The sequence below is a fragment of the Nonomuraea helvata genome (assembly GCF_039535785.1).
In the GTDB taxonomy this organism is placed as follows: domain Bacteria; phylum Actinomycetota; class Actinomycetes; order Streptosporangiales; family Streptosporangiaceae; genus Nonomuraea; species Nonomuraea helvata.
Window position 1 is genome coordinate 1 of record NZ_BAAAXV010000003.1, and the last position, 57,671, is coordinate 57,671.

A 57,671-nucleotide genomic window follows, 5' to 3' on the forward strand; every position below is an offset into this window, starting at 1 on the left:
GTCACCCGCCTGATGGTGAACACCTGCTGCTCGGCCCTGGAGAAGGCCGGCCAGGTCTGATCCTCGCTCGCAGAGAAAAGAACGGGCCCCTCGTCGCCGAGGGGCCCGTTCTTGCATCGAGACGAGACGATTATGGCAGGCGGAAGTTCAGGTCGGGCTCGATTTCCGCGACATCCATCTGGGCCTTCTGCAGGCGGCCCGAATGGTCCCAGTTCATCGCCTGCCAGCGGGTGAACTGGTCGAGCACCCACATGCCCGACTGGCGGCTGCCGTTGCCCGACTTGCCGTTGCCGCCGAACGGGAGGTGGGCCTCGGCGCCCGAGGTGGAGTTGTTGACGCTGACCATGCCGGCCGAGATGCCCTCGCGGAAGCGGAAGGCGTGCTGCGGGTCACTGGTGTAGATGGAGCTCGACAGGCCGTAGCCGGGCAGGTTGGCCAGCTCGATGGCCTCGTCCAGGGTCCTGAACGTGGTCACGCCGACGATCGGGCCGAACGTCTCCTCCAGGAACAGCTGGTCGGTGGGCTGGACGCCGTCCACGACGACCGGGTGGTAGTAGAGGCCCTGCTCGCCGTCGAAGTCGCGGTGCGGGTTGTCCTTCGTGATCCGCCCGACATTTCCGGACACGACCTTGTGGTGGGGTTGGATCCAGGTCAGGAACTCCTCGTACCGGTCGGCGAACTTCTGGTCGAGCAGCGGGCCCGCCAGCACGTCCCCGTCAGGGTGGCCGATCGTCGACTCGCGTACGGCCCGCGCGTACCGCTCCACGAACTCGTCGTGCACGCTCTCATGCACGATCACCGTGCCCAGGCTCGTGCAGCGCTGGCCGGCCGTGCCGAAGCCCGAGAACAGCGCGCCCTCGACGGCCAGGTCGAGGTCGGCGTCCGGCATGATCACCATCGGGTTCTTGCCGCCCAGCTCCAGGCAGGCCGACTGCAGGTGCCGCCCGGTCAGCTCGCCGATCTTCCTGCCCACCTCGCTGGAGCCGGTGAACCCGACCTTCTGCACGCTCCCCTCCCCGAGGGCCTGCTCCAGTCCCTCGAACGTCTCGGCGCCGTCGGCGAAGACGAGGTTCAGCACACCGTCGGGCAGCCCGGCGGCCACGAAGAGCTGGAACATGGCGTGCGCGGAGGCGGCGGCGTACTCGGCGGGCTTCCAGACGACGGCGTTGCCGCAGAGCAGCGCCGGGACCAGGTACCACGAGGGCACGGCGACCGGGAAATTGCCCGCGGTGACGACCGCCGCGACACCGACGGGGTTCCGGAACGTGAACAGGTTCTTGTCCGGCATCTCCGACGGGACCGTCTGCCCGTACAGCCGGCGGCCCTCGCCGAGGAAGAAGTCGCACGTGTCGACGATCTCCCGCACCTCGCCCAGGGCCTCGGCGTACGGCTTGCCGATCTCCTCGGTCACCAGGCGGGCCAGCCGCTCGGCGTTGGCCTCGACCAGCCGCCCGATGGAGGCGATCACCCGCCCGCGCACCGGGGCAGGCACCTTGGCCCACTCGCGCTGGGCCTCCTTGGCGGCACGGCAGGCGGCGGCGAACGTGCCGGCGTCCGCCAGGCCGACGTGGGCCACGACCTCGCTGGTGCGCGAGGGGTTGGTGGACGCGTACGTGGCGGTGGTGCCCGCCTCCTTGCCACCCACTATGGAAACGATCTGACGGCTCACCGGTGCCCTCCTCGTAGTTTCTCCGGACAGACAATCATCTCGCCGGAAAAAAACCCAAGGCGCGCTCAGGGTGCCGCCGCGCCGTCGCTCTCCTGCGCGAGCCTGCGCAGCTCGGGCCCGTACTCCGGGTGCGCGAGCGCGGCGGCGAACTGCGCCCTGAGGTAGTTGAGCGGCGAGCCCGTGTCCCACCAGGTGCCGTCGATGACCTGCCCGTACACCGGGTGGCCGGCGGCGTGCCGGTTCAGGGCGTCGGTGAGGTAGATCTCGCCCTGCGGGTTCTCGTGCCACCTGCGCGTCTGCTCCTGGAGCTCTTCGACGACACCGGGGGTGACGACGTACCCGCCGATGGCGGCGTAGCGCGAGGGCGCCTCCTCGGGGGACGGCTTCTCGACCAGCCCGGAGATCAGCAGGCGGCCGTCGCCGAGGTCCTCCTTGACGATCGGCACGCCGTACCGCGAGGCGTCCTCGACGGCCATCGGCATCAGGGCCAGCACGGGCGCCCCGGTGGCCTCGTACGCGGCCTTGAGCTGCTTGGCCCTGGGCACCTCCGCCACGAACACGTCGTCCGCCCACAGCACCATGAACGGCTCGTCGCCGATGACGCGGGCGGCGTTCAGCACGGGGGTGCCGTTGCCGTACGGGCCGTTCTGGTACAGGTACGTGATGTGGGCCAGCGACGACAGCTCCGCGACCGCGTCGGCCAGGTCGTCCTTGCCCGCGGCGCGGAGCTGCAGCTCGAGGTCGGCGTCGGGAGCGAAGTGCCGCTGGATGAGGTCCTTGCGGGGCGAGGTGACGATGGTGATCTCGTCGATGCCGGAATCCACGAGCTCGCGGATGGTGTGCTCGATGACGGGCTTGTCGCCGATCGGCAGCATCTCCTTGGGCAGCGCCCTGGTCAGCGGCAGCAGCCGGGTGCCGAGTCCGGCCACGGGGATGACGGCTTTGTGGACCATACGTCTCTCCTTGGATCGAGCGGCTTGATCGTGCAGGGGAGCGAGGCCGACGTTACCTCAGCCGTTCTGCCCGGTCTGCCCCAGGATGCGCGCGGCAGCAGCCGGGCCGGCCGTCCCTCCGCAGGCGCCGACTCGATGCCCGGCACACCTCCTGTATGGCGCTAGGCGGTGAAGTCGGCGAAGTCGAAGCCCGGTGACACGATGCAGCTCACCAGCACCGGCTCGTCGGAGGCCGGGCGGGCCGACTGCCACACGCCGCCGGGCACGACCGCCTGGGGGACCTCGCCGTCCTCCACCCGCGGTCCCAGGGTGATCGTGGTGTCGCCGATCGTCAGGCTCAGCGGGCCGCCGCGGTGCCACAGCCAGACCTCGTCCGACCGCACCAGGTGCGGCACCGACGCCTCGCCCGGGTCCAGCAGGAAGTAGATGCCGGTGGCGCTGGCCCGCGGCCCCGGGTATCCGTCCGGCCGGAACGTCACGGCCGTCTTCCACGTCTCCCTGAACCAGCCGCCTTCGGGGTGGGGGAGCAGGTCGAGGGCCTCGGCGATGGGCGGACGCGCGACGAACCCGACCGGGGCGCCCGTGACGTCCCTGCGCAGGAAGCGGTTGCCGTCCAGGACGAGCTGCCCGTCGAGCGAGGTGGCGAGGGCGGCTGCCTCGTCGGGCACCTCCATGGACGGGCCGTCGGGGTACGTGCGCAGCTCCACTTGGCAGAGTTTATGCCAATAAATCAGGACAAGGCGGGTGACGCATGCCGGGTCTCCGGGCAGCTCGCGAACTTAACGCGAAATGTCGGTCGAGGTGGCTAGTCTGCGGCAGGTGATCGAACGGTGGAGCCGTGATCAGGTCCTCGCCCTTGCCCCCGACGCGTCGTCCCAGAAGGCGGCTCAAGGGGTGGCGACGCCCGGGAAATGGTCGTTGCGCGGCGCGACAGGCACGATCGTGTACGGCGAGTGCAAGGGGAGCGGGGCCAGGCCCTACCTTGCCTGCGTCGACCTGAACGAGCCCGCGTACCGGTGCAGTTGCCCGAGCAGGAAGTTCCCGTGCAAGCACGCGCTCGGGCTGCTGCTCATGTGGTCCGCTGACGGGCTGCCCGTTACGGAGGACGCTCCGCAGTGGGTGACCGAGTGGGTCGAGGGGCGGGCCGAGCGGGCCGCCAAGGCGGCGGCCAAGATCGAGGTTGCCCGCGCCAGGAAGGCGGCGGAGAGCGACACGTCGGATGGCGGGGGGAGCGGCGCGGCTTCTGAGGGCGGGGTCTCTGAGGGTGGGCGGTCGCGGGCCGCTGGGGAGGTCGCGGCGGCGTCCGAGAGGCGCCCCGAGTCCGTACGGCATGGCCGCGTCGCCGCCGGGCTGACCGAGCTGGAGCGGTGGCTCGATGACCAGGTGCGGCAAGGGCTGGCGGGGGCCGCCGAGCACGAGTGGGAAGGGCTGGCCAAGCGGCTCATCGACGCCCAGGCGCCCGGCGTGGCGGGGATCGTGTCCAGGCTGGGCCGGGTCCGGGCGGACGACGACTGGCCGGGGCGGCTGCTCGAGGAGTACGCGCTGATCCGGTTGCTCGCCATCGCCTACCGGCGGCGGTCGGAGCTGCCCGCGCCGCTGGCCGAGACCGTGCTGAGCCGGGTCGGGTTCCCGGTCGGCCGGGACGAGGTGCTGGCCGGGCCCGGCGTGCGCGATCGGTGGGACGTGCTGGGCAGGCGCGACGAAGTGCAGGACCGGCTGACCGCCCGGCGGGTGTGGCTGCGAGGGCGCCACACCGGACGGGCGGCGCTGGTGCTCTCGTTCGCGCCGCAGGGGCAGCCGCTCGACGCCTCCCTGGTCACGGGGACAACGATCGATGCCGACCTCGGTTTCTACCCGGGCGCCGCCCCGCTGAGAGCGCTCGTCGCCGCCCGCTACGACTCGGGCGAGAACGACGTCTCCGGGAGAGCGCGTCCGGCCGACGACGGTGGCTCCAAGGCGACGCCGCCGGGGGTGGGTCCGGCCGACGATGGTGGCTCCAAGGGGGTGCCGCCCGGCGTGTCGCCGGATGGGGCGCTCGACGAGGTGGCCAGGGTGCTGGCCGAGGATCCGTGGACCGAGTCGTGGCCGCTCGTGCTGGCCGGGGTGGTACCCGGGCGGGCCTCACTCGGCGGTCTCCCGCTGCACCCCGTGGCGCGCGATCCGTGGCGGCTGATCGCCGTCTCCGGGGGCCGCCCGCTCACCGTGGCGGTGGAGTGGACACCCCGAGGGTTGCGGCCCCTGACCACCTGGGACGACGAAGGAACGGCGGTGATCCTGTGACCGCCTGGGAGGAGCTGGCGTCCACGGCGCTCGTGGGCACCGATCGCAGGCCGTACCACGGAGATCTGCTCGAGGCCGCGGCCGTCGAAGTGGCGCGGCGCAGGGCCGGGCGCAGGATCGGGGAGCCCGAGCGGCAAGACCCCGCGCCCGATGAGGAGCGGGCGGCCGTGGGACGTCGGGCGGCCGAGCGGCTGGCGCGGATCATGGGTGGCGAGCACGAGAGGCTGCTCCCCGAATGGCTGGCCGCGGCCGCCGGCACCGGCAGGAGGGTGCCGCCTTACGTGCTGCCCGAACTCCTGGACAGAGGGCGGCGGGACCGCTCGATCCGGGTGCATCTCGGGGTGCTGGCCGGGCAGCGGGGGCGGTGGCTGGCCGGGGTCAATCCCGCCTGGGACTACCTGCTCGAGGAGCCGACAGGGGAGACGTGGGAGCTGGGCGGCGCCGCGGATCGGCGTGAGCACCTGCGTGCCCTCAGGAAGGCCGATCCCGGCCGGGCCAGGCGGCTGCTGGAGAGCACATGGGAGCGGGAGACGCCCGACGACCGGGCCGAGTTCGCGGAGGTGCTGGCCGACGGGCTGAGCATGGAGGACGAGCCGTTCCTGGAGAGCGCGCTCGACGACCGCCGCCGAGAGGTGCGCCAGGTCGCCGCCAACCTCCTCACCCGCCTCCCCGGCTCGCGCCTGTCCCAGCGCATGGCCGAACGGGCGCGCGCCTGCGTGGCCATCAAGGGCAACGTCATCGCCGTCGAAGCCCCCGAGGTCTGCGACAAGGCGATGGAGCGCGACGGTGTGCGCCCCAAACCGCCGAGAGGCATCGGCGAGCGGGCCTGGTGGCTGCAGCAGCTCCTCGCCCGCGCCCCGCTGGGGGTCTGGGGCCACCCGCCCGCGCGGCTGCTCACGATGAGGATCCCCGACTGGGACGCCGAGGTGAAGGCGGCCTGGGTACGTGCCGCGATCCTGCAGAAGGATCCCGGGTGGGCGCGGGCGATGTTCGGGTGGGACCCGATCGCGGACCTGCTGGATTCTCTGCCGCCCGACGAGCAGCAGGAACTCGCCGCCGATTTCGTGAAAAAGCATGACCTGGACAGCCAGTTGATCATGGTGTTGGGCGGAGTGTCGTCCCACTGGCGCGAGGGCCTGGCCACGGCCGTCCTCCGCAAGATCGTGAAGGTGGCCACCACACAGCCCTGGAACCTCGGGGAGCTGGTCAAGATGGCGGGTGAGCGCATCGACCCGGCCCTGTTCCCCCTGGTCCTGAGCTACTCGCCCGTGGAGTCCATCCAGCAGGTGGCCGCCCTGCTGCGTTTCCGTGCCGACATGTACAAGGAGCTTTGCCCATGACCGTTCTGCGTCCGCACGCGGAAGACCAGTACGCCGAGGAGCTGGCCGTCCTGGCCAAGGACGACGACCGGCCCAGGCCGCCCGGCTGGAAGCTGTCGCCGTGGGCCGTGACCACGTACATCCTGGGCGACGGCGACCGCATCACCCCCAAATACGTGGGCGCGCGCCGCATCGTCGAGGTCGCCGTCGCCACGCTGGCCACCGACCGCGCGCTGCTGCTGCTCGGCGTGCCCGGCACGGCGAAGACCTGGCTGTCCGAGCACCTGGCCGCGGCCATCAGCGGCGACTCCACGCTGCTCGTGCAGGGCACCGCGGGCACCGCCGAGGAGGCCGTCCGGTACGGCTGGAACTACGCGAGACTGCTGGCCGAGGGCCCCTCGATCGAGGCGCTGACCCCGTCGCCCGTGATGCGCGCCATGGCCGAGGGCCGGGTCGCGCGGGTGGAGGAGCTCACTCGCATGCCGTCCGACGTACAGGACGCCCTGATCACCGTCCTGTCCGAGAAGACGCTGCCGATCCCCGAGCTCAACCACGAGGTCCAGGCCGAACGCGGCTTCAACGTCATCGCCACGGCCAACGACCGCGACCGGGGCGTCAACGAGCTGTCCAGCGCGCTGCGCCGCCGCTTCAACACGGTCGTGCTGCCGGTCCCGGCCACGGCCGAGGAGGAGGTGGACATCGTCTCGCGCCGCGTCACCCAGCTCGGGCACGCGCTGCAGCTGCCCGAGACGACGACCGGACTGACGGAGATCCGGCGGGTGGTGACGGTCTTCCGCGAGCTGCGCATGGGCGTCACCGAGGACGGGCGCACCAAGGTCAAGTCGCCCAGCGGGACCCTGTCCACGGCCGAGGCCATCTCGGTGCTCACCAACGGCATCGCCCTCGCGGCCCACTTCGGCGACGGGGTGCTGCGCCCCTCCGACGTGGCCGCCGGGATCGTGGGGGCGGTGGTGCAGGAGCCGGTGTCGGACCGGGTGGTGTGGCGCGAATACCTGGAGACGGTGGTCCGCGAGCGCCCCGACTGGCGCGACTTCTACCGCGCCTGCCGCGAGGTCATATGAGCACCACCCCGACCTCTGACCCCACGACCTTCACGACCGGGACTTCGGTCAGTGGGGCCGACGTCTCCGTGCTGGGAGTGCGGCATCACGGGCCGGGCTCGGCGCGGGCCGTGCGGCGGGAGCTCGAACGCCTGCGCCCCCACGCCATCCTCATCGAGGGACCGCCCGAGGCCGACGCCCTCGTGGCGCTCGCGCCCGAGCTGGAGCCGCCCGTCGCGCTCCTGGCCCACGTGCCCGGAGCCCCCGCGCGGGCCGCGTTCTGGCCGTTCGCCGCCTTCTCGCCCGAGTGGCAGGCCATCCTGTACGGCACCTCCGCCGGCATCCCGGTGAGCTTCTGCGACCTCCCCGCGGCCCATTCGCTGGCGACGGAGGCGGACGAAGAGCACGAAGACGGCATGCGGGCCGACCCCATCGGGAGCCTCGCCGCGGCCGCCGGATACGACGACCCGGAACGCTGGTGGGAGGACGTCGTAGAACACCGGGGCGACACCCTGCCCAGCCCACCCCACCAGACCCCCTTCTTCGAGGTGATCGCCGAGGCCATGGCCGCCGTACGTGAGGGCTACGAGCCGGACGCGCGGGAGGCCAGGCGCGAGGCGTACATGCGCAAGACCCTCCGCGCGGCCGTCAAGCAGGGCTACGGCCGGATCGCGGTGATCTGCGGCGCCTGGCACGTCCCGGCGCTGACGGGCAGGCTGCCGACCGTCGCGCAGGACAACGCGACCCTGAAAGGGCTGCCCAAGGTCAAGGCCGAGCTGACGTGGGTGCCGTGGACGTACGGGCGGCTGGCGTCCTGGAGCGGTTACGGCGCGGGGATCACCTCGCCCGGCTGGTACCACCACCTGTTCGGCACGCCGGACCGGCCCGTGGAGCGGTGGCTCGCCGAGGCCGCCGCGGTGCTGCGCGACGAGGGGCTGGCCGTGTCGTCCGCGCACGTCATCGAGTCCGTACGCCTCGCGCACAGCCTCGCCGCCCTGCGCGGCAGGCCCCTGGCCGGGCTCGGCGAGGTCACCGAGGCGGCCAGGGCCGTGCTGTGCGAGGGCGACGACCTGGCCGTCGAGCTGATCCAGCGGCGCATGGTCGTCGGCGACCGGCTCGGCCACGTCACCGACGGCACGCCGATGGTGCCGCTCCAGCGGGACCTGCGCGAACAGCAGCGACGGCTCAGGCTCAAACCCGAGGCGCTCGACCGCGAGATCGACCTCGACCTGCGCAAACCGCTCGACCTCGACCGCAGCCACCTGCTGCACCGGCTCAGGCTGCTCGGCGTCGGCTGGGGCACGCCGGGTGAGTCGCGGGGGAAGGGCACCTTCAGGGAGACCTGGACGCTGCAGTGGCGGCCCGAGCACGACCTGGCGCTCATCGAGCAGGCCGCGCTCGGCACCACGGTGGCCGGGGCGGCGGCGCAGCGGGCCAGGGACCTGGCCGCGACGGACAAGACCGCACTGGCGGACCTGACGTCGCTGGTCGAGCAGTGCCTGCTGGCCGACCTGCCGGAGGCGCTGCCCGAGGTGCTGGCCGCCCTGTCGGCCAAGGCGGCGCTCGACACCGACGTGACGCACCTGATGGCAGCGCTGCCGGCGATGGTACGCGCCCACCGGTACGGCGACGTCCGGGGCACCCCGGCCGAGGGGCTGGCGGTGATCGTGCGCTCGATGCTGGACCGGATCCGCGTCGGCCTGCCGGTCGCGGTCACGGGAGTGGACGACGAGGCGGCCGCCGACCTGCTCAAACACGTCGACGCGGTGCACGCGGCCGTCGCCCTCCTGACGACCGGCGACATCGGCGGCAACGACGACAACGGCAACGGTGGCAGCGGCGACGGCGGTGGCAGCCACGACAACGCCTCGCCGCGCAGCCGGTGGCTGGTCACCCTGCGCGGCATCAGCGACCGGCAGGACCTGCACGGTCTCATCGAAGGACGGCTCACCAGGATCCTGCTGGACGCCGGCGAGCTCGACGACGCGGCCGACCGTATGGCCAGGGCCATGTCCAGGGGGCAGACCCCGGCCAGGGCGGCGGCGTGGGTGGAGGGGTTCCTGGCGGGCGGCGGGCTGCTGCTGGTGCACGATCCCCGGCTGCTGAGCCTGGTGGACGGGTGGCTCACCGGGCTGTCCGGCGACCAGTTCACCGACGTGCTGCCGCTGCTGCGCCGTACGTTCGGCGGGTTCGCCGCGCCGGAGCGCAGGGCGATCGGGGAGCGCGTCCGCTCGGCCGAGGGCGGCCGGCGGGAAGGGGAGCAGGACGTGGACGAGCGGCGCGCGGCGGCGGCCGTCGCGACCGTGCTCGCGATTCTTGGCAAGGCAGAGGGAGAGTCGGACGGATGAGCGCGACCAGCGAGGGGCCCAGCGAAGGAACCGACGAGCGCCTGCGCAGGTGGCGGCTGGTGCTGGGCGGCGGCGACGCCGACGGCACCGGATGCGGGCTGGAGGGCGTCGACGCGCGGATGGACTCCGCGCTGTCCGCCGTCTACGACCAGGACGGCGGCAGGGAGGGCGGGCTCGGCGCGTCAGCGCCCCGGGTGGCGCGCTGGCTCGGCGACATCCGCACGTACTTCCCCTCCACGGTCGTCCAGGTCATGCAGAAGGACGCCATCGAGAAGCTCAACCTCACCCGGCTCCTCCTGGAGCCGGAGATGCTCGAGGCCGTCGAGCCGGACGTGCACCTCGTCGGCACCCTGCTCGCGCTCAACCGGGTCATGCCCGACCAGGCCCGCGAGTCCGCCAGGGCCGTGGTGCGCAGGGTGGTGGACGAGCTCGAACGGAGGCTCGCCCAGAAGACCAGGGCGGCCGTGACCGGCGCGCTCGACCGGTCGGCCAGGACCCACCGCCCCAAGAGGGTGGCCGACATCGACTGGGACCGCACGATCCGGGCCAACCTCAAGAACTACCTGCCGGACAGGAACACGGTCGTCCCCTCGCGGCTCGTCGGCTACGCCCGCAGGCAGCGGTCGGTGCAGCGCGAGGTCGTGCTCTGCATCGACCAGAGCGGGTCGATGGCAGCGTCGGTGGTGTATTCGAGCGTGTTCGGGGCGGTGCTGGCGTCGATGCGCTCGCTCAAGACGTCCCTCGTGGTGTTCGACACGGCGGTGGTGGATCTCACCGAGCAACTGCACGACCCGGTGGAGCTGCTGTTCGGCACCCAGCTGGGCGGCGGCACCGACATCAACCGGGCCATCGCGTACTCCCAGGGCCTCATCACCCGGCCGGCCGACTCCATCTTCGTCCTGATCAGCGACCTGTACGAGGGCGGCGTCAGGGAGGAGATGCTGCGCCGGGTGGCCGCGATGACGCAGGCGGGCGTCCAGGTGATCGTGCTGCTCGCGCTCTCGGACGAGGGCGCGCCGTTCTACGACCACGAGAACGCCGCCGCGCTGGCCGCGATGGGCGTGCCCGCGTTCGCGTGCACGCCCGACGCCTTCCCCGACCTGATGGCGGCCGCGATCGAGCGGCGCGACATCGTGCAGTGGGCCGAACGTCACATCGCGGTGTGACGTGCCCGGCCCCGCTCTCAATGGCCCTGACCGTCCGCCCTGGCCTTGCGCGGCAGCAGGTACGACAGGGCGAAGGTCAGGGCCAGCAGCCCCACCTCGACCCAGACCGTGACCTGCATCGACGAGCCGAAGCTCCACCGGTTCTGGAGCAGGTTGAAGAAGAGCGTGCCGAGCACGGCGGTGCCGAGCGCGCCGCCGAGCTGCTGGATCGCGGTCAGCGTGCCGGAGGCGGAGCCGGACTCGTGCGGCTCGACCCCCGCGAGCACGATGTCGAAGAACGGCGCCATGGTCAGCCCCATGCCGATGCCGACGAGAGCGAGCCCGGGAGCCAGCTGCCAGCTGCCGACGTCGAGCCCGGCGAGGTGGATGGTGAGGGCGAGCACGGCGGCGCCGGCCGCCATGACGACGGTGCCGATCTGTAGCAGGCCGCGGCCCAGCTTCTCCTGCAGCCCGGACATCGCCAGCCCGAAGCCGATCACGCCGCCGATCGCCTGCGGCAGACCGGTGAGGCCGGCCTTGAGCGGGCTGAAGCCGAGACCGAGCTGGGTGTAGAGGTTGAAGACCAGGCCGAGGCCCATCATGCCGGAGAAGAACGCCAGCCCGGCCACGAGACCGCCGGTGAAGGCGCGCTTGCGGAACAGCCCCGGCGTGACCAGCGGGTCCTTGCCGGAGGCGGCCCGGCGGGACTCGTAGCGGGCGAAGACGGCGAACAGCACGATCGAGGCCGCCATCGAGATGTACGTCCACACGGGCCAGCCCAGCTCGCGGCCCTGGATGAGGGGGTAGATCAGCAGGAACGAGGCCACCGAGACGAGCGCGACGCCGACGAGGTCCAGCTTGGTGGCGTTCGAGAGGCGGTACTCGGGCAGGAAGCGCATCCCGGCCAGCGCGGCGGCCAGGCCGATCGGCAGGTTGATCAGGAAGATCATGCGCCAGCCCGTACCGAAGAAGTCGGCGTCGACCAGCCATCCGGCCAGCACGGGACCGCCCACGGACGAGATGGTCATGACCGGCCCGAACATGCCGAACGCCTTGCCCATGTCCTGCGGCGGGAACATCTCCCTGATCAGCCCGAGGCCCTGCGGGAGCATCACGGCGCCGAACAGGCCCTGCAACACCCGGCTGGCGATCAGCATCTCGGGCCCGGCCGAGACGCCGCAGAGCAGGGAGGCGGTGGTGAAGCCGAACGCGCCGATCACGAACATGCGCTTCCTGCCGAACAGGTCGCCGAGCCGGCCGCCGGTGATCAGTCCGACGGCCATGGCCAGGGTGTATCCGGCGCCGAGCCACTGCACGAGGCTGGCGCCGCCGCCCACGTCCTTCTGGATGCTGGGGGCGGCGATCGACGTCACGAGCGCGTCGAGCAGGTCCATGACCTCGGCGGCCAGGATCACGAAGAGGGCGATCCAGCGCCAGCGGTAGGGCTGGATCTCGGTCGTCGCCTCTGAGGCGGTGACTGTCATGGGGGACTCCTCAAAACGGTGTTCTATCCAACGAACGCTGTTCGTTACGAACACTGTTTTAGGGCCGAACACTGTTCGTGTCAAGTACAGCGTTCGTATACTGGTCGCATGGCAGGATCCGAGGACGTCCCCACGCCCCCATGGCGCAAGTCACGCAAGCCGGCGCCGCCCAAGCGGCAGCTCAGCCAGGACCTGATCGTCGACGCCGGGCTGCGGATCGTCGACACCGAGGGGCTCGACGCGCTGAGCATGAGACGCGTCGCCCAGGAGTTCGACACCGGCCCCGCCTCGCTCTACGCGCACGTGGCCAACAAGGAGGAGCTGCTCGAGCTCATCTACGAACGGGTCCTCGGCGAGATCGAGCTGCCCGAGCGCGATCCGAGCCGCTGGAAGGAGCAGCTCAGGGCGTACGCCATGGAGGTGCACCGGGTGCTGACCGCCCACGCCGACGTGGCGCGGGTGGCGCTGGCCAGCGTCCCGTCGGGGGAGAACTCGATCCTCGCGGGCGAGTTCGTCTTCGGGCTGCTGATCGAGGCCGGCATGTCCCCGCGAGAGGCGTCCCTGTCCATGGACCGGATCCACCTGTACGTCACCGGCGACGCGTACGAGGGCTCCCTGCACTACGCGCGCATGCGCGCGGCCGGGCTGGACGACCCGCGGGAGTACTTCGAGCGCTTCGCCGGGCAGCTCGCCGACTACTACCGGGCGCTGCCGACAGAGCGCTTCCCGCACATCCAGAAGTTCGTGGACGACCTGATCGCCGACGACGGCGAGGAGCGCTTCCGCTACGGCCTCGAGCTGCTCCTCGACGGCATCGAGGCCCGCATGCCCTAGGCCCAAATGCCTAGGTCCCGCGCCCGATGTGCCGGCATGCGGTTTCGCCATAGTTTTCCGCGTATGACGACGACAACGGTTGAGAGATCTACGGCGGGCGTGGTGTCCGCGCAGTACCGCGCGCTCAGCGTCGGGCTGGTCGCGCTGGTCATGCTGGTGGCTTTCGAGGCGATGGCGGTGGCCACGGCGATGCCGGTGGTGGCCCGCGAGCTCGACGGCATGCATCTGTACAACCTGGCCTTCAGCGCCACCCTGGCGGCCAGCGTGATCGGGACGGTGCTGGGCGGGCGGTGGAGTGACGTGCGGGGGCCGCTGCAGCCGATCGCGGCCGGTGTGGCGGGCTTCGTGTCCGGGCTGCTGCTGGCCGGGCTCGCGCCGACCATGGAGCTGTTCGTGGCGGGCCGGTTCGTGCAGGGGCTCGGGGGAGGGCTGATCCAGGTCTCCCTGTACGTGGTCGTCGCCCGGGTCTATCCGCCGGCCATGCATCCCAAGGTGTTCGCCCTGTTCTCGGCCGCCTGGGTGGTGCCGTCCATGGTCGGCCCGGCCATCGCCGGTTTCGTGGTCGAGAACGCCGACTGGCGGTGGGTCTTCATCGGCGTGGCCTTGATCGTCATCCCGTCGGCGCTGCTGCTCTGGCGCGGCACCGCGGGCCGCGAGGTGGCGAGCGGCATCGCCGGGCCCGCACCGGGCCTGGGGCGCAAGCTCGTCTGGGCCACGCTGACCGCCGTCGCCGCCGCCTTGATCCAGTACGGCAGCGCGCTCAAGCTCGCCGGCCTGCCGCTGCTGCTCGCCGGCGTCGTCCTGGTGGCGGTGGCCCTGCCCAGGCTGCTGCTGCCCGGCTCGCTCAGGGCCGCCCCCGGCCTGCCGACCGCGCCCGTGCTGCGCGGCCTGGCCTTCGGCTCGCTGACGGCGTCCCAGGTGCTCATCCCGCTCATGCTGATCAACGAGCGCGGCCTGACCGCCACCGGCGCGGGCATCGTCCTCACCGTCGGCGCCCTCGGCTGGTCCACCGGCTCCTGGATCAAGGGCCGGGGCACGATCAGCCACATGACCGCCATCCGGGGCGGCGCCGCCCTGATCGCCATCGGCATCGCGCTCGTCACGCTCGTGCTCATCGACTCCCTGCCGGTCGCGGTCGCGTACCCGGCCATGGCCGTCGCGGGCCTCGGCATCGGCGCACTGCACCCGACGGTGTCCGTCCTGGTGCTCGAGATGTCCAAGGAGGGCGAGGAGGGCCAGAACAGCGCGGCCGTCGGCGTGGGCGAGTCGGTGTTCACCGTGGTGGCCGTCGCGCTCAGCGGAGCCCTGTTCACCGCCACCGGGGAGAGCTACGCGATCGGCCTGTCGTTCACCGCGGCGCTCGCGGTCCTGGCCTTTCTGCTCGCCCCGCGTTTTGTCCACCGGCGCGCAGCAGGCACTATGGAGGGAGCCGCGTCATAAAGGGGGGTACATGCCGCGAGTGCGGGAGCTTGAGGTCTTCCGACTGGTTCTGCCGTACGGCAGGAGGTCGGAGACCCTGCTCGTGAAGCTCACCGACCACGGCGGCATGACCGGCTGGGGCGAGGCCATCTCCCCTCAGCCGAAGACGTGGTCAAGGCTGGAGGAGTCGCTGGCGTCGCTGCTGATCGGCGTCGACTGGGAGCACCCCGACACGGTGCCGAGCGGCGACCCGGCGGTCGACATGGCCTGCTGGGACCTGTGGACCAGGATGCGCGGGGTGCCGCTCGCCGAGGCGATCGGCGGCACCCGCACCTCCCTCATGGCCACCGTGCGGCTGACCCCCGACGCGTCCGTGGAGAGCCTGGTGTCCCGGGTCAACCAGCAGGTCTGCGCCGGGTACGGGCACGTCACGCTGGACATCAGGCCCGGCTGGGACGTCGAGCCCGTACGCGCGGTGCGGCAGGCGTACCCGGCCCTGACCCTGGCCGTCGACTGCGGCAACGCTTACACCGATCTCGGCCAGCTCGTCGCCCTCGACTCCTACGGCCTGGAGGTCATCGAGCGGCCCTTCGCCGCCGGCGACGTCTTCACGCACGCCTCACTGCAGGACCAGGTGTCCGCCTCGGTCGCGGTCGAGGCCGCCTCCACCGCCGAGCTGGACGACTACCTGACGCTGCGGGCGGCGAAGGTGCTGCTGCTGCGGCCCACCCTGTTCCCCTCGCTCTCGGAGTCCCGCCGGGCACACGATCGGGCCGCGGCGGCGGGCTGGGACATCCAGTGCGCGGGCGGCCAGGGCGCGGGTTTGGCCAGGGCGGCGACGGTGGCGATCGCCAGCCTGCCCGGCTGCACGCTGCCGTGCGACGTGACGCAGCCGCCGCGCCAGAACCAGATCGTCAACCCGATCGTGGGCGCGAACGCCGGCGTCATCGCCGTGCCGCTCACCCAGTCGGGGCTGGGACACGACATCGACGAGACGCGGCTGCGGCGGCTGGCGAAGGAGTCGTTCCACGCGTAAGGTTCCTACCCGATCAAGAGGCGGGTGGGCGGGCGTGCGGCTGACGCGGTGGCGGGTGTTATGGATCCTGCTGACGAGGAACTTCCTGTCGTGCTTCCTTCCTGAATGGGGAAAAATCGTCATCGGCGTGGTGGCGATCCTGGGCTTTGGTGCCGGTCTGCTCCTGGCGAGCGAGGCCTATAGAAGTCTCGAGGCGGTGCTGATCGTCGCCGCCGCGTTCGGAGCCTGCGCGTTCGCCTTCGTGGCGGACCGGTTGCCGCGGCGGTTCCCGTGGCGCTGCCCCGTGCTGTCACTGGACGATCAGCCGCGGCTCCGGGAGCTGGTGGCGGACGCGGCCCGGCTCGCGGGATTCGACACCGTGCCCAAGGTCCGCGTCTCCGCCTGGGCCGAGATACGGGGGGGCCGGACCAAGCGGGGCAAGCCGATAGTGCTGGTGGGGCTGCCGCTGTTACTCGCGGCGGATGAGGCTGACCTGCACACGTTCTTGGTCAGGGAACTGCTCATCAGCAAGAGGTGGCGCTGGCACGAGAGCTGGGCCGTCCACCTGTTCATGGCGCACCATCCGGACTGGTCCTGGTTGGGCGAGGCGACCGCGTCGCTGCGGAGGGCGCTCTGGGACGAGACCCGTTCCATCGTCGGCAGCGAGCGCTTCGCCGCCTCCGTGCGGGCCGAGCTGCTTCTGGCGGGAGCCTTTGGCTGGCATGTGTCCCGCTATGTCGGGCCGTTCTCGCGTAAGGGCGGCGCATTGGATGCCTACGAGAGCTTCCTGTGGAAGATCCAGCGGGACGGGCTGCTGACCCGCGCCCGGCCGGAGCCCCCTTTTCCCGACGCGGTCGAGCTGATCGACTGGGACGCCGCCCAGCCGGTCGCCGATGGTGTGCCCGCAGGGGTGATGTCGCGGGTGCCCGGCAAGCTCGCCAACCGGCTCGGGAAGGTCATCACCCACAAGCTGCTCGGCAGGGGCGGGCTCGCGCTGGGCGCGCGGCCGTACCGGATAGCGGACATCCCGGCGGAGGAGTGGGCCCAGGTCGGTGAGTACCAGCGCGAGCAGGTGCTCGAGGCCGCGAGCAAGCTGCTCGACCGCCAGGCCACCGACCTGGACGTCGTCGAGCTGGCGGTCGCCGGGCGAGCGGGCGAGCTCGACTGGTGGCACAACGAGCAGCCGTGCCCCCACCCCACGCCCGGCGTCTGCGCACTGCTCCCGCTGTTCGACGTGGCGCTGCGGCGCAAGGGGTACGTGCACGAGCACACCTTCACCCAGCGCGAGCTGGTCGGCCCACTCGGGGATCGGATTAATCTGGTCGAATTGGCCGCCAAGGCCGAGCGTGGCGAGCCGTACGGGATCCTGTTGGGAGGACTCATGACGGGCCGGGACCCCGATGCCGATGCGATCAGGCTGGCCGGTGAGTCGCTGGCCCAGGGCGACCCCACCGGGTGGTTCGAGCGGCTCTACGCCGAGTCGGCGACCGGCGACGCGATCGTGCCGTGGGACTCGCGCTCCCCGCACCCCCTGCTGGTGGAGTGGGCCCGCGCCGGTCAGGGGCGGGCGCTGGTCGTGGGTGCGGGGCTGGGTGACGACGCCGAGCACGTGGCGGGGCTCGGCTACGAGACGGTGGCCTTCGACGTGAGCGAGTCGGCGGTCCGGCTCGCCGAGGAGCGCTTCCCCGGGAGCGAGGTCCGCTACCAGGCCGCCGACCTGCTGGATCCGCCCGGCGAGTGGCGGCAGGCGTTCGACCTGGTGGTCGAGATCATGACCGTGCAGGCGCTGCCGGAGCCGCTGCACGCCCGCGCCATCGCCGCGGTCGCGGAGTTCGTCCGGCCCGGCGGCACGCTGCTGGTGATCGCGTCGGGCCGGGAGGAAGGCGGGCGGGCGTTCGCGCCGCCATGGCCGCTGACCCCGTCCGAGATCGCGGCCTTCGCGGCGGGTGGGCTGGAGAAGGGGCGGGTCGAGGACCTGCGCGACGGCGAGCGCCACCGCTGGCGCGCCACCTTCCACCGGCCCGCCTGATCGCTACCCCAGGGGCTCCACCCGCTTCAGGATCACCGCGTACGTGAACGCGCCCAGCAGCGCCACGCACGAGATCACCATCAGCGGGACGGTGAACGACGACGTCTTGTCCACCAGGAAGCCGACCATGATGGGGCTGATGATGCCGGCGAAGTTCGAGGCGAAGTTCTGGATGCCGCCGATCGAGGCCACGTGCCGGTCGGCCGGGGCGACGTCGGCGGGGAGCGCCCAGATGTTGGAGGCGGCGAACGTCGAGCCCGCGTACGCGATCGACAGCAGCGCCAGCGCCATCCACGCCTCCGGCACCCAGACGGCGACGCCGATCACGGTCGAGACCAGGAACCCGCCGGAGATGAAGAGCTTCCTGACGCGGGTGAGCGAGTCGCCCCGGGTGATGCGGCGGTCGGACAGCCAGCCGCCCAGCCACTCGCCGGCGATGGCCACCAGACCCGGCAGCGCCCCGAACAGGCCCAGCTTCAGCAGGCTGAACCCGCGCTCCTCCACCAGATAGGTCGGGAAGAACGTGAGGAAGAAGTAGACGACCATGTTGAGGCAGAAGAAGCCCAGCATCATCGCCCAGATCGTGCGATAGCGGAACAGGTCCCGCCAGCGGAGCTTGGTCGCGCCCTCGTCGTCGCCCTCGAAACGGGCGCCGCCCTCGCGCAGGTAGGCCAGCTCCTCCTCGGTGATCTTCGGATGGTCCTGCGGGTCCCGGTACGTGCGCCACCACCCGAACGCCCAGAACAGCCCGATCACCCCGATGATCGCGAACGTCCACCGCCAGCCCAGCAAGCCGATCAGCGCGGTGACCACGGGCAGCGCGATGACGGCACCCACCCGCGAGCCGGAGTCCCAGATCCCGGTGGCCAGCGCCCGCTCGTGCCGGGGGAACCACCGGCCCGTGACCTTGGCGCTGGTCGTGGCGGCCGGGCTCTCGCCGATGCCGAGCAGCAGCCGTACGCCGAAGAGCGTCGCGAAGCTGCTTGCCAGCGCCGTCAGCGAGGTGAACAGCGACCACCAGATGGAGGCGAACGTGAACGTCCTGCGCGGCCCGAACCGGTCCACGAACCAGCCGGCGGCGAGCTGGAAGAAGTCGTAGGACCAGAAGAAGGCCGCCAGGATCATGCCCTCTTCGGTCTTGGAGAGCTTGAAGGTCTCTCCCATGAACGGCAGGGCCACTCCCAGGCTGGCACGGTCGAGATAGTTGATGACGAGCCCGGCGAAGACATAGCTGATCATGTACCAGCGCAACCGGCCGCGGACAGTGGTTCGGAGGGTTGTGGCCATCGCGATCCTCAGTAATATTTCCTATTGGATATTTCCGCTATGTTGCATACAACGCACGATGCCCGTCAAGACCCCCTCAAACTCGCCCTCGGAGCGTCAACTGTGTCCAATGAGCTCGAAAACCGTTTAAAGGGGCTCGTTCCGGCGGCCCGGCGCAGCGTCCTGACCGAGGACGTGTACGAGCGCATCAAGAGCCTGATCATGAACGGCGACCTGGAGCCCGGTGCCCGCGTCAACATCTACGCCGTCGCCCGGCTCCTCGACGTCTCGCAGACGCCGGTGCGCGAGGTGCTGTCCGCGCTGGAGTCCGAGGGCCTGCTGACCAAGGAGCCGCTGCGCGGCTACTCGGTGGCGCCCCAGCTGAGGCCGGACCAGATCGCCGACCTCTACCAGCTCAGGCTGCTCCTGGAGCCGTGGGCCGCGGCGCGCGCGGCCGAGCGGGTGACGGCCGAGGCCCGCGAGCGCGTGCGCGCCGAGCTGGCCAGCGTCCCGCAGGCGCCCCAGGGCACGAGGTACGAGGAGTACCACGGCCTGGCCGAGCACGACGCGCGCTTCCACGACCTGATCGCCGAGCTCTCGGGCAGCGAGGCGCTCAGGGAGTCGCTCCGGCGTACCCACGGCCACCTGCACCTGTTCCGCATCGGCTACGCGGGCAGGCGCACGGGGGATCCCACGCTGGCCGAGCACGCCCGCGTCGTCGAGGCCATCGCCGCGGGCGAGGCGGAGGCGGCCTCGGAGGCGATGCGGGCCCACCTCGCAGCCGCCCGCGACCGCTTTCTCGAGATCAGCCCCTGACCTGCCGGATTCGTCGGCGGTGCGGGACGCGATGCGGCGCTCTAGACGACGGCGCTCAGGTGTTGCGGCTGGTCGGCCGGAGGGTCGCCGAGACGTGGGAGCCGCAGGACGAACCTGGCGCCGCGCGGCGCGTCCTCGGCCTCGAGCGTCCCGCCGTGGCTCAGCGCGATCTCACGTGAGATGGCCAGGCCCAGCCCGCTCCCGCCGGCGTCGCGGCGGAGGCCGTCCTCGAGGCGGGTGAACCGCTCGAAGATCCGCCTCAGCGGCCAGGGGGCGGTTGACCTGCCAGTTCGCGGGTCAGGCGGCGGGTCATCCGGTGCGCGGTGGCCCACCAGATCATGGCTTCGTGGTGCTCGGGTTGCGTTCGTAGATCCGTACGAGCCGGCGGTAGCGGGTCAGCCAGGCGAATGTTCGTACACGCGAAGTAGGCGTCATGTGCATGCCGAACCGAAGGCCTCCTCGGTCATCGGGTGGTGAAGTTGGCCATCATGGCCATGTCCTCGTGTTCCAGATTGTGGCAATGGAAGACGTACTTGCCGGGATAACCGTCGAATCTGATCGCGATTGCTGCTTCTTCCGAAGCCCGCAGGTCGATGGTGTCCTTCCATCCGGCGTCGAATGCCCCGGGGCCGCCGATACCTCGGGAGAGCACCTGGAAGGGGCTGAGGTGGAGGTGCACGGGGTGATGGAAGTCTGCGATGAGCCGCCAGACCTCGACCGTGCCGAGCTTCGGCGCGGCGGCGATGTCGTTGGGGCTGAATGGTCGCCCGTCGATGAGCCAGCCCTTCATGTGGCTGACGTCTCCCGATTGAAAGCGGAAGGTGCGGGTCGTGACGGCCTGGGCCGCGGTGAGCGATTCGGCCGTGGAGAGTTTGTCGGGAACGGTGAACGGCTCGTCGGCTTTCTCGCCGACGATGAAGCGCATGACCTGGGACATGTTCCCGTCACCGAAGTCGTTGAGCAGCGTCACCGCGGTTCCAGGTTTGTAGTTGGAGAAGTCGATGATGACGTCGAGACGTTGCGCGGGGGCGAGCTCGACATGCTCATGACGAATGGGTGCGGCAAGGAGCCCGCCGTCGGTGCCGATCTGTGTCAGGAGGCCATCAGGTTGCGGGTCGAGACGCAGGTCGAGGCGTCTGGCATTGCAGGCGTTGATGATGCGCAGGCGGTATGTGGCGCCGTCGACTCTCGCAACCGGCCAGGGCGTGCCGTTGACGAGCATGACGTCTCCAAGGACGCCGGCGACGAATGAGCCGGTGACGCCGGGTGTCCTCATCAGGCTCCCGTCGATGCTCGGGTAGGACAGGGATCCGTCAGCGGCGAAGCTGCGATCGGTGATCATGACAGGGAGCTCGCGTGGGCCGGAGGGCAGGCCGAGAGCGTCCTCTTCGTCGTCTCGCACGAAGTGGAGGCCGGCGAGTCCGCGCCAGACACTCGGGCCGGTGAAGTCCATGCGGTGGTCGTGGTACCAGAGCATCGCCGCGCGCTGGTCGAGTGGATAGGTGTAGGAGCGGTGGCCTTCGGTGGTATCTCCGACCATCGAGCCGCCCATGTTCATGTGCTCCATGTTCATGTGCTGGTTCACGTAGGACCTGTCGACGGGGTAGACGAAGTCGATCGGGTATCCGTCGCTGTCGGGCGGGGTACGGCCGCCGTGCAGGTGCGCCACCGTGGGAACGGGAAGGTGGTTGGTGTGCCTCACCACGGTTGTGCGGGCACGTCGGCTGACGATGGTGGGGCCGGGGAAGATCCCGTTGTAGCCCCAGATCGCCGTCTTCACCCCCGGCAGGATCGAGGCCGTCGCCGCGGTCTGAGTGATCTCGTAGTAGTCGGTATCGGCGTCGCTGCGCACCGGCTTCAGTACGGGCGGGGTCTGGAAGGGCATCGTGAACGGCTGCGGGAGCGGCAATCGGCTGCGGAGCAGGTTGCCGGTCGAGGTGAGCCCGGCCGCGCCGAGGGAGAACGGGATGCCCACTCCCAGGCCGATGCCGGCGGCAAGGCCGGCGCCGATGAACGCCCGGCGGCTCAACGTGATCCGGTGGTTCTTCTCGGTCATCGGTGTCTCCAGGCCCAGACAGCCAGAGCGGTGGCGAGGAGGATGATCGCCACACCGAGCGGGATATGCAGGCTGATCGCTCGCGAGAAACCGAGAACGATCTGCAGCCCGATCAGGCCGAAGAGGCCGAGGCAGGCCAGGATGGGCCACCAGGGTCCGCGTCCGGGCCACCGCTGAAGTACGGCCGCGACGGCGGAGATGAGGACGGAGATGCCGGCGAAGGTCGCGTTCTCGCGGTGAACGTGCAGTGAGTCGTAGCTGCCGGAGAGGAACTGACCGGCGAGGACCGCCTGATCGAACAGCATGATCGCCGCGACTGTGCTCGTGATGCGGAACACCCAGCACGGCCAGCGCGGCGCGGACCTGGATACCACGCCGGCATCCCCCGTTGATTGTGTCGTCGTCACACGCCGTCCTCGTCTCGCCAAATAGATTCACTTGAATCCGATCCATGTGAATCTAACATAGGATGGAACCATGCCGAAGCCGCGCGGAGTCGACCTTCAACTCGGCCTGTTGCTGCGCCAGTCGCACCAACGAGCCGCCGGGGCGCTGAACAACGCCCTGTCCTCGCTCGGCCTGACCGGCCGCCACTTCGGCGTGATGATGCTCCTGGGCCGCGACGGCGTCTCGACCCAGCGTGACCTGATCCGACAGACCGGCAGCGACAAGGCGGGCATGGTCCGTACCGTCGAAGACCTCGAAACCCTCGGATACCTCTCCCGGGCCCGGTCCACCACCGACAAACGGGTGGCCAATCTCAGCCTGACCGACAAGGGCATCGACGCTCTCGGCACCGCCCAGCGCCTCGCGGCCGGCGCCGCGGAAGACCTGTTCGGATCATTCACCGACGCCGAGCTCGAAACCCTCCAAACTCTCCTGACCAGGTTCGTCGCCCCGACAGAACGCGATGCATGACTCGCCTGACACGGGCAAGCACGGGCCGGGCTCGCCAGGGCGAACTGACCGCGTCCGCCTGGCCCAGCCTCTGCGCCACGTGGCTCGCAGCCCAAGGCTTCGGCCCACGTCCCTGATCGCCGACCGCCCGCAGGGGCGGCGGCCTTGTGGTCTTGCTTGGGCTCGGCCGCGGACGTATCACTCGAAGATGGCCTCCACCAAAGCGTGCCTCGTCCCCGGCTCAGCGACCCAACCCTTTGTCAGCAGGCTCTCAGCTTGTCGTTTAACCTCTGGCCTGGACGTTTGTGGCGATCGGGTCTGAGAGTCATCTATCCGGCATAGCGGATTGTGTCCTCTGCGATACGGCGTGTCGCCGTGACCCAGGCCAGCCACCGTCTCCACCTTCAAGGTGTCAACCCAAAGAAGAGGAGGCGGTGGCTGTGTCCTCCATGCTGGCATCCGCGGTGGCGGCTGTCCTGGAATCGGGCCAGGAGGGTGAGCGGGCCGAAGCGATGGCGGAGTTGTCGGAGTTCCGCCAGGAGATATATGGTTGCCTGACGGCGCGCGCGGATGAGCTGTTCGAGCTGGCCGAGGCGGTGTTATGCGCCGACGGGCCGGTACGCAGCCTGGTCGGACTGGCGCTGGCCCCCGAACACCGGCGCGGTCACGGCGCCTTGTATGACGCGATCAACCACGGCCGGATCGAGATCGGCCGGCTCCGCAGAGCCCTGGCTACGGTGCCGCTGCCGCGCGCGGCGGGCGGGCGGATCGTCCTGGCCGCCGATGTGACTGCGTGGCTGCGGCCAGACGCGCCGACCAGCCCCGAACGGCTGTTCTGCCACACCTACGGCCGCCGCAAGGACGAGCATCAGATGATCCCCGGCTGGCCATACTCGATGATCGCCGCACTGGAGACCGGCCGGACCTCCTGGACTGCGGTGCTCGACGCAGTGCGGCTCGGCCCCGACGACGATGAGGCCGCCGTCACCGCAACCCAGCTTCGCGACCTGGTCGCCCGCCTGATCCAGGCCGGGCAGTGGCGTCAGGGCGACCCGGACATCCTGCTGGTGGTCGACGCCGGATACGACACCGCCCGACTGGCCTTCCTCCTGGACGGCCTGCCGGTGGAGGTGCTGGGCCGGTTGCGCTCGGACCGGGTGCTGCTGCGTCCCGCCCCATCGCGTGAGGAATTCCTGCTGGCCAGCCCCGGTGGCGGACGTCCGCCCAAACATGGAGGCGAGTTCCGGATGAAGGACGAGACCAGCTGGGGCGAGCCGGCCCACCTCACGAGCACCGCCACCAGCCGGTACGGCACGGCGGTCGCCTCCTGCTGGGACCGGCTACACCCTCGGCTGGGCCGCCGCAGCGCCTGGATCGATCATGTCGGCGAGCTCCCGGTCATCGAGGGCACCCTCATCCATCTGCGGGTCGAGCACCTGTCCGGCGAACGTGATCCCAAGCCGGTGTGGCTGTGGACATCGGCCATCGGCATCACCGCCGCGCATCTGGATCGGCTCTGGCAGGCGTTCCTGCGCAGGTTCGATCTTGAGCACACGTTCAGAATGTGGAAGCAGACCCTGGGCTGGACCGTCCCCAAGATCCGCGACCCCTACGCCGCTGACCGCTGGACCTGGCTGATCATTATCGCCTACACCCAGCTTCGTCTCGCTCGCCTCCTCGCCGAAGACCTTCGCCGCCCGTGGGAGAGGCCGCTGCCGCCCGAGCGGCTCACCCCCGCTCGCGTCCGCCGGGGGTTTCGCCACCTCCGCACGAGCCTGCCCCAGCCCGCCGGTGCGCCCAAACCCACGAGCGCTGGTCCCGGACGCCCCAAGGGATCAAGGAACCGCGTCCCCGCCCGTCATCACGAGGTGGGAAAGACCGCCAAACGCGCGGCATCACTCACCGAGCACCGCGAGCAGGCAGGTTAAACGACAAGCTCAGTGGCTGTCGTCACCGCGGAGGCGGGCCGCGGCGCGCGCCGCGGCGCGGCGGATGCCCGCGTACCCGGTGCAGCGGCACAGGTTCGAGGCGAGGAGCTCGTCGAGCCGCCGCTCGTCCTTGTCCAGCTCCGGCTCCTCGGCCAGCGCCCCGGCGAGCAGCATGAGGAAGCCGGGGGTGCAGAAGCCGCACTGCAGCGCGTGCTCGGCGGCGAACGCCTCCTGCAGCGGGTGCAGCCGGTCGCCGTCGGCCAGCCCTTCCACGGTGCGGATGTCGGCGCCCTCCATCTGAACGGCCAGGGCGAGGCAGGAGCGGACGGCGGTGCCGTCGATCAGCACGGTGCACGAGCCGCACACCCCGTGCTCGCACCCCAGCGTGGTCCCGGTGAGCCCGAGCCGGTCGCGCAGCGCGTCGGCCAGGCTGGTCCGGGGCTCGACGTCGAGCCGGTGGGTCCGGCCGTTGACCATGAGTTCGACGTTCATGGGCTTCCCGCTGTCGCTTTCTGGACGGCGCGGGTGAGGCAGCGCCGTACCAGTGTGGCGAGCGCGTGCCTGCGGTAGGCGGCCGGCGCGTGCGGCTCGTCGGGCGGGTCCGTCTCGGCGGCGGCCCGTACGGCGGTCTCCGCCAGCAGTTCGGGCTCCGGGAGCTCGCCGGTCATGAGACGCTCGGCCTCGACGGCGCGGAGGGGCACGTCCGCCGCGTTCGCCAGGCCGATCCGTACCCAGTCGACCCGGCCACCGGAGAGCCGCAGCATGACCAGGGCGGCGGCGAGGGCGAAACTGCCGTGCGTGCGGCGTAGCTCGGCGAACGCGGCGACGGCCCCGGCGGGCGGACGCGGCAGCCGGACGCCGGTGACCAGCTCCTCCGGCAGGCAGGCCGTGGCGAAGGCCCCGCGGAACCACGCGTCCGCGGGCACCGTACGCCCTCCCGCCGGGCCTGCCACCTCGATCCCCGCGCCCATGGCCATGGCCAGCGCGCACCACTCCGACGCCGGATGCGCCCACGCCAGGCTTCCGGCGAAGGTGCCGCGCGCGCGGATGGGCGGGTGGGCGACGTAGGGCGCGACCTGGCGGAACAGCTCGGCCAGCGAGTCGTCGAACCTGGCGTGCTCCAGCTGGGCGTGCCGGACCAGCGCGCCGACGTGGACCGAGCCGTCCTCGACCGCGATCTCCGACAGCCCGGGGACGCGGTTGACGTCCACCAGCAGGGCCGGGCGCGCGGTCCGGTGACGCAGCTCGATGAGCAGGCTCTGACCGCCTGCCAGCACCCGGCTCTCCGGCCCGCGCTCGGCCAGCACGGCCACCGCCTCCGGCACGGAGGCAGGCGCGACGTAGGCGAATTGTGCCGGTTTCATGTCAACCATCCCGGGAATCCGATATCGACGTTGGTACCGAAAGCGGGGGTGTCCAAACATTGCGGTACATCGGGATGCCGCTCGCGCGGCGTGAGGATCGCGACCTGGTCACCGGCCAGGCGCGCAGGGTCGCCGACCTGGACCTCGCCGGCACGCTCGAGCTCGCCTTCACCCGAAGCCCGGTGCCGCACGCGCTGATCCGCGGGGTGGACGTCGCCACCGCGCTCGAGGAGGAGGGCGTGGCCGGCGCATGGTCCGCCGCCGACCTGCCGTACCTCGCCGCCCGTGACCTGCCCGGCGGGGACGACCGGACACCGTGGCCGCTGCTCGCCACCGGCCGCGTCCGCTTCCCGGGCGAGGCGCTCGCCGTGGTCGCCGCCGGTACACGCGCCCAGGCCGAGGACGGCGCCGAAGCCGTCCGCCTCATCCTGGGGCCACTGCCCTTCACCCTCACTCCCGGTACCGACGGCGACAACCTGGTGGTCGAGCGCACTTTCGGCGAGCCGGCCGACGACGTGTTCGCCTCCGCCCCGGTGGTGGTCGAGGCCGCCTACCGTGAGCAGCTCCTGCTCCCCACGTCGCTGGAGCCGAGGGCCGTCCTGGTCGATCCGGGGCGCGACGGCCGCCTCACCGTGTACGCCTCGCACCAGGCCCAGCACCGGCTGCGCGACTCGCTCGCCGCGGCGCTCGGGCTCGGCAGGGACCGGATCCGGGTGATCGTCCCCGCCACCGGCGGCGCGTTCGGCGCCAAGAGCCAGACCTACCCGGAGTACGTCGTCGCCGCCCTGCTGGCCGTCCACCTGCGCCGGCCGGTCCGCTGGTGCGAGGACCGCGCCGAGGCCATGCTGGCCGGCCCGCGCGGTCGCGGCCAGACCCAGCGCGTACGGCTGGCGGCCGACGAGGACGGCGTCTTCCTCGCGTACGAGCTCCTGATAGACGCCGGCATCGGCGCGTACCCGCACACGGGCGCCTTCGTCCCCATGATGACCGGAGCCATGAGCACCGGCGCGTACCGCACCCCAAGAGTGCACACCCAGGTCCGCTGCGTGCTCACCAACACCGCCCCGACCACCTCCTACCGCGGCGCGGGGCGCCCGGAGGCCGCCTACGCCCTCGAACGCACCGTGGACCGGCTGGCCCGCCGGCTCGGCATGGACCCGGCCGAGCTGCGCCGCCGCAACTTCATCCGCCCCGACCAGTACCCGTACCTGACGCCGACCGGCCGCACCTACGACTCCGGCGACTACGCCGCCGCGCTCGACAAGGCCCTCGCCGCCGTCGGCTACGACGAGGTCCGCGCCGAGCAGGCTCGCCGCCGCGAGGAGGGCGGGCCGCCGATCGGCGTGGGCATCGCCACGTATGTCGAACGTTCGGGCGGGCCGCCGGACAGCGACGAGTTCGGCAGCGTGGAGGCCTGCCCTGACGGCACGTTCATCGCCCGCGTCGGCTCGACCTCCGCCGGGCAGGGCCACTTCACCGCGTTCGCGCAGGTGGTGGCCTCGGTCCTGGACGTGGACGTCGACCGGGTCCGCGTCGTCGAAGGCGACACCGGCGAGGTGCCCTACGGCTTCGCCACGTTCGGCAGCCGTTCCATGCAGGTGGGCGGGGCGGCGCTGTGGCGCGCCGCCGAGTCGCTCGTCGCCACCGCCCGCCGCCGCTGCGCCGAGCTTCTCGGGGTGGAGGAAGAGGAGGTCTCGTACGCGGCGGGCCGCCTGGTGGTCGGAGGCGACACGTGTGCGGAGCTCCTGGAGCCCGACCATCGGACAGACGGCCCCTCGGGGGACGACTTCACGGCCGGTGTCGCCGCGGGCCCGCTCCCCGGGCTCCCCATCGGCGAACTGGTCGCCCGCACCGGCCCTCTACGCGCCGACGAGATCGTCGCCCCACCGCAGGCGTTCCCGTACGGCGCGCACGTCGCCGTCGTGGAGGTGGACCCCGACCTCGGCACCGTCCACGTGCGCCAACTGGTGGCGGTGGACGACTACGGCGTGGTCGTCAACCCCATGATCGTCAGCGGCCAGACCCACGGCTCGATCGCCCAGGGCCTCGGCCAGGCTCTGTACGAGCAGGCGGTCATAGGCCAGAACGGCCTCCCGTACGCCACGACGCTCCTGGACTACCTCCTCCCGACAGCCGCCGACATGCCCCCGGTCACCCTCCTGGAGACCACCACCCCCAACCCCAACACACCGCTGGGCGCCAAGGGCGCGGGCGAGGCCGGCTGCATCGGCATCCCACCCGCCATCGTGAACGCCGTCTGCGACGCCCTGAACATCGACCACATCGACATGCCCCTGACGCCGGCGGCCGTATGGTCAGCCCTTCCGACAACATCATCGCCCCGGTAATCTTGCGGATCTCTCTGGTCCTGCACCCCCCCAATCCCCAGGAGGTGGAGCCTTGGGCTCCGGCAAGAAGAGGTGGACGGCAGCGTTGCTGGCCACTGCTGTGCTGTCGATCACTGCGGCCTGCGGCGGCGAAGGCGCCGGCGGCGACGTCAAGTTGCGTTTCTCCTACTGGGGCAGCGCCGCGCGGCAGAAGATGACGCAAGAGGCGATCAAGAAGTTCGAGGCGAAGAACCCGAACATCGACATCGAGGAAGAGTTCTCCGACTTCCGCAGCTACTACGACAAGCTGGCCACCAAGGTCGCGGGCGACGAAACGCCGGACGTCATCACCCTCGAGATCCGCGGCCTGCGGGAGTACGCCGACCGGGGCACGCTCACCGACCTGTCGAGCACGGTCAACACCGCCGACATCGACAGCAAGGTGCTCGCCACCGGTGCCATCGACAAGAAGCAGTTCGCCATCCCCACCGGCGTCAACGCCTGGTCCCTGGTCGTGGACCCGAAGGCGATCAAGGACGCGGGGCAGCAGTTACCCGACGACACCACGTGGACCTGGGAACAGTACGCCGATCTGGCGGCGAAGATCACCGCAGCCACCGATGGCAAGGTCTACGGCACGCAGCAGAGCTTCAACCCGGCTTTCCTGCAGATCTTCGCCGCTCAGCGGGGCGAGTCCTTCTACCAGGGCGACAAGCTCGGCATCTCGCCCAATACGCTCAAGGCGTGGTGGGCCGTCCACCGGAAACTGATCAACACCAAGGGCTCTCCTGACGCCGCCAAGAGCGTCGAGCTCGGCGCCCTGGGCGAGGACCGCTCGCTCTTCGCCACCGGCAACGGCGCGATGGGGATGTGGTGGAGCAACCAGCTCGGCTCGATCAACAAGGCGTCGGGCAAGGAAGTGGACCTGCTGCGGATGCCGAAGCCACAGGGCGCGACCACCGGTGGCATGTTCCTGCAGCCGGCGATGTTCTACACCGCCTCGTCGAAGTCCGCGCACGCGGCCGAGGCCGCCAAGTTCATCGACTTCATGATCAACGACCCGGAGGCGGGCCAGATCATCCTCAGCGACCGCGGCCTGCCGGCCAGCTCCAAGGTGCTGGCGGCGGTCAGGGACAAGCTCCCGGAGACCGACAAGAAGACGCTGGCCTTCCTCGACAAGGTCAAGGACGAGCTCACGGACTCGCCCGTCGCCCCGCCGAAGCACGCCAGCGCCATGGAAGACATCCTCACGCGGTACACGAACGAGGTTCTGTTCGGCCGGATGGCCCCCGACGATGCCGCACGGAAGCTCATCACGGAGGCCAACGCCCTCATCGCAGGCTAGAGGAGAGGCGTCCGCAGCTGTACGTCGACGCGCTGCCAGGGGAGTGGCGCGTCGCCGGAAAAGGGGATGAACCTTTCCAGGCTCGGTGCAAGGCTGGGCTCGTGAGCGACACGCAAACCGTGGTCCTGGTCGAGGGCGCCAGTGACAAGTCGGCGATCGAAGCGCTGGCCGAGCGCCGTGGCCGGGACCTGGCGGCCGAAGGCATCTCTCTTGTGGCGATGGGCGGCGCGACGAACATCGCGACGTATATACGTAGGTTCGGGCCTCCCGGTCACAATCTCCGGCTGGCCGGTCTGTGCGACGTCGGGGAGGAAGGCGACTACCGAAACGCCCTCGAGCGTGCCGGCCTCGGAGCAAATCTCAGCCGGAGCGATCTGGAGGCGCTGGGATTCTTCGTGTGCATCGCCGACCTCGAAGACGAGCTGATCCGAGCCCTCGGCACCGCCACGGTTGAACGCGTTGTCGATGCCGAGGGCGAACTCAGCTCATTTCGTACGCTCCAGAAGCAACCCGCATGGCGCGGGGGTGCCACTCACGACCAGTTGCGCCGATTCATGGGATCAGGCAGTGGCCGCAAAATTCGCTACTCCGGCCTGCTCGTCGGGGCGCTCGATCTCGATCGGGTACCGCGGCCGCTGGACATGCTGCTGGCCCACCTCTGAGGTCGTCGGCGCTGGTTTGATCTGGCCTATTTCTGCGTCTGTCCGTGCGGAATGTTGGCATGCAGGGTGGGTTGTTCATGCGTGGTTTCTTGCGCCAATTCATCGGCTTGTCCTGGCGGTTCTCGGGTTTGGCCGGGCGGCGTATGTTGCCGGCTCGGCTCTGAAGGTTCTGGTATGTCGGTGGTGGCGGATTTCGTCGCCCTGGTGGGCGCATCCGAGGGAACGGTCGCCGTTTCCGTCTTCTGTCGCGGCGGAGTGACGCGGGCGGCGACGGGTGGTGCGGTCCGGCTTCGGCGTGCGGTGGGTGTCGTACGCGGGGCGCGGGTGGGGTTGGTGGCCGGATACGCACGCGGGGTCGGTCTGACCGGTGTGGCGGTGGGATGAACGGCCAGCGCGGCCGGGGATGGCGTGGTGGCGACGCCTTCGGGGACGGGCACTTCGTCGAGGGTGGGGGAGCCGGCGGGGATGCCGATCAGGAGGGCGGCGAGGACGAGCTGGGCCAAGCCGGCCAGAACGGTGGCGATGCGGATCGCCCGTCCACGGCCGTGCCGCTGCACCGTGCTCGCCTCATGAGGCTGGATCTTCACCGTGGGGGTGTTCCGGCCGCGGGCATGGGGTTGTCCTCCTGAGGGTGCGGGGCGGGCAGCGGCAAACCTCTTGATCTACACATGAATGGCGACAGCGGTCAAGAGTCCCCTGGGTGTCTCCGGAGGCTCGCAGTGCCTGAGCGGTTGCTGTGAGTTTGCTGGGAGTCGCGTCCGCCTTCCCTCAGCCTTGGAACGAACCGACCTGCTGCGTTTACCGACAGTTACCTTGACCGTCGGTAGGTGAAGTCGTCGGCGACGGAGCGATCTTCGCAGGCTGGAGCCCCAGAAGTGGCCTTTCGGTGGTGTGTTCCGAAGTCCTCGTATGTCACGTTGCGTGTATTTTGACCGAATGTTCCGGTTTGTGGCGTGATTCGGATGTTTTGCTCTCGTGGATCTTTAGATCCTCCTTATCCGCCTATGTGGAGTGTGCCGGTGTCAGACCTGAGTTCCAGACGGCCTCGGCCGGTCTGAACCGCGCGCTGCTGTACTTCGGCGCCGCCGACGCGGACGTGCTGCCGATCGGCACCCGCATCGACCAGGCCAAGCTGGAGCTCTACTTCGACCAGGCGCTGGGCGAGGGCGCGGCGGTGACGCTGGCGGCACACGAGATCACCGACGACTCGTGGACCTGGGACCCCCAGAACGTGTCCTGGAACAACCAGCCCCCCTTCGCCGCCACCGCCGCCTCGACGGTGACCCGCAACGTCGGCGAGCTGTCGCGCTGGCACAGCTTCGACGTGACCGCGATGGTCAACGCCTGGTACGCCTCTGCCGGGGCGCCCATGGGCGGCATCCTGATCAAGGCGGCCAACGAGGCCAAGACCGCCCCGGTGGGCGGCGTCTCGTACCAGGCGATGGACGACTTCACCGCCGTCGACCCGCTGACCGTCGACCCGACCGCGCACCCGCGCCTGCTGGTGACGTTCGGCAAGCCGTCGGTGACGCTCAACCAGCCGACGCTGGCGACCTCGGTGGGCGCGTCGCTGTCGTGGTCGGCCTACGCCGACCCGACCCCCGGTGACGCCTCCGACGATCTGGCCGAGTAACGGCTGCGCCGGACCTGCCCCAGCGGGTGCCAGACCACCTCCAACATTCGCCGTGAAAGCCGCAGGCTAATGCCACATGCACGTAATCATCGATAAGGCCACGGAGTCGGTCTCGCCGTAAGACGCGGATTGTCGGGTGGAGCCGGACCATCTCTGCCGTCTGGAGGAGACTGCATCCACGCTCCGATGTCGCCTATGAGTGTTGTAATGATCGACATACTCAAGCAGACCGCGCCGAAGACAGTCTTGTCCAAGGACAAGCATTCAGTCGGTGCATTCGCAGCGCACGCTGCCGACAGGCGGCCCGGATGGCGAGGCAGCCACCCGGGTCGCCCTGGGGCCGTCGGCTCAGCGACTTCGTTTCTTAACTGGGTCGCCCGCGAACCGTAACCACGTGCGTGGCCTCCGCGGTCATGAACGTTGAGTCGCCGACCCACTTGACGCTGTAGGTGTATTCGCCGCCATCGCTAGCTGTATCGGTGAAGCTGAACGACCCATCATCGGACACCGTCACGTTCGGCAATGCCCTCCTGATGGTGCCCTCACGGCCGACAAAGGTGCGTTGCACCGTGAGCACGGCATTCGGCGAAGGGAGCCGGCCACCGCCGTCCAGCTTGCCGCTGACTTCGAGCTGGTCGCCGGCGACCGCCTTCTCGGGGCCCGACAGGGTGAGGGTCGTCTGGCGTTTGGCAACCGTCACGGGGTGCCAAGCCAGGGTCGAGCTGTAGATGGAGTCTCCAGCCCAGCTCACCTCGTAGTAGATGACGCCACCCACTGGCGGGGTGTCGGTAACGGTGAATGTGCCGTCGTCGGAGGTCGTCACTTCGGTGAGGGGCTTTTTGACGTCGCCTGGAAGCTTGCGGGATACCGCCAGGCGTTGCGCGCCGGGAGCCGAGCCACCTGCCAAGGTGAGGCGACCAGTCAGCGTAAGCGGTTCGAACACGGCCGGCTCGGGCGACGGCGTCACGGTGATTGAGGAGGAGCGCTTGTCCACCGTGAACCACGGCGACCAGGCCGTGCTCCACCGGAAAGCCGAAGTGCCCTCCCAGACGACCTCGTACCTGTGCCAGTCGACGGCCTGTGGGGTGTCGGTGATGGTGAATGTGCCGTCCTCGGCGGTTGTCACCTCGGGCAGGGATTCCATGATGCCGTACGGTCGCTGGCGGATGACGGACAGCGTCTGTATGCCGAGGGCCGAGCCGTCCGGCGAGGTGAGCCGACCGGTCAGCGTGAGAGGTTCGAGCACGGTCGCCCGCTCGGGAGCGGTCAGGCTGAGCGTGGCCGGGGGAAGCGTGACGTCGGGCAGCCGTGCCAGGTAGAGCCGGTCCAACAGCCCTCTCAGCACGACGAAGACCGTGGTCCCGGAGATGGCGATGCCGCCAGGGACCGCGGACACTTCGTCGGCCTGATGCGTGTATTCGAACGTCTTCTCCGCGGTGGCAACGTCGAACATCTCGACGGTCGGACGACGCGCCATTCCACCCACCAGACGGGAGCCGTCCGGGTTGAGGGTGATGGCACTCCCTGACTGCGTGCCGTAGCTGCGGACATGGGTCATGGCGGTCGTGTCCCAGCTGTCGACCCTGTACGGGTAGCCGAAAGCGGAGAACAGCGTGGCACCGTCCGGGGTGATGGCGAGGTCACTCGGGTTGGACAGATCATTCGTGACGCCGCTGATGACACCGCGGCGGGTGACGGTGGCACCGGACACGTCGTAGATGAAGAGATCGCTGGGGGTCCTGCCGGTGATGCCGACGGCCAGAGTCCCGCCGGCGGCGGCCAGCAGCGGAGGGCTGAACAGCCCGGTCTCGACCTGGGTGAACTCCGGCTCCGTCGCCGACACGTCGAAGCTGACGACGCCGTTCTTGTTGTCGTAGATGCTGCAACCGTAACCGACATAGAGTCGGCTGCCGGACAGGGACATCGTCGACGGGCACGGATAGGCGGTCAGGTCGATGCGCCGGGTGATGGCGAGGGTTGCCGTGTTGATCTCCGCGACCTGGTTCGCGCCCCTGACCGCCGCGTACAAGCGGGAGCCGTCGGCCGCCGATGCGAGCTCTGACACGCCCGGGAGGTCATGGATGGTGTCGGTGACAGAGCCCTGAGTGTTGGCGACGACGATACGGTCGGCGGCGGAGACGAAGAGCTTGTCGCGGCCCGCGGCAATGTCACCGCTTCTCAGGTTAGACGGGAGAGAAACGCCGAGGTCCGTTTTGGAGTCGGCCGCGCTCGCGGCGGGCGCTTGGGCCACAATCAGGCCCGCTGCGATGATCGGGACGGTGCAGAGGGTGAGCAGTCGGCGGGCTAATCGAATGGTCGCAGGCCGAGGCGATGACGAAGCGCGATCAAGGCGGTGCGTTGACAACATGATTCCTTCAAAATCGTTCACCAGTGCGAGAAGCCATACGATCAAGCCATGCCGATGATCGCGTGTCAAGCTTGACGGATAGCATTCGGGATGCAGCTGCGGGTCGATCACGCGGACATCGCGATCTTGCGTTCGGCTGCCTGCACACCATCTGCCGCGGTGACATCACGCCACCTGGCTATGCATTGTTCAGCTCCCCGTTACGCTCCTGAACTCAATCCGGCCGAGGAAGCCTGGTCACTGCTCCGCCGGGCCATGACGAACTTCGCCGTCACCGGTCTGCCCGGTCTCGTCCGGCTCAAGGACCTCAATGGCTTCCTGTGCGGCTGGGCCGGATACTTCCGCTACGAACCCTCCGGCCAGCGCCTCAGCAAGATCAGACGGTATGCCCAGTGGCGGCTGGCGCACTTCATCCGAAGACGTTATCGCCGCAGCATGACGTTCGGCTGGCGGGTACTGGACGATCATGAGTAGTCGTCTTCGTCGTACTGCTCCAGGCGGAGTAGGGTACGGATCTTCCCCACCGCAGGTTTCCCGTCGTGGCGGGCGGCGTTCAGCACTTCCTGGATGAGCGCGTCGCGGTCACGGGCACGCGCGGCCAGGAGCCAGTGCCGTTGCGCCTTGAGCGATTCGGCCTTGAGCTGCCCCATCAGCCCGCGCAGTGTCCTGGGCCAGGCGGTGTCGGTCAATTGGCCGATCTGTGTCCTGTTCGCGGTGGCGACCTGCGCTGCTCGGCGGCGTAGCGTCGCGACAGGCTGGCTGCCGTTGATCGCCTGCTCGAGTCGTTCGAGCGCGATGTTGTACGGCCGCACGGTGCTCAGGTAATGCCGGGCCGCCTGATCGAGGGTCAGCGGCACCGGGCTCGGCGTCGCCCGCGGCGAAGGAGTTACGGTCTCCGCATGCAGCTTGGGGCTCGCGGCCGTGGCGGAAGGGAGCGCGAGCGGGACCGGCGGAGCCGCGTCGACGGGGTCGCTCGAGCACCCGGTGACCATGGTGGCGACCACCAGTGTTCCTGCAAGGATGCGCACAAGTCCGTAATTGATCCATTCGGCCGTAAGTATGTCAAGATGCTAAATCGCCGGCCGCGAGCCGTGCGGCTGCGTTGGAATCCTCCGGCGGTTGCACGGTGGAACCCTTCCGGCCTCCGGGATGACCCCGATGGCTCCATCCGCGGGGGCCCGTGCTCGAACCGCTCACCTTGACCGGCCGGCTCACGCTCGCCGATGCAACGACGGCGGTTCGCGTCAATAGCAAGGAGTGACCTCGGAAACCCTCGAACCTGCGGATTCGGGGTTTGTTGGAGGCAGTCGAAGGGGCCAGCGTCAGTTCGTCGGATTCGTCGGATTCGCCGGGTGCTCGTCGTACCGCTCGATCAAGGCCGCCACCTCACCGGCCTCCGACGACGAGATGGCGTCCAGGATCTCCAGGGAACGGCGCCATGCATTAACGGCCGCCGGGAGGTTCCCGGCGTCGCGGTGCACCTCGCCCAGGGCGCGCAGGGCGTGGCCGCGGCGGCGGGGTAAGGGGGTGGCCTCGCAGATGGCCACGACGTCGGTCAGCGTCGCCACTGCCTCGTCGAAGCGCCGCTGCAGGCGCCGGAGCTCGGCGAAGGTGAGCAGGGCGCGGGCCTCGCCCAGTCGCTCCCCGACGTTCCGATAGATGGCCAGGGACTGATGCAGGAGGCGTTCGGCGTCGGTGAAGCAGCGCTGGGCGAGCCGGGCCGTGGCCAGCGCCAGGGACGCGTAGGCGGTGCCCCTGGGGAAGCCGAGCGTGTCGAAGGAGGCCATCGCCCGGCTGAAGGAGTTCTCGGCGGCGGTGCGGTCGCCGCGGGCGAGATCGATCTCTCCGAGGAGCACTCTGGCGAACTCGCACGAGCGGACGTCGCCGATGTCCTCGGCCAGCCGCATCGCCCGCCGGACGAACGGGGCCGCGAGGTCGAGGCGGCCCTGGCTGACGTGGATGCGGCCGATGCCCCGCACGACGGTGATCTCCGTGCCGCGGTCGCCGGTCCGGGCCAGGGCGTCGGCGGCCTGGTTGTAGCAGGCCAGAGCATCCGTGTGGCGGCCTTGGAGGCCGCGGAGCTCGCCCATGTTGACCAGGGCCAGGGCATGCCCGTGCCCGTCCTCGGCCTTCTCGAACAGCTGCAGGGACTCCTCCAGGAGCCGCTCGCTGCGGACCATGTCGTACTGGGCGATGGACAGCCTCGCCAGGCCGTTGAGCACACTCGCCTGGCCACGGACGTCGCCCGACGCGCGAGTGGCGCGTAGAGCCGTCTCGTGCGTCGTGCGCCACTCGTCGTAGAGGCTGCGGGTCTCGAACAGGCTCACGGCGCTGGCGGCGAGCTCCCAGCACAGCTCGTCGGCCCCCAGCGCCGCGCTCTGGCGGACCCCGGCGACGATGCTCGCCCGCTCGGCCTCCACCCAGGCGAGCGGGTCGCGTACGACGATCTCGGGCTGCCAGAGCGGGCTGTCGCCGCGCAGGAGGCGGTAGTCGCCGCCGCACAGCCGTACGTGGGCCTGCCGGGTGAGGGCGAGGCAGGCGCTCAGGGCGCGGCGGACGGCCGCGGTCCGCTCGTCCTCGGGCTCGTCGGCCTCGGCGCATTCGCGGGCGTACATGCGGGTCAGGTCGTGGAAGCGGAAGCGCGTGTGGCGGGATGGGTCGGGTTCTGGCGGGTCGTCCGGGTAGCGCGTGTGGCCGGAGGGGTCGCGGGGCGCCACGTCCAGGAGACGGGCGTCGGCCAGCTCCTCGATCAGGTCCTCGGCCTCGCCGTGCGGCAGGTCGAGCAGGGCGGCGGCGGTCCAGGCGGCGAAGTCCGGCGCCTCGAGCAGGCCGAGCAGGCGGAACAGCCGCCGCGCCGCCGGGGTCAGGCCCTGGTAGCCCACGGCGAGGCTGGCCCGCACCTCCTGGGAGCCGTGGGAGAGCTGGCGCAGCCGGCTGCCGGTGTCGTTCAGCCGGGTGACCAGCTGGCTCAGGCTCCAGTGCGGCCGCGCGGCCAGCTTGGCGCCGGCGATGCGTACCGCGAGGGGCAGGCCGCCGCACAGGTGGACGAGCATGCCGGCCTCGCCGGGCGCCTCGGCCGCCCGGTCGGCGCCGATGAGGTGCCGCAGCAGCTCCAGCGCCTCGCCGGAGGGCATCACCGGGAGATCGATCCTCCGCGCCGCGGGCAGCGCCGACAGCCGGTGCCTGCTGGTGATCAGTACGGCGCATCCCGGCGTGCCCGGCAGCAGCGGGTGGACCTGGCCCTCGTCGGCCGCGTCGTCGAACACCACCAGGTAGCGCCGGTTCGCCAGCTTGTCGCGGAACAGCTCGGCGCGCTGGTCCAGGCCGCTCGGCACGGCGGCGCTGTCGACCCCGAGCGCGCGCAGGAACCGGCCCAGCGCCTCCTCCGGATCCACCCGGTGGTTCCCGGCGCTGCGCAGGTTGATGTAGAGCTGTCCGTCGGGGAAGTCGTGCCGTACGAGGTGGGCGACGTGTACGGCCAGGGCCGTCTTCCCCACGCCCCCTTGGCCCGAGATCGCGCAGAGCGGCACCGCCGCCGCCCGGTACTCGCACAGGGCCTCGACCGCCGCCGCCACCTCCTCGCCCCTGCCGACGAAGTCGGCGACGTCAGGCGGCAGCTGACACACGGCCTGCGGCCCGGCCGCGGCGGACGGCGGCTCGCCGCGCAGGATCGTGGCCTGCAACCGCCGCAGCTCCGTGCCCGGCTCGATGCCGAGCTCCCGTACGAGGACCTCGCGGGCCTGCCGGTACGCCTCCAGCGCCCTGTCCCGCTGCCCTGTCCGAGCGAGCGCCAGCATGAGCAGGTGCCAGGCCCGTTCCCGCAGCGGCTGGTCGGTCAGCAGGTGACGCAGATCGTCGATGACCTCCTGGTGCGGGCCGATGACGAGCCTGGCCTCCGCGTAGTCGAGCCGGGCCGCGGTACGGCGCTCCTCCAGCTCGCTCACCCGGGCCGGCATGTCGCCCCAGAGCCGGGAGCCCTCGGCGGGACCTCCCCGCCACAGGGCCAGCGCCCGCCGGAACCCCTCGGCCGCGGCCCGGGCGTCGCCCCGCTCGGCGTCCAGCCTCGCCTGCCGTACGCCCTCGTCGAACGCGAGCAGATCGACCTCTCCGGCGCCGGTCTGCAAGAGGTAGCCGGATCCTTTGGTGAGGAGGGGCGCGCCGGGCGGCAGCGTCTTTCTCAGCTGGGCGACGTACGACTGGAGGTTGGCCACCGCGGACGGCGGAGGCTTCTCCCACAGCGCGGCGAGCAGGCGGTCCTGGGAGACGGGGGAGTTGACGTTGAGCAGCAGACTGGCCAGGAGCGCGCTCTGCTTGCCGCTCAGCTCGACCGGCTGCCGATCGCCCACCCGGATGAACACTGGTCCCAAGACGCCGAAGGTCACATCCGTCACATCGTGCTCCCCCGTGGGATGATCCAAGGACTCCGGGGGCAATTCTTCATCGGGCTGGGCCGCCAGTCGAGCCGTGCGCCGCTCCCGTGCTCAGGGCCTCCGGCTCTCGGCGAGGACCTGCGCCAGCGCGTGGGAGGCCTGGCGGACCATCCCCGGGTTGGTGTCCCAGTAGTACGCCAGCGCGTTCACGGCCTGGGAGAGCGCCCAGCCCCGGCCGCGCAGCCACGACGCGTCGTCCACGCCGAGCTCGGCGTGGAAGCGCCGGCGGCTCTCGCCCGCGAACACGTTCCACGCCGGCTGGAGGTCGCAGGCGGGGTCACCCACGTTGAGTCCGCCGAAGTCGATGACCGCGGACAGGCGGCCGCCGACCACGAGCAGGTTGCCCGGCAGCAGGTCCCCGTGCACCCAGACCTCCGCGCCGTCCCAGACGGGGGCGCTGAGCGACTCCTCCCATGAGCGGAGGGCCGCGGCGCCGTCGATGCGGTCGCCGAGCTGAGCGATCGACCGGCGGACGAACTCGTCCCCTTCAGCGAGCGGAGCGCCGCGAGCGCCGCGGGGACGCGGATGGGCGCCGGCCTGGTCCACCTTGCGCAGCGCCTTGATGAACGCGGCCAGATCGACGGCCGCCTGCTCCAGGTCCGTGATCGTGCCGTTGGCGTTCGCGCCGGGCAGCCACTCGTACACGGACCACGTGAAGGGATAGCCTTCGGCCGGATCCCCCATGGCCAGCTGCACCGGGACGGCGAGCGGCAGGTGCGGCGCCAGCTTCGGCAGCCACCGCGCCTCCTTGGCCGCCTGCCCGGTGGCCCAGCCGATGCGCGGCATGCGCACGGACAGGTGGTCGCCCAGCCGGTAGATGTCGTGGTCTGTGCCGTAGGAGTCAACGGGTTCGATCCGCAGCCCGGCCCACTGGGGGAACTGTCCCGCGAGCAGCCGGCGAACCAGCTCGGCGTCGGTGTGGACCTCGTCGGCGTGCATCTTCGTCCTGCTCATCGCCGCCCATCCTTGACCGGCCGCGCCGGTTGCGGCAATCGGTTTTGGGTGGCGGGCACTCCCCGAAGATGGAATACTTAGCGTGTCCGTTCGAATACGAAGGGAAAGATTCCATGGTCGCCATGATGGAAGAGAAGCACCAGACGGAATCGATCTACGCGAAGCTCACGCGTACAGGGATGACCGCGCGTGAGCTGTTCGATGCCCTACCCCCCCCTCCCCGATCGCCGGGTTGAGGTCATCGAAGGGAAACTGCTTATGAGTCCTATGGGCAGCCCGGAGCACACCTGGATGGCCGTAGCGCTGGATCACGTCCTATGGCCCTTCTACCGAGAGCGAGGATGGCTGGGAGCCCCCGGCGGCCTGAACATCTGCATCGAAGGTCCGCGAGATTCTCTCGCGCCCGACTTCGCTCTCGTGCCGCCTGATTGCCCTCGGTGGGGTGTAGGAGAGCTGCTGTCGTCCGGGGTGCTGATGGTTGCCGAGGTCGTCTCTCCCAGCAGCGTCTACACAGACCGCGTGGAGAAGCGACGGACCTACGCGCTGGGCAGAGTGCCCATCTACGTGCTGATCGATCCGGTCGCCGACGAGCCGAGCGTGACCGTGTTCAGCGAGATCAAAGATGACGCCTATGAGGTGGCGGTCACCGAGCAGATCGGCGCACCGATCATGCTGCCCGCCCCGGTCGACTTCGAGCTGGACACCTCGATCTTCAAGATGTGACCTTCAGGGCGGCCTCCAGGAGGAGGGTGCCCGCGCCGAGCAGAGCCGCGTCCCGCCCCGCCCGCGCCGGGGCGATCTCCAGGTCCCTGGTCGCCAGCGGCAGGCAGCGTTCCCAGACCGCGGCCCTGATCGACGTGATCAACGGCTCCGCGGCCGACAGGCTCCCGCCGACCGCCACCACATCAGGGTTGAAGAAGTTCACCAGGACCGTGAGGACCTCGCCGATGCGGCGGCCGGCGGTGCGGACCAGGCTGGTGGCCTCCGGGATGGCGTCGTCGACCAGGGTGACGATGTCCGCCGTGCGGGTCGCCTCGATGCCGGACTCCTGGAGGGCCGCCATCAGCGCGGCGCCGCTCGCGTACGCCTCCAGGCAGTCCGGATGGCCGCAGGCGCACACGATCGACGAGTCCGAGCGGACCCGCACATGGCTGATGTCGCCGGCCGCGCCCCGGCCCCGGTGCAGGCGGCCGTTGACGATGACGCCGCAGCCGATGCCCGTGCCGGCCTTGACGACCATGAGGTTCTCGCTGCCGGGCCACCATCTCGCCTCGCCCGCCGCCATCAGGTTGGCGTCGTTCTCCACGAGGACCGGCAGGTCGTAGCGGGCGGCGAGGTGGTCGGCGACCGGGAAGCCGTTCCAGCCCGGCATGCGCGACGGGGTCACCACGCGCTGGCTGGACGGGTCCACCGGGCCCGGGATGCCGGTGCCCACCCCCCTGAGCGGGACGGAAGGGGGTACGTGGGCGGCCAGCAGCTCGTCGAACGCGTCCGCGATGCGGTCCAGGGTGGCCTGCGGGCCGTCGGCTATCTCGTAGCCGCGCTCCTCGATCACGAGCGGCGCGCCGCTGAGGTCCAGGAGGCCGAGCCGTACGTGGTGGGCGCCCAGATCGGCGACGGCCAGGACGCCGGCGCCGGGGGACAGGCGCAGGCGGCGGGGGCGGCGGCCGCCGCGCGAGGTGCCCGAACCCTCCTCGGCGAGCAGGCCCGCGTCGATGAGCTCCTCCACGCGCAGCGACACGCTGGACGCGGCCAGGCCGGATAAGCGGGCGAGTTCGGCGCGTGACTCGGCCTTGCCGGTGGCGACGAGTCGCAGCAGGTCGCCCTGTGCCCCCTGCACGGGCAGCCGCTGATTCATGTGAGATACCTACCACGTCCAGACTTACGACGACAACGTATTGACTTGCTACGAAATCTCCCACTACGGTCCGGCTTATCTTCGAAATCGAAGGAAGTGACCGTTCATGAAGAGGCTTGTCGCCGTCGCCGCCATCTCGCTCTTAGGGCTGGCGGCCTGTGGTGAGTCGAGTAGCCCCGCCGTGCCGGGGGAGTCGTCCCAGAAGGGCGGCGACGTGCTGGCCAAGGCGCCCGTCGCGGTGGCGGCCGACATCCTGCCCGGCTCCACCATGGAGAAGATCAAGCAGCGCGGCGAGCTCCTCGTGGGCGGCTCGCTGGATGCGCCCCTGCTCTCCCAGCAGAACCCCGTCACCGGCCAGGTCGAGGGGTTCGACGCGGACATGGGCAAGGCGCTGGCCAAGTACATCCTGGGCGAGCCCAAGGTGAAGATCGTCAACTCGGCGTCGGAGACCCGCGAGGCGTTGCTGGCCAACGGCACCGTGGACGTGGTGTTCCAGACGTACACGATCACGGAGGAACGGGCCAAGCAGGTCGCGTTCGCCGGCCCTTACTACACCTCGGGGCTCACCATCGCCGTGAAGAAGGGCGCCTCGGGCATCACCAAGCCGGAGGACCTGAACGGCAAGAAGGTCCTGGCGGGAGCGAACACCCCGGCCATCCCCGCGATCAAGAAACTGGCGCCGCAGGCGGAGATCATCACGTTCGGCAGCGACCCCGAGTGCATCCAGGCGCTCAAGCAGGATCGGGGCGTGGCCTACGTGCAGGACGAGACGCTGCTGATCGCGGACGCCCAGAAGGACCCGTCGATCCAGATCGTGACCAAGCCGTTCACCGTGGACCCGTACGGCATCGGGCTCAAGCACGGTGACGACCAGTTCAAGAAGTTCGTCAACGACTGGCTGAAGAAGACCCAGGATGCCGGGCTCTGGCAGGAGATCTGGAAGAAGTCCATCGGCACCGTCGTGACCGGTGAGCCTCCCCAGCCGCCGCAGATCGGCTCCGTGCCGGGGTCCTGATGTCCGTGCTCCTCGATCACCTGCCCGAGCTGTGGCAGGGGCTGATCGTGACGTTCCAGCTCACCGCCGCGTCGTTCGCCGGCGCGGCGGTGCTGGGGGTGGTCGTGTGCGCCCTGCGCGTCAGCCCCGTGCGGGTGCTGCGCGCCATCGGCACGGCGTACGTGGAGGCGTTCCAGAACCTCCCGCTCCTGGTGCTGCTCGTCCTGTCCTTCTTCGGTCTCCCGGAGATCGGCATCAAGGCCGAGCCGCTGGTCACGGCCATCGTGGTCATCGCCGTGTACGAGGCCGCGTACGTCGGCGAGGCCCTGCGCTCCGGCGTGAACTCGGTGGGCAAGGGGCAGGGCGAGGCGGCGCGGGCGATCGGGCTGACGTTCAGCCAGTCGCTCAGGCACGTCATCCTGCCCCAGGCGCTGCGCACGGTCGTCCAGCCGCTCGGCAACATCTTCATCGCGACCGCCATGAACACCGCGCTCGCCGCCGCCGTGGGCGTCGTCGACCTGACGGCCGCCGCCAACCGGGTGAACCTCATCGAGGCGCAGCCCATCCCGATCTTCGTGGGGGCAGGTGTGGCGTACGCGCTGATCGCCGCGGCGGCGGGGTTCGTCACCGGCAGGCTCGAACGCAGGCTGGTGATCATCCGATGAGCGTCCTCTTCGACGAGCCCGGGCCCAGGGCGCGCAGGCGCATCCGTGTCGCGACCGTGCTCGGCACGCTGGCCGCCGTCGCGCTCGCCGTGCTGGCGGTGCGGCAGTTCGCGGCGAACGGGCAGCTCGACGCCGCCCGCTGGCAGCCGTACGCGACCTGGCCCATGTGGCGATATCTCCTGACAGGTCTGTGGTCCACGTTCCTGGCGGCGGTCGTGTCGGCGGCGCTGTCCATGGCGCTCGGCCTGCTCCTGGCCCTCGGACGGCTCTCCGACCGACGCTGGCTGCGCCTCCCGTCGGCCGCCTACGTGGAGGTCGTCAGAGTCATCCCGGCGCTGCTGCTGGTGTACGTGGTGCTGTTCGCGCTGCCGCGCTACGGTCTGGATCTGCCGCTGTTCTGGAAGCTGTGCGTGCCCCTGACGGTGTCGAACGCCGCCGCCTTCGCCGAGATCTTCCGCGCCGGCATCAACTCCGTCGAACGCGGCCAGACCGAGGCGGGCCTGGCCGTCGGGCTCACCCGGCTCCAGACGATGCGCCTCATCGTGCTGCCGCAGGCGGCCCGCCGCGTGCTGCCGTCGATCGTCAGCCAGTCCGTCGGCCTGCTCAAGGACACCTCGCTGGGGTTCGTCGTCAGCTACGGCGAGCTGCTCTACAGCGGCAAGGTCCTGGCCGCCTACAACGGCCTGCTCATCCAGACGTACCTCGTCGTCGCGCTGGTCTACCTGGTCGTCAACGCGTCGCTGTCCAAGCTGGCCCGCACGCTGGAGTCCCGCCAGTCAGTCTCACTGAGAAGGAGAGCCGCACGTGCCTGACTACGCCGTGCTAGCCGAGGTCATCCGCTCCGGCTTCGTCGAGAGCGTCCACTACGGCAGCGCCGTCGGCCTGGACCCGTCCGGACGCGCCGAGGTGGAGCTGGGGAAGGTGGACGCGCCGGTGCTGCCGCGCTCGTCCGCCAAGCCGTTCCAGGCCCTGGCCTGCCTCACCGCGGGCGCGGCCCTGGCCGGGCCGCGGCTGGCCATCGCCGCGGGCAGCCACACGGGCGAGGACTTCCACGTGCGGCTGGTACGCGAGATCCTCGAGGACTACGGCCTGGACTTCGGCGCGCTGGCCTGCCCGCCGTCGTGGCCGGAGGACACGTCCACCATGTACGGGCTCGTCAGGCAGGGCGCGGAGCCCTCCCGCGAGCGCATGAACTGTTCCGGCAAGCACGCCGCCATGCTCGCCGCCGCCGTGGCCAACGACTGGGACGTGCCCGCGTACCTGTCGGCGGACCATCCCCTGCAGCTCCGGGTGCGTTCGGTCACCGAGGAGCTGGCGGGGGAGAAGGCCGCGCACGTGGCGGTGGACGGCTGCGGCGCGCCCCTGTTCGGCCTGTCGCTGACCGGCCTGGCCCGGGCCGTGCAGTCCCTGGTCCTGGCCGCGCAGGGCACCGCGCCACGCCAGGTCGCCGACGCGATGCGCGCGCACCCCGAGTACGTGGGCGGGAGCGGCCATCAGAACACCGAGCTGATGCGGGCCCTCCCGGGCGCCGTGGCCAAGGGCGGCGCCGAGGGGGTGCTGGTGGTGGCCCTGGAGTCGGGCCACTCGGTGGCGGTGAAGGTCATCGACGGCAGTCCCCGCGCCACCACGGCCATCGCCCTTGCGGTGCTGCGGCGCATGGGCTGCGACGTCACTCCGGCCGCCGCCTTCGAAGAGGTGGACGTACTGGGCGGCGGCGTGCCGGTGGGCCGGATCGTCGCGACGGCGGAGTGAGGCCGGCGTGAGGCCGGCGTGAGGCCGCCGTCAGAGCGGCCCGCCGCAGCCTTCCGTGAGGCCCTTGGCCGGGCTCTGGCTGGTCTTCTTGGCGGTCGCCGACTTCTTGGGAGACGGGGTCGGCGAGGGTGAGGGGGCGGCGGAGGCGGCGACCGGGGAGTCGGCGTGCGCCGAGTCGCGCAGCGCCTTGCCGGCGATGTCGCGGATCTTCTCCCAGTCGGGATAGCCGGTGCTGATCAGCGGAGGCACGAACTGCACGCTCGTCACCTTCGCGTTCTTGACCTTCAGCGCCAGCGGCACCAGGTTCTTGAGCATCGACCGCGGGATGTCGGTCCTGATCAGCTCCTTGGTGGCCAGCGCGATCCGGTTGAACCTGGCCAGCACCGTCGCCGGGTCCGCCTGGTCGAGCAGCGCGCCGAGCACGCAGCGCTGGCGGCGCATCCGGGTGTAGTCGTCGCTGTAGGTGCGCGAGCGGGCGTACCACATGGCGTCGGCGCCCTTGAGCTTGCGCGTGCCGGCCTTGACCAGGCCCTCGTTGTACTTGCCGAACACCACGTCCTGCTCGACCGTGATCCGGACGCCGCCGATGGCGTCGATGAGCCGGGCGAACCCCCACATGTTGACCAGGGCGTACCAGTCGACCTTGACCCCGAGGGTGTAGCCGATGGTGTCCATCAGCACCTTGGGGCCCTGGTGCTGCCTGCCGCCGAAGAGCTCCGGGTGCGCGTCGGCGTACTCCCAGACGCTGTTGAGCAGGTCGCTGCGCCCGCCTCCCGGGTCGGCCGGGAGCCGGAAGCCGCCGGGGAACTGCTGGGCCATCGGGGTGCCGGGGCGGAAGCGCACGTTCTCCAGGTTGCGCGGCAGGCTGAACAGCACGGTGTTGCCGGTCCGCACGTCGACGCTGGCCAGGTTCATGCTGTCGGTACGCACGCCGATGCGGTTGTCGTCGGCGTCGCCGCCGAGCAGCAGGATGTTGACCCGCTGCCGCCCCGCCCACGGGTCCTCCGGCTTCTCCCCGGCGGCCGCGGCGGAGGAGGGCGTGTCGGACGGCGTCTCCTGGAAGATGTCGTTGAGCGTCTGCCGCGAGGTCCACACGGCCTGCGCGGTCCAGCCGAACGGGAGCACCATCACGACGGCGAGCAGCCCCGCCAGCGTGCCGCTGAGGATCTGCCCGGACTGCGGCAGCCGCCCGGGACGCAGCACGATGAACGAGTGCACGATCAGGGCGAACCACGCCATCCCCAGCACGGCGGCGCCCACCATGATCGCCGTCAGCCAGGAGTTCTCGGTCAGCGAGCCGATGAGGTTGTCGGTCGTCAGGCCCAGCGCGAGCAGTGCCAGCAGCCCGGCGATGTAGCAGGAGAGCAGCACCAGCCCGGTCTTGCGCCAACCGGCACGCAGATGGGCGGCTCCGGGCGCGAGTGCCGCCAGCACCAGCCAGCCGAGGACCGCTCCGGCACTCGCCGGTTCCTTTGCCTGCCGCACGCCTTCCCCGTTTCCCCGAACTCCACGCAAAATCTCAAACCCCATGGAGGTGCTTACCGTAGGCCTCAATTGAGGCGGCAGCCTACGCACCGAATACGAAATATGTCTTTATCGGAGCATGAACATCAGTAGCCAAACAGACAGCATTGAGATCGTGCGAGGTCGCCGACGGGATCGCCATCGTCACATTGAACCGCCAGGAGCGGCCGAACGCCTTCCCCTTTACGATGCGCGGGCGATCAACGGCCGAAAGTAAGCAATGGTGTGCCGCCCGATGTCCCGTCATGGCCGGACAATCTCTATGGTGTCTAACATGTACGAGATCACCGTGCTGAACATGCCGGACGACTTCGAGGGCGAGGTCGTCGCGACGCTGGTCGCCAGGAAGGCCGGATCCCGCAGGGCAGTGCTCTACCTGCACGGGTTCACCGACTACTTCTTCCAGGACCACCTGGCCGACCACTACGTCCAGCGCGGCATCGACTTCTACGCGCTCGACCTCCGCAAGTACGGCCGCTCGTTACTGCCGCACCAGACCAGGGGCCTGATCAGGAGCGTCACCGACTACTTCCCCGAGATCGACGAGGCCGTCCGCGTCATCCGGCAGGACCACGACGAGCTGACGATCAACGCCCACTCCACCGGCGGGCTCGTCGCCTCCCTGTGGGCCGACCGGGTCCGCGGCCGGGGCCTGGTGGACGGGCTGGCGCTCAACAGCCCGTTCTTCGACCTGAACGTGCCCGCCCCGCTCCGGCTGGCCGCCGATCTGCTGAAGACGCCGCTCTCGTACACGAAGAGGGCGCTCCCGCTGGGCATCAGCACGGCCTACGGGCAGACGCTGCACCGCAGCGAGGGCGGCGAGTGGGACTACGACCTGACGCTCAAGCCCCTCGAGGGCTTCTCGGTGCACGCCATGTGGCTGGCCGCCATCCGCAGGGCGCAGCGGCGGCTGCACGCGGGGCTCGCGGTGGACGTGCCCGTGCTCGTGCTCGCCTCCAGCAACGGGCTCCGGGTACGCGACTTCGTACCGGAGGCCCGCTCGGCCGACATCGTGCTCGATCCGCGGCAGATCGCCCGCTGGGCCACCTCGGTGGGCCCGCACGTCACCTGCGTGCGCATCCCGGACGGCGTACACGATCTCGTGCTGTCGGCGGAGCCGGTGCGCAAGCAGGTGTTCACCGAGCTGGATCGCTGGATGAACGCGTATCTTGGCCCGCGTTCGGCGGACCAAGACAGTTGACGCGCTCCCCGGCGTGAACGCCGGGGATTCTGAGGCTTTGACGCCACGTCCTGCCCGCCGCACCCGGGGATTTGTCATGGAATTTCGGATTATGGGGGCATTGTCGGTACGTGACGGCGCCGAGGATCGCACCCCCACCGTTCCGAAGCACCGTGACCTGCTGGCGATGTTCATGCTCAACGTCCGCCGCCCGCTCACCGTCGAGCGGCTGCGACAGCTGCTGTGGCCGCTGGAGGAGGGCGACCGGTCAGACTCGCTGATCCGCGGCTACATCGGCCGGCTCCGGCAGCTGATCGGCAAGGACGTCATCACCACCGTGTCCGGCACGTACACGCTGGCCATCGACGACGATCAGCTCGACGTCGGCCGCTTCCGCCGGCTCATACAGGAGGGGCTGTCCGGGCGTGACGGCGGGAAGCTGCGCGAGGCGCTGGACCTGTGGCGCGGGCCGGTTCTGGCGGACCTGGACCCTGACGCGAGGCGCTGGGCCGAGACCGGGCGGCTGCGCGAGGAGCTCGAAGAGCTTCGCCTGCTCGCCCTGGAGCGCCGGATCGAGCTCGACCTGGACGCGGGCCGGCACCGCGAGGTGCTGTCCGAGGTGCGGAGTCTGGTAGCGCAGTACCCGCTCTGGCAGCGTTTCCGCGGCCAGTTCATGCTGGCGCTCTATCGCAGCGGGCGGCGCGTGGAGGCGCTGTCCGCATACACGGCGCTGCGCGACGAGCTCGACGGCGGGCACGCCATCGAGCCCGACCCCGAGCTGCAGCTGCTCTATCACCGCATGCTGCACGACGACGTCATGCTGCATGTCTCCGCGGGCCCGCCGGTGCTGTTACCGCGGGACGTCGCCCACTTCACCGGCCGCGCCGACCTGCTCGACCAGGTGTTCTCCGGCCTGGTCGTCGTGCACGGCCCGGCCGGGGTGGGCAAGTCGGCGCTCGCCGTGCGCGCCGCGTGGCGGCACAGGGAGCGCTTCCCCGACGGGATCCTGTACGCGGACCTGCGCGAGTCCACCCGGCCCGGCGCGATCCTGGAGGACTTCCTGCGCTGGCTCGGCTGCCCGGCCCAGGCGGTACCGGCATCGGAGGGCCAGCGGCAGCGGCTGCTGCGCACGTACACCGCCAACCGCCGCATGCTCGTCGTGCTGGACGACGCCGCCGACGAGTCCCAGGTACGGCCGCTGCTCACCTCGTGCCCCACCGTGATCACCAGCCGGTCGGCGCTCGGCGGGCTGACCGGCGCCGTACGGCTGCCGCTGGGCGTCCTGGACGACAACGAGGCCCGTGACCTGCTCGTCAAGCTCATCGGCGAGGAACGGGCGGACGACGGCGGGGTGCGGGAGCTGATGCGGTTGTGCGGCGGGCTGCCCCTCGCGCTGCGCATCGCCGGATCCCGCCTGGCCACCAGACCAGGCTGGACCCCTGGCTACCTCGCGGGCCTGCTGGAGGACGAGTGCGGGCGGCTGGACCGCCTTCACTCGGGCGACCAGACGGTCCGCAGCGTGTACGCGGTCGGCTACGAGGGCCTGTCCACGCCGGCGCGCCGCATGCTGCGGCTGCTGGGCGCGCTGTCGGCCCCCGAGGTCGCCGACTGGGCCGCCCAGGTCTTCGGCGACCAGGCCGACACGCTCGTGGACGCCGGCCTGCTTGAGGCGCACACCGTGGACGTGGCGGGCCAGGTCCGCTACCGCATGCACGACCTGACCCGGCTCTACGCCCGTGAGCGGCTGGTGGAGGAGGAAGGCGTGCATGCGGTACGGGACGCGCTCGCGCGGCTCCAGGCCGTCGTGATCGCCCGGGTGCAGGCGTCCCGGTTCCCGCTGGTCTCCGGTGAGCCGACCATGCGCAGCCTCGTGACCAGGGACATCAAGGAGTCGGTCGAGTGGCTCCTCGCCGAGCGCGCGTTCCTCGCCGCCCTGGTCGGCGACCTGTACGAGGCCGGGCTCGACGAGGGCGCGTGGCGGCTCGCGCATCTGCTGGGCCCGTTCCTGGAACGGCGGCGCTTCCTGGACGACTGGCGGCCGGTCGCCGAGACCGGCCTCGCGGCGGCGCGGCGCGCGGGTGACGCTCGCGCCGAGGCCCTGCTCCTGCGCGACCAGGGCGACCTGTGCCGGGCCGAGGGCCGGTGGACGGAGGCGCTGGATCTGCTCACCCGGGCGCTCGGGGCGTTCACGAGCCTCGGTACGTCCAGCGGCAAGGAGGCCGCGCAGGTCCGGCGCAGGATCGGCCAGGTGTACCTGGAACAGGGCCGTCTGGACGAGGCAGAACGCCAGCTGACCTCCTCTCTGCACGCCTTCAGCGGCGGGAGGGCCGGCGCCGAGGCGCAGCAGGCGCTTGGCGCGGTGCTGCGGCGGGCCGGCCGCCCCGACGAGGCAGCCGACCGGCTCGCCGCCGCCGCGGGCTTCTTCGATGCTCTGGGCGACCGGCACCGGCACGCCGACACCCTGCTGGAGCTGGCCGCGGCACGGCTGGCGCAGCGGCGGGTGCCCGACGCCAGGGACTGCGCGCAGCGGGCCAGGTCCATCGCCGTACGGCTCGGCGACCGGCTGCTGGACGCGCACGCGCTGCTGGCGCTGGCCCGGGTCAACCGGGCTGAGGGCGACCGCGACGCGGCGCGCAAGCTGGCCGAGGACGCGTTCAAGATCTTCGACGGAATCGCCGACGAACCCGGCAGGGCGACCGCGCTGGACCTACTCGCCGCCCTGGTGTGACGGCCTGGTGTGACGATCGGGTGTGACGACCTGGCGTGACGGCCTGCTCTGACGGCTCAACATCGCCTCAACACGGCCTCAACATCACCCGCACTAGCTTCCTCTTGTCAGTCCAATGGACACGTGAGAGAGGAAGATCACGATGGCGTTCATCACCTTCCGCACCTCGATCGCCGCCCTGGTTGTCGCCGGTGCCGCGACAACCGGTCTCGCGGCCCTCCCTGCCGTAGCGGCTGCTTCGGGGGCGACCTCGGCGTCCGCGATGGGGACCGCCTCCGGCTCCTGCAGCAAGGGCGGCCCGTACATCAACTTCACCGCGCACTACCACAACAGCAGCCGGTACCACGTCTTCACCAAGTTCTCCTGGACGATCGGCGGGAGCGGCGTGCGCAACAAGAACAACGTCGAGTTCCGGGTGAAGCACGACAACCGCCTCGGCCACGACCCGATCTACTGGACCTGGAAGTCCCCGGACAACATCCGCAAGGGGTACTCCGAGGTCAACTCCGGCACACAGAACGGCGGGAACCCGGTCCCGAGGAGCGGCATCAGGGTGCCGAAGAACAAGGCGGCGTACGTGGAGTTCAAGGCCGTCTTCGACAAGAGGGGCACCGACCCGCGCTGCGCCGGTCACACGCGCAACGTCTGATCCCGTTCGCTGAGGCAGGGGCCGTGTCCTCCAGGGCGCGGCCCCGGCCGGTCGAGGGAGGTTCTCATGCGTCGTCGTCGGATGGCGTTCGCCGGTCTCATGGTCGCGGCGGTTCTCGCCGGTGGCTGTGCCGCTGTGGAGCCGGCCCGTCCGTCCTCTCAGCCGTCGCCCGCCCCGTACGGGACCGGCCCGATGATCGTCGCGGTCTCGCCCGATGGTGTGGTGGTGGCGGATCCCGGCAGCGGATCGTACCGGGGCTACTCCTCGCGCGGGGAGCTGCGCTGGACGGACCGGGAGGCGTACCGCCAGGACGCGGACGCCGTCTGCGCGGCGCGCTGCCCTGACGCCGTGCTGTCCGCGCCCGCGGGCGACGTGCCGACCTGGCGGCGGCCGATGGGGCGCGCCGCGCTGGTGGGCGGTGCAGGGAAGCGGGTGCTCAGCGTACGGGGGCCGTCGGACGCTGTGCTGGCCGAAAACGCGCCGGGGAAGGGCGGCTGGCTCACCGTGCTCAGGAACGGCGTGAAACGAACGCGGATCCCGATCTCCAGCGCGGCGGGACTCCTCTGGGTGGAGGACCCGGTGCGGTCGGCCGCCCTCATCGCGTACGACGACCCGGACGTCGCGGGGGCCGACATCCGCTGGTTCCGGCGCGACCGGCACGGCTGGCGGCCGACTGGACGCACGGCGCCCGCGGCGGGCGTGTGGGGGGCCTGCCTGGCGGACGGCGGCGACCTGACGGTGCTCACCGGCCCCAGCGCGCGGATGCTGGTGAACGGCCGCACAGTGCCGCTCCGGACCGACCTGAGGGTCGCCGCCGAGTGCGCGGCGGGCCGGGACGGCGCGGTCGTGCTGGACCGCTGGGTGGACGAGCGGGGCGTGCGGCACACGGCCGTCCGGGGTGTCGGTGTGGACGGGCGTCAGATCTGGGGCAGGGAACTCGCCACTGAGACGACGGTCGCCGCCGATCCGGACGGTCGCCGGTTCGCGCTGGTCCACGATGGGACGGCGGAGATCGTCGATGCGCGGGGACGTACGACATCGCGGTTCGGCGGGGTGGTGGCCGCCGCGTTCGCGAGGAAGGGCGAGCTCGTCACATTGGACGCAGGAGCACGGCCTGGACGTCTCACACTTGGTTGAGCGGATCAGTACCGTATGGACCATGGTTGCCCCTCTTGCCGCTGAGGATCCTCCGCGTCTGGGTGAGTTCGAGCTGCTGGGCCGGCTCGGGGAGGGCGGCCAGGGGATCGTCTACCTGGCCCGCGATCCAGTGGGGCAGCGGGTGGCGGTGAAGGTGCTGATCAGGGCCGACGCCGAGGCCCGCGCCCGTCTGGCCCGCGAGCTGGCCGCGGTGGAGAGCGTGGCGCCCTTCTGCACCGCCCGCGTGCTCACGGCCGTGCCGGACGGGCCGCGGCCGTACGTGGTGAGCGAGTTCGTGGACGGGCCGACGCTGGCGGAACGGGTGCACGAGCACGGCCCCCTGCACGGCGGCGAGCTGGAACGGCTGGCCGTCGGCACCACGACGGCCCTGGCCGCCATCCACGCGGCCGGCGTCGTGCACCGCGACTTCAAACCGAGCAACGTGCTGCTCGGCCCGGACGGTCCCCGGGTGGTCGATTTCGGCATCGCCCGCGCGGACGGTGTCACGACCATGACCAGCGGACTCATCGGCACCCCTGCCTACCTCGCGCCCGAACAGCTGAGCGGCGCCCCCGCCTCACCCGCCTCGGACGTCTTCGCCTGGGCGGGCACCATGGTCTTCGCCGCCACCGGCACCTCCCCGTTCGCCGCCGCGGGCATCGCGGACGTGCTACACCGCATCGTCACCCACGAACCGGATCTGTCAGCGGTCCCGCCGCCGTTGCGCGACTCGATCGCCGCCGCCTTGGAGAAGGACCCTTCGCACCGGCCGGCGGCGGGCGAGCTGCTGTCCCGCCTGATCGACCCGGTGTCCGGCGGCCGCGGCCGGTCGATCGTGGAGCTCACCAGCCTGGGCAGCCGCCTCGCCGCCGAACCGGCCGACGATCGGGGAACGCCGGACGCGGCCGGCGGTCGGGATCTTGCCGGGGCGGCCGGTCGTGGGGGCACTGCGGGATCGGCCGGTCGTGGGGGCATCGCGGGACCGGCCGGGGAGCCGACGGCCCCGCCCTCCTCACGGGCCCCGGTGCTCATCGGGTGGACCGCCGGGCGGGGCCGCCGTGCCGCGCTCGCCGTGGCGGCGGCGCTGGTCGCGGTCGTGGTGGGGGCGCTCGCCTGGTTGCGGCCGTTCGGCGGGACGGGGTCCCAGGCGTCCTCCGGCACCGGTGAGCCGGGCTCCTCGGCCACCTCACGCCCCGACGCTTCCGCCCCCACCTCCGCAGAGCCCCCATCTGCCGCACCGTCGGGCTCACGGGAGGTCTCGCCCAGCGGGTCGGCGAGTCCGGGGGCGTCGGCGGTCCCGGGCGGGGGGCTGCGGGTGTCCGACACGTTCGGGCGCACGGTCAGCACCGGATTCGGTACGACGGACGACGGGGAGCGTCACTGGTCGGTCGGCGTTCCGGCGAGCGGCTACTCGGTGGACGGCAAGAAGGGCCGGATCACGATGCCCCCTGGAGCCGGCTCCAGCGCGTACCTGGACGGGGTGAAGGAGACCAGAACCGACCTCAGCTTCACCTTCGCCGGCGACAAACCCCCCACCGGCGGCGGGATCTACGTGTCCGCCGTGGGACGCAGGATCCCGACAGTCGGGGGGTACCGGGCGCACGTGAGCCTGCGGCCCAACGGCAAGGTCCTGTTCCAGCTGATCCGCTCCGAGGCGGGCCGCAGTGAGATCGACCTCGCACAGCCACTGCGGGTCCCCGGGCTGACCGCGGGCGCGGGCATCGCGATGCGGGTACGCGTCCAGGTCACCGGTACGTCGCCGACCACGATCCGCGGCAAGGTCTGGGCCATCGGCGCGCCCGAGCCGGACTGGCTGCTCTCCGTCACGGACGCGACCTCCGGACTCCAGGTCCCGGGTGGGGCAGGCGTCCTGACCTTCTTGTCCCGTACGGCCACCGACACCCCCGTCACGGTGACCGTGGACGACCTTGCCCTGACCGCAACACCGGGGTGACGTGCAACCTGGACCGCCCAGATTCCGAATCAGGCGTCCCCACGTCTACCAGGGGAAGGAGAACAGCCCGTAGTAGGCCGCCGCCACCAGCAGGAGCCCGGTGCCGCCCAGCACGCCCGCCACGGTGACGTGCTGCCAGCGGCTCGGCCGCATGCCCTCACGCAGCGCCGACACGAACGCCGCCACCGCCGTGACCTCCTGGATCAGCATCAGCACGGCCAGCAGCCGTACGACCAGCCAGCCCGCGAGCACGGCCGGCCAGGCGCCCGCCTGGTTGAGCGAGAACAGCACCAGCAGGGTGATGAACGCCACCACCGACGCCAGCAGGCCCAGGCCGGTCCAGGCCATCCGGCGCAGCCTGCGCCTGATCGGCGGCCACAGCGTGGCGTTGATCTCGGCGCGTAGGTGGTCGCGGCCGCGCAGGCGTACGACCATGGCCGCGACCGGCCCCGCCACGTAGCCGACGGCGGCCAGGCAGATCGTCAGCCCGAGCATCGTGCCGCCCGCGTACCAGGGGGCGGCCGGCACGTCGCTGGCCTCGAACCGCTGCACCGGCGTGGCGCCCGCCATGTGCAGCGCGGGCCTGCCCGTGCCCGGCAGGCCGGTGATCCAGTTGGCGAGGGTCTCGAGATAGCCCTTGGTGAAGTCGCCGCCGTTCACCCGCATGGCGTGGTCGCCCTTGGCCATGAACCGGATCGTGTAGTTGTCGTTGCCCGCCCTGTTCAGCCCCTTGAGGAGGGCCTGGGTGGACTCGACGAAGGGGATCGAGGGGTCCGTCGTGCCGTAGAACGCCAGGACCGGCTGCTTGACCCCGCTTAATGCGGGCATCGCGTCGTATCTCAGGAAGTTGAAGCCGACCCCGCCCATTGCCCTGGTCAGCAGGTCGCGGGCGCCGATCGGGGCGTGCAGCCTGAGCAGCTGCTCGTTCAGCGCCCAGGCGACCTGGCGGAGCGGGGAGACGTTGGGGGACGACACCAGGACCACGAACCCCACCGCCGCGCTCTTGGCCGCCGCGACGGGCACCACCCAGCCGCCCTCGCTGACGCCCCACAGGCCGATCCGCGCCGGGTCCACCTCGGGACGCGCGCGCAGGAGCTCCACCATGCGCAGCGCGTCGTCGGCGAGCAGCGAGAAGTCGCGGTGGCGGAAGTCGTAGCCGATCGTGCGCTTGTCGAACGCGAGCGTCGCGACGCCCGCCTTGGCCAGGAACTCCGCCTGCGGCGTGAACTCCGTACGCGATCCGTTGCCCGACCCCGACACGAACACCAGCGCCGGATGGCGCCCCGGCGTCAGCGGCACCCGCAGCGTGCCCTCCAGGCGCTGGCCCTCCGCCGAGACGGAGATCTCCTCCCTGCGGATCGGATCGACTGCCACCACCGGCCGCAGCTCGCCAGGCGGCTGCGCCGGAATGGACCGGAAGGTTGGGTCCACCTTGAGCGGCGGCGGATCGAACGCCGGTGGCAGGACATATCCGACCGTCGCAAGAGCCACCAACACCAGGCCGGCGGCGACGCTCAAGGTGCCACGGCCAGTGCGCATCGGCCTCCCCATGTGCGTTGGTTTGCCCGCCGATCTTCTAGCCTACTCCCGGCCTCTGAGACAGGTGAGGCCTTATTTGTCGGTGAGACCTGTTAGCTTCCTGCGACATGCGGATCCTGCACACCTCCGACTGGCACCTCGGGCGCTCGTTCCACCGCGAGAGCCTGCTCGCCGGGCAGGCGGCGTTCGTCGATCACCTGGTGGAGACGGTGCGGTCCGAGCGGGTCGACGTCGTGGCGGTCGCGGGCGACGTCTACGACCGGGCGCTGCCGCCGGTCGACGCGGTGGCGCTGCTCGACGAGGCGCTGGCGCGGCTGCGCGCGGCCGGGGCGCGGGTGCTGCTGATCAGCGGCAACCACGACTCGGCGCTTCGGCTGCGCTTCGGCTCGGCGCTGTTCGAGGCCGCCGGGGTGCATGTGCGTACCTCTCCCGACCTCGCCTGGGAGCCGGTGCTGGTGGACGACGTGGCCTTCTACGGCATTCCCTACCTCGAGCCCGAGCTGGTGCGCGCCGCCTGGGAGCTGCCCGATCGCAGCCACACGGCGGCGCTGGCGTACGCGATGGATCGCATCAGGGCCGATGCGGCGCGTCATCGTGCCTCGGTGGTGCTGTCGCACTGCTTCGTCACCGGTGGGCAGGCCAGCGACAGCGAGCGCGACATCAGCGTGGGCGGCGTGTCGCACGTTCCGCTGCCGGTCTTCGACGGGGTGTCGTACGTCGCGCTGGGGCACCTGCACGGGCGGCAGCGGATGTCGGAGACCGTGCGCTACTCGGGCTCGCCGCTGGCCTACTCGTTCTCGGAGGTCGGGCAGGTCAAGGGGTCGTGGCTGGTGACGCTCGGCTCCGCCGAGGTCGAGTTCGTGCCCGCTCCGGTGCCGCGGCCCGTCGGGCGGTTGCGGGGGGAGCTCGAGGAGCTGCTGGCAGATCCGAAATATGCCTCTTTCGAGGATCACTGGCTGCAGGTGATCCTCACCGACGCCGTCCGCCCCAAGTCCGCCATGGACCGGCTCCGCGCCCGTTTTCCCCACACCCTCGCCCTCTCCTTCGACCCGGTCGGCGCGGCGCCGGCCGCCCAGCCCGTACGCCTCAGCGGCCGGCCGGAGGCGGAGGTCGCCCTCGATTTCGTCAGGGAAGTCCGCGGCGAGCCTGCCGCACCTGAGGAGGAAGACCTGCTAAGACAGGCCATCGAGGCGTCGAGGGTGAAGGAGACGATGGCGTAGATGCGGCCGCACCGGCTCTCGCTGACGGCGTTCGGGTCCTTTCCCGGCTCCGAGACGGTCGACTTCGACGCGCTGGCCGAGGCGGGCCTGTTCCTGGTCCACGGGCCCACGGGGGCGGGCAAGACCACGATCCTCGACGCGCTCTGCTTCGCCCTCTACGGCCAGGTGCCCGGGCAGCGCAACAGCGCCCGGACCCTCCGCTGCGACCACGCCCCGCCCTCGGCCGGGCCCTCGGTCACGCTGGAGGTGTCCATCCGCGGCCGGTTACTCCGCATCCAGCGCTCCCCGGCCTGGCAGCGGCCCAAGCTGCGCGGGACCGGTTTCACGGAGGAGAAGTCCAAGGTCGTCGTCTCGGAGTGGCGCGGGTCCGACTGGCAGGGGCTGACGACCCGGCTCGACGAGGCGGGCGACCTGGTGGGCGGGCTGCTGGGCATGAACGCCGACCAGTTCTGCCAGGTGGCGATGCTGCCCCAGGGGGATTTCGCCAAGTTCCTGCGCGCGGACGGGGACGATCGGGCCAAGCTGCTCGAGCGGCTGTTCACGGTCAAGGTCTTCACCCAGGCGGAGTCGTGGCTGGCCGAGCATCGGAAGCTGGCGGGGCGGGAGGCGCAGGAGCTCCGGCAGCAGGTGGACTTCGCCATCAAGCGGGTGGAGGAAGCGGCGGGCGGCGACCTGCACGCGGCCATCGCGTCTCCAGCGGTGGACGGCGGCGCGTCCGTGGGCGGCGGTGCCGGTGGGTCGGCGGACGATGGTGGCGCCGGTGCGGGTCGGGGTGCGGCGGATGTCGAAGTGCCCACGCCCGATGCGGACCCCCTGCGCTGGGCGGGTGCGCTGCTCGACGCGGCGCGGGCTGTCGTGGAGCGGGCGGG

Annotated in this window: 47 protein-coding genes (1 of these 47 running past the window's edge); 29 read left to right on the top strand and 18 right to left on the bottom strand. The window is 70.7% G+C overall.

The window, feature by feature from the left end; all coding sequences use genetic code 11:
• Positions 1-130: 130 nt before the first annotated feature.
• The 3 genes from ABD830_RS18705 to ABD830_RS18715 form a co-directional block, all read right to left on the bottom strand.
• Positions 131-1,669, bottom strand: a complete 1,539-nt coding sequence (locus tag ABD830_RS18705; RefSeq protein ID WP_344988740.1) for an aldehyde dehydrogenase family protein — start codon at positions 1,667-1,669, stop codon at positions 131-133.
• Between the two features lie 65 nt (positions 1,670-1,734).
• Complete coding sequence (locus ABD830_RS18710; protein ID WP_344988742.1) at positions 1,735-2,622, bottom strand: UTP--glucose-1-phosphate uridylyltransferase; 888 nt, start codon at positions 2,620-2,622, stop codon at positions 1,735-1,737.
• A gap of 161 nt (positions 2,623-2,783) precedes the next feature.
• Positions 2,784-3,329: a cupin domain-containing protein gene (locus ABD830_RS18715; protein WP_344988744.1), complete on the bottom strand. Its 546-nt coding sequence runs from the start codon at positions 3,327-3,329 to the stop codon at positions 2,784-2,786.
• A gap of 112 nt (positions 3,330-3,441) precedes the next feature.
• Here ABD830_RS18715 and ABD830_RS18720 point away from each other — a divergent pair, with 112 nt between their 5' ends.
• Genes ABD830_RS18720 through ABD830_RS18740 form a run of 5 tightly spaced genes read left to right on the top strand, consistent with a single transcriptional unit; the run spans position 3,442 to position 10,796 of the window.
• On the top strand, positions 3,442-4,902 hold the full coding sequence (locus tag ABD830_RS18720) for an SWIM zinc finger family protein (RefSeq protein ID WP_344988745.1): 1,461 nt from the start codon (positions 3,442-3,444) through the stop codon (positions 4,900-4,902).
• Positions 4,899-6,242 (top strand): DUF5691 domain-containing protein, encoded by a 1,344-nt coding sequence (locus ABD830_RS18725; RefSeq protein ID WP_344988746.1) that lies wholly within the window; start codon positions 4,899-4,901, stop codon positions 6,240-6,242. Before ABD830_RS18720 ends, ABD830_RS18725 begins: the two co-directional genes overlap by 4 nt.
• Positions 6,239-7,303: an AAA family ATPase gene (locus ABD830_RS18730; RefSeq protein WP_344988748.1), complete on the top strand. Its 1,065-nt coding sequence runs from the start codon at positions 6,239-6,241 to the stop codon at positions 7,301-7,303. Before ABD830_RS18725 ends, ABD830_RS18730 begins: the two co-directional genes overlap by 4 nt.
• Positions 7,300-9,630: a DUF5682 family protein gene (locus tag ABD830_RS18735; RefSeq protein ID WP_344988749.1), complete on the top strand. Its 2,331-nt coding sequence runs from the start codon at positions 7,300-7,302 to the stop codon at positions 9,628-9,630. The genes ABD830_RS18730 and ABD830_RS18735 overlap by 4 nt, the downstream gene beginning before the upstream one ends.
• Entirely contained in the window at positions 9,627-10,796 is a 1,170-nt protein-coding gene (locus ABD830_RS18740) for a VWA domain-containing protein (protein ID WP_344988751.1), read from the top strand. The genes ABD830_RS18735 and ABD830_RS18740 overlap by 4 nt, the downstream gene beginning before the upstream one ends.
• 17 nt (positions 10,797-10,813) lie before the next feature.
• Here the strand turns inward: ABD830_RS18740 and ABD830_RS18745 are convergent, their stop codons facing one another.
• Positions 10,814-12,259: a DHA2 family efflux MFS transporter permease subunit gene (locus tag ABD830_RS18745; protein ID WP_344988753.1), complete on the bottom strand. Its 1,446-nt coding sequence runs from the start codon at positions 12,257-12,259 to the stop codon at positions 10,814-10,816.
• Between the two features lie 108 nt (positions 12,260-12,367).
• On the opposite strand from ABD830_RS18745, the gene ABD830_RS18750 reads away from it, so the two are divergent.
• The 4 genes from ABD830_RS18750 (at position 12,368) to ABD830_RS18765 (ending at position 17,556) form a co-directional block, all read left to right on the top strand.
• Positions 12,368-13,093, top strand: a complete 726-nt coding sequence (locus ABD830_RS18750) for a TetR/AcrR family transcriptional regulator (RefSeq protein ID WP_344988755.1) — start codon at positions 12,368-12,370, stop codon at positions 13,091-13,093.
• A gap of 63 nt (positions 13,094-13,156) precedes the next feature.
• Positions 13,157-14,533 (top strand): MFS transporter, encoded by a 1,377-nt coding sequence (locus tag ABD830_RS18755; RefSeq protein WP_344988757.1) that lies wholly within the window; start codon positions 13,157-13,159, stop codon positions 14,531-14,533.
• Positions 14,534-14,543: 10 nt separating this feature from the next.
• Positions 14,544-15,548 carry an enolase C-terminal domain-like protein gene (locus ABD830_RS18760; protein WP_344988759.1) on the top strand — a complete coding sequence of 335 codons (1,005 nt, stop codon included), beginning with the start codon at positions 14,544-14,546 and terminating at the stop codon, positions 15,546-15,548.
• A gap of 34 nt (positions 15,549-15,582) precedes the next feature.
• Positions 15,583-17,556 (top strand): methyltransferase domain-containing protein, encoded by a 1,974-nt coding sequence (locus ABD830_RS18765; protein WP_344988761.1) that lies wholly within the window; start codon positions 15,583-15,585, stop codon positions 17,554-17,556.
• Positions 17,557-17,559: 3 nt separating this feature from the next.
• Here the strand turns inward: ABD830_RS18765 and ABD830_RS18770 are convergent, their stop codons facing one another.
• Positions 17,560-18,843: an MFS transporter gene (locus ABD830_RS18770; protein WP_344988763.1), complete on the bottom strand. Its 1,284-nt coding sequence runs from the start codon at positions 18,841-18,843 to the stop codon at positions 17,560-17,562.
• A gap of 102 nt (positions 18,844-18,945) precedes the next feature.
• Here ABD830_RS18770 and ABD830_RS18775 point away from each other — a divergent pair, with 102 nt between their 5' ends.
• Complete coding sequence (locus ABD830_RS18775) at positions 18,946-19,638, top strand: GntR family transcriptional regulator (RefSeq protein WP_344988765.1); 693 nt, start codon at positions 18,946-18,948, stop codon at positions 19,636-19,638.
• A gap of 41 nt (positions 19,639-19,679) precedes the next feature.
• Here the strand turns inward: ABD830_RS18775 and ABD830_RS18780 are convergent, their stop codons facing one another.
• The 3 genes from ABD830_RS18780 to ABD830_RS18790 all read right to left on the bottom strand — a co-directional run bounded on the left by ABD830_RS18780 (position 19,680) and on the right by ABD830_RS18790 (position 21,999).
• A complete protein-coding gene (locus tag ABD830_RS18780) occupies positions 19,680-19,970 on the bottom strand; it encodes an ATP-binding protein (protein WP_344988767.1) in 291 nt (96 codons plus the stop codon).
• A gap of 131 nt (positions 19,971-20,101) precedes the next feature.
• Positions 20,102-21,694, bottom strand: a complete 1,593-nt coding sequence (locus tag ABD830_RS18785; protein ID WP_344988769.1) for a multicopper oxidase family protein — start codon at positions 21,692-21,694, stop codon at positions 20,102-20,104.
• The gene (locus tag ABD830_RS18790; RefSeq protein WP_344988771.1) at positions 21,691-21,999 is read right to left on the bottom strand and encodes a hypothetical protein; all 309 of its coding nucleotides are present in this window, start codon (positions 21,997-21,999) and stop codon (positions 21,691-21,693) included. The genes ABD830_RS18785 and ABD830_RS18790 overlap by 4 nt, the downstream gene beginning before the upstream one ends.
• Positions 22,000-22,171: 172 nt before the next feature.
• Here ABD830_RS18790 and ABD830_RS18795 point away from each other — a divergent pair, with 172 nt between their 5' ends.
• Positions 22,172-22,612 carry a MarR family winged helix-turn-helix transcriptional regulator gene (locus tag ABD830_RS18795; protein WP_344988773.1) on the top strand — a complete coding sequence of 147 codons (441 nt, stop codon included), beginning with the start codon at positions 22,172-22,174 and terminating at the stop codon, positions 22,610-22,612.
• Positions 22,613-23,040: 428 nt separating this feature from the next.
• Positions 23,041-24,519, top strand: a complete 1,479-nt coding sequence (locus tag ABD830_RS18800; protein WP_344987595.1) for an NF041680 family putative transposase — start codon at positions 23,041-23,043, stop codon at positions 24,517-24,519.
• Positions 24,520-24,528: 9 nt separating this feature from the next.
• On the opposite strand, the gene ABD830_RS18805 is transcribed toward ABD830_RS18800, so the two are convergent.
• Positions 24,529-25,011 (bottom strand): (2Fe-2S)-binding protein, encoded by a 483-nt coding sequence (locus ABD830_RS18805; RefSeq protein WP_344988775.1) that lies wholly within the window; start codon positions 25,009-25,011, stop codon positions 24,529-24,531.
• Positions 25,008-25,883, bottom strand: coding sequence for an FAD binding domain-containing protein (locus ABD830_RS18810; RefSeq protein ID WP_344988777.1), 876 nt, complete (start codon positions 25,881-25,883; stop codon positions 25,008-25,010). Before ABD830_RS18810 ends, ABD830_RS18805 begins: the two co-directional genes overlap by 4 nt.
• A 59-nt stretch (positions 25,884-25,942) precedes the next feature.
• Here ABD830_RS18810 and ABD830_RS18815 point away from each other — a divergent pair, with 59 nt between their 5' ends.
• The 3 genes from ABD830_RS18815 (at position 25,943) to ABD830_RS18825 (ending at position 30,217) form a co-directional block, all read left to right on the top strand.
• The gene (locus tag ABD830_RS18815; RefSeq protein WP_344988779.1) at positions 25,943-28,231 is read left to right on the top strand and encodes a xanthine dehydrogenase family protein molybdopterin-binding subunit; all 2,289 of its coding nucleotides are present in this window, start codon (positions 25,943-25,945) and stop codon (positions 28,229-28,231) included.
• Positions 28,232-28,283: 52 nt separating this feature from the next.
• A complete protein-coding gene (locus tag ABD830_RS18820; RefSeq protein WP_344988781.1) occupies positions 28,284-29,555 on the top strand; it encodes an extracellular solute-binding protein in 1,272 nt (423 codons plus the stop codon).
• Positions 29,556-29,656: 101 nt separating this feature from the next.
• Positions 29,657-30,217 carry a TOPRIM nucleotidyl transferase/hydrolase domain-containing protein gene (locus ABD830_RS18825; RefSeq protein ID WP_344988783.1) on the top strand — a complete coding sequence of 187 codons (561 nt, stop codon included), beginning with the start codon at positions 29,657-29,659 and terminating at the stop codon, positions 30,215-30,217.
• Positions 30,218-30,243: 26 nt separating this feature from the next.
• On the opposite strand, the gene ABD830_RS18830 is transcribed toward ABD830_RS18825, so the two are convergent.
• Positions 30,244-30,804, bottom strand: coding sequence for a hypothetical protein (locus ABD830_RS18830; RefSeq protein WP_344988785.1), 561 nt, complete (start codon positions 30,802-30,804; stop codon positions 30,244-30,246).
• Between the two features lie 419 nt (positions 30,805-31,223).
• Here ABD830_RS18830 and ABD830_RS18835 point away from each other — a divergent pair, with 419 nt between their 5' ends.
• Entirely contained in the window at positions 31,224-31,850 is a 627-nt protein-coding gene (locus ABD830_RS18835; RefSeq protein ID WP_344988787.1) for a DNRLRE domain-containing protein, read from the top strand.
• Positions 31,851-32,214: 364 nt separating this feature from the next.
• Here ABD830_RS18835 and ABD830_RS18840 read toward each other — a convergent pair whose 3' ends face one another.
• Positions 32,215-34,329 carry a hypothetical protein gene (locus ABD830_RS18840; RefSeq protein ID WP_344988788.1) on the bottom strand — a complete coding sequence of 705 codons (2,115 nt, stop codon included), beginning with the start codon at positions 34,327-34,329 and terminating at the stop codon, positions 32,215-32,217.
• On the opposite strand from ABD830_RS18840, the gene ABD830_RS18845 reads away from it, so the two are divergent.
• On the top strand, positions 34,309-34,692 hold the full coding sequence (locus ABD830_RS18845) for a group II intron maturase-specific domain-containing protein (RefSeq protein ID WP_344988789.1): 384 nt from the start codon (positions 34,309-34,311) through the stop codon (positions 34,690-34,692). The two genes, ABD830_RS18840 and ABD830_RS18845, sit on opposite strands and share 21 nt — an antisense overlap.
• Here the strand turns inward: ABD830_RS18845 and ABD830_RS18850 are convergent.
• From ABD830_RS18850 to ABD830_RS18860, 3 genes are all read right to left on the bottom strand, one after another.
• Positions 34,683-35,222, bottom strand: coding sequence for a hypothetical protein (locus ABD830_RS18850; protein ID WP_344988790.1), 540 nt, complete (start codon positions 35,220-35,222; stop codon positions 34,683-34,685). The two genes, ABD830_RS18845 and ABD830_RS18850, sit on opposite strands and share 10 nt — an antisense overlap.
• A gap of 318 nt (positions 35,223-35,540) precedes the next feature.
• Positions 35,541-38,609 carry an AfsR/SARP family transcriptional regulator gene (locus ABD830_RS18855; RefSeq protein ID WP_344988792.1) on the bottom strand — a complete coding sequence of 1,023 codons (3,069 nt, stop codon included), beginning with the start codon at positions 38,607-38,609 and terminating at the stop codon, positions 35,541-35,543.
• Between the two features lie 90 nt (positions 38,610-38,699).
• Complete coding sequence (locus tag ABD830_RS18860) at positions 38,700-39,602, bottom strand: aminoglycoside phosphotransferase family protein (RefSeq protein ID WP_344988794.1); 903 nt, start codon at positions 39,600-39,602, stop codon at positions 38,700-38,702.
• A 201-nt stretch (positions 39,603-39,803) separates the two neighbouring features.
• Between ABD830_RS18860 and ABD830_RS18865 the strand changes: the two genes are divergently transcribed.
• The gene (locus ABD830_RS18865) at positions 39,804-40,325 is read left to right on the top strand and encodes a Uma2 family endonuclease (RefSeq protein ID WP_344988887.1); all 522 of its coding nucleotides are present in this window, start codon (positions 39,804-39,806) and stop codon (positions 40,323-40,325) included.
• Here the strand turns inward: ABD830_RS18865 and ABD830_RS18870 are convergent.
• Positions 40,315-41,460 (bottom strand): ROK family transcriptional regulator, encoded by a 1,146-nt coding sequence (locus ABD830_RS18870; protein ID WP_344988796.1) that lies wholly within the window; start codon positions 41,458-41,460, stop codon positions 40,315-40,317. The two genes, ABD830_RS18865 and ABD830_RS18870, sit on opposite strands and share 11 nt — an antisense overlap.
• A gap of 106 nt (positions 41,461-41,566) precedes the next feature.
• Here ABD830_RS18870 and ABD830_RS18875 point away from each other — a divergent pair, with 106 nt between their 5' ends.
• Genes ABD830_RS18875 through ABD830_RS18890 form a run of 4 tightly spaced genes read left to right on the top strand, consistent with a single transcriptional unit; the run spans position 41,567 to position 44,871 of the window.
• Complete coding sequence (locus ABD830_RS18875; RefSeq protein WP_344988798.1) at positions 41,567-42,475, top strand: glutamate ABC transporter substrate-binding protein; 909 nt, start codon at positions 41,567-41,569, stop codon at positions 42,473-42,475.
• Complete coding sequence (locus ABD830_RS18880; protein WP_344988800.1) at positions 42,475-43,119, top strand: amino acid ABC transporter permease; 645 nt, start codon at positions 42,475-42,477, stop codon at positions 43,117-43,119. The genes ABD830_RS18875 and ABD830_RS18880 overlap by 1 nt, the downstream gene beginning before the upstream one ends.
• On the top strand, positions 43,116-43,931 hold the full coding sequence (locus ABD830_RS18885; protein WP_344988802.1) for an amino acid ABC transporter permease: 816 nt from the start codon (positions 43,116-43,118) through the stop codon (positions 43,929-43,931). The genes ABD830_RS18880 and ABD830_RS18885 overlap by 4 nt, the downstream gene beginning before the upstream one ends.
• Positions 43,924-44,871, top strand: coding sequence for an asparaginase (locus ABD830_RS18890; protein WP_344988804.1), 948 nt, complete (start codon positions 43,924-43,926; stop codon positions 44,869-44,871). Before ABD830_RS18885 ends, ABD830_RS18890 begins: the two co-directional genes overlap by 8 nt.
• Positions 44,872-44,901: 30 nt before the next feature.
• On the opposite strand, the gene ABD830_RS18895 is transcribed toward ABD830_RS18890, so the two are convergent.
• The gene (locus tag ABD830_RS18895) at positions 44,902-46,356 is read right to left on the bottom strand and encodes an LCP family protein (protein ID WP_344988806.1); all 1,455 of its coding nucleotides are present in this window, start codon (positions 46,354-46,356) and stop codon (positions 44,902-44,904) included.
• 313 nt (positions 46,357-46,669) lie between these two features.
• On the opposite strand from ABD830_RS18895, the gene ABD830_RS18900 reads away from it, so the two are divergent.
• The 5 genes from ABD830_RS18900 to ABD830_RS18920 all read left to right on the top strand — a co-directional run bounded on the left by ABD830_RS18900 (position 46,670) and on the right by ABD830_RS18920 (position 54,043).
• Positions 46,670-47,596 (top strand): alpha/beta hydrolase, encoded by a 927-nt coding sequence (locus ABD830_RS18900; protein ID WP_344988808.1) that lies wholly within the window; start codon positions 46,670-46,672, stop codon positions 47,594-47,596.
• A gap of 76 nt (positions 47,597-47,672) precedes the next feature.
• Positions 47,673-50,303 carry an AfsR/SARP family transcriptional regulator gene (locus tag ABD830_RS18905; protein ID WP_344988810.1) on the top strand — a complete coding sequence of 877 codons (2,631 nt, stop codon included), beginning with the start codon at positions 47,673-47,675 and terminating at the stop codon, positions 50,301-50,303.
• 142 nt (positions 50,304-50,445) lie between these two features.
• On the top strand, positions 50,446-50,952 hold the full coding sequence (locus tag ABD830_RS18910) for a hypothetical protein (protein ID WP_344988812.1): 507 nt from the start codon (positions 50,446-50,448) through the stop codon (positions 50,950-50,952).
• Positions 50,953-51,018: 66 nt separating this feature from the next.
• Entirely contained in the window at positions 51,019-52,089 is a 1,071-nt protein-coding gene (locus tag ABD830_RS18915) for a hypothetical protein (protein WP_344988814.1), read from the top strand.
• Positions 52,090-52,111: 22 nt separating this feature from the next.
• Complete coding sequence (locus ABD830_RS18920; RefSeq protein WP_344988816.1) at positions 52,112-54,043, top strand: serine/threonine-protein kinase; 1,932 nt, start codon at positions 52,112-52,114, stop codon at positions 54,041-54,043.
• Positions 54,044-54,088: 45 nt separating this feature from the next.
• Here ABD830_RS18920 and ABD830_RS18925 read toward each other — a convergent pair whose 3' ends face one another.
• Entirely contained in the window at positions 54,089-55,582 is a 1,494-nt protein-coding gene (locus ABD830_RS18925; protein ID WP_344988818.1) for an alpha/beta hydrolase family protein, read from the bottom strand.
• Between the two features lie 107 nt (positions 55,583-55,689).
• On the opposite strand from ABD830_RS18925, the gene ABD830_RS18930 reads away from it, so the two are divergent.
• Together ABD830_RS18930 and ABD830_RS18935 are read left to right on the top strand one after the other, a co-directional pair.
• The gene (locus tag ABD830_RS18930; protein ID WP_344988820.1) at positions 55,690-56,802 is read left to right on the top strand and encodes an exonuclease SbcCD subunit D; all 1,113 of its coding nucleotides are present in this window, start codon (positions 55,690-55,692) and stop codon (positions 56,800-56,802) included.
• Positions 56,803-57,671: the start of an AAA family ATPase gene (locus tag ABD830_RS18935; protein WP_344988822.1), read on the top strand. 3,001 nt of this gene lie beyond the right edge of the window; 869 of the gene's 3,870 nt are visible here — the first part of the coding sequence; the start codon lies at positions 56,803-56,805; its stop codon lies beyond the right edge, outside the window.

Excerpts from the sequence above, each read along its gene's own strand:
- ABD830_RS18800 (WP_344987595.1), top strand. The coding sequence starts at position 23,041 with ATGCTGGCATCCGCGGTGGCGGCTGTCCTGGAATCGGGCCAGGAGGGT.
- ABD830_RS18910 (WP_344988812.1), top strand. The coding sequence starts at position 50,446 with ATGGCGTTCATCACCTTCCGCACCTCGATCGCCGCCCTGGTTGTCGCC.
- ABD830_RS18785 (WP_344988769.1), bottom strand. The coding sequence starts at position 21,694 with ATGACCGAGAAGAACCACCGGATCACGTTGAGCCGCCGGGCGTTCATC.
- ABD830_RS18745 (WP_344988753.1), bottom strand. The coding sequence starts at position 12,259 with ATGACAGTCACCGCCTCAGAGGCGACGACCGAGATCCAGCCCTACCGC.
- ABD830_RS18930 (WP_344988820.1), top strand. The coding sequence starts at position 55,690 with ATGCGGATCCTGCACACCTCCGACTGGCACCTCGGGCGCTCGTTCCAC.
- ABD830_RS18865 (WP_344988887.1), top strand. The coding sequence starts at position 39,804 with ATGCCCTACCCCCCCCTCCCCGATCGCCGGGTTGAGGTCATCGAAGGG.
- ABD830_RS18730 (WP_344988748.1), top strand. The coding sequence starts at position 6,239 with ATGACCGTTCTGCGTCCGCACGCGGAAGACCAGTACGCCGAGGAGCTG.
- ABD830_RS18870 (WP_344988796.1), bottom strand. The coding sequence starts at position 41,460 with ATGAATCAGCGGCTGCCCGTGCAGGGGGCACAGGGCGACCTGCTGCGA.
- ABD830_RS18885 (WP_344988802.1), top strand. The coding sequence starts at position 43,116 with ATGAGCGTCCTCTTCGACGAGCCCGGGCCCAGGGCGCGCAGGCGCATC.
- ABD830_RS18845 (WP_344988789.1), top strand. The coding sequence starts at position 34,309 with ATGCAGCTGCGGGTCGATCACGCGGACATCGCGATCTTGCGTTCGGCT.
- ABD830_RS18795 (WP_344988773.1), top strand. The coding sequence starts at position 22,172 with ATGCCGAAGCCGCGCGGAGTCGACCTTCAACTCGGCCTGTTGCTGCGC.
- ABD830_RS18740 (WP_344988751.1), top strand. The coding sequence starts at position 9,627 with ATGAGCGCGACCAGCGAGGGGCCCAGCGAAGGAACCGACGAGCGCCTG.
- ABD830_RS18790 (WP_344988771.1), bottom strand. The coding sequence starts at position 21,999 with ATGCTGTTCGATCAGGCGGTCCTCGCCGGTCAGTTCCTCTCCGGCAGC.
- ABD830_RS18880 (WP_344988800.1), top strand. The coding sequence starts at position 42,475 with ATGTCCGTGCTCCTCGATCACCTGCCCGAGCTGTGGCAGGGGCTGATC.
- ABD830_RS18860 (WP_344988794.1), bottom strand. The coding sequence starts at position 39,602 with ATGAGCAGGACGAAGATGCACGCCGACGAGGTCCACACCGACGCCGAG.
- ABD830_RS18750 (WP_344988755.1), top strand. The coding sequence starts at position 12,368 with ATGGCAGGATCCGAGGACGTCCCCACGCCCCCATGGCGCAAGTCACGC.
- ABD830_RS18710 (WP_344988742.1), bottom strand. The coding sequence starts at position 2,622 with ATGGTCCACAAAGCCGTCATCCCCGTGGCCGGACTCGGCACCCGGCTG.
- ABD830_RS18925 (WP_344988818.1), bottom strand. The coding sequence starts at position 55,582 with ATGCGCACTGGCCGTGGCACCTTGAGCGTCGCCGCCGGCCTGGTGTTG.
- ABD830_RS18760 (WP_344988759.1), top strand. The coding sequence starts at position 14,544 with ATGCCGCGAGTGCGGGAGCTTGAGGTCTTCCGACTGGTTCTGCCGTAC.
- ABD830_RS18920 (WP_344988816.1), top strand. The coding sequence starts at position 52,112 with ATGGTTGCCCCTCTTGCCGCTGAGGATCCTCCGCGTCTGGGTGAGTTC.
- ABD830_RS18900 (WP_344988808.1), top strand. The coding sequence starts at position 46,670 with ATGTACGAGATCACCGTGCTGAACATGCCGGACGACTTCGAGGGCGAG.
- ABD830_RS18875 (WP_344988798.1), top strand. The coding sequence starts at position 41,567 with ATGAAGAGGCTTGTCGCCGTCGCCGCCATCTCGCTCTTAGGGCTGGCG.
- ABD830_RS18905 (WP_344988810.1), top strand. The coding sequence starts at position 47,673 with ATGGAATTTCGGATTATGGGGGCATTGTCGGTACGTGACGGCGCCGAG.
- ABD830_RS18735 (WP_344988749.1), top strand. The coding sequence starts at position 7,300 with ATGAGCACCACCCCGACCTCTGACCCCACGACCTTCACGACCGGGACT.
- ABD830_RS18810 (WP_344988777.1), bottom strand. The coding sequence starts at position 25,883 with ATGAAACCGGCACAATTCGCCTACGTCGCGCCTGCCTCCGTGCCGGAG.
- ABD830_RS18770 (WP_344988763.1), bottom strand. The coding sequence starts at position 18,843 with ATGGCCACAACCCTCCGAACCACTGTCCGCGGCCGGTTGCGCTGGTAC.
- ABD830_RS18915 (WP_344988814.1), top strand. The coding sequence starts at position 51,019 with ATGCGTCGTCGTCGGATGGCGTTCGCCGGTCTCATGGTCGCGGCGGTT.
- ABD830_RS18805 (WP_344988775.1), bottom strand. The coding sequence starts at position 25,011 with ATGAACGTCGAACTCATGGTCAACGGCCGGACCCACCGGCTCGACGTC.
- ABD830_RS18755 (WP_344988757.1), top strand. The coding sequence starts at position 13,157 with ATGACGACGACAACGGTTGAGAGATCTACGGCGGGCGTGGTGTCCGCG.